Consider the following 46,011-nt stretch of genomic DNA (forward strand, 5'->3'; position numbering starts at 1 on the left):
CGACGAGCGCGGCTTCCCGGTGCCCGCCACCGAGGTCGAGGAGCGCGACGGCGGCTACTTCTGGCAGGGCGAGCCGGTCAAGCGCGAGGCCGGCAAGATGGGCAAGTCCCTGAAGAACGCCGTCGCCCCGGACGAGATCGCCGACGAGTACGGCGCCGACACGCTGCGCCTGTACGAGATGTCGATGGGCCCGCTGGACGTCTCCCGCCCGTGGGACACCCGCGCGGTGGTCGGCTCGTACCGCTTCCTGCAGCGGCTGTGGCGCAACATCGTCTCCGAGGCCACCGGCGAGCTGGTCGTCACCGACGAGGAGCCGGACGAGGCGACGCTGCGCGCGCTGCACAAGGCCATCGACGGCATCCGCGGCGACATGGCCGCGCTGCGCTTCAACACGGCCGTGGCCAAGGCGATCGAGCTGAACAACTTCCTGGTGAAGCGCGGCTCCACGCCGCGACCGGTCGCCGAGCGGCTGGTCCTGCTGGTCGCCCCGCTGGCCCCGCACATCGCGGAGGAGCTGTGGCGCCGACTGGGCCACGGCGACTCGCTGGCCCACACCGACTACCCCGTCGCCGACCCGGCGTACGTGGTGGACGAGGCGGTCACCTGCGTCGTGCAGATCAAGGGCAAGGTCAAGGCCCGGCTGGAGGTCGCGCCGTCGATCTCCGACGCCGAGCTGGAGGCGCTGGCGCTGGCCGATCCGGCCGTCGTCGCGGCGATCGGGGACGCGCCGGTGCGCAAGGTGATCGCGCGGGCGCCGAAGCTGGTGAACATCGTCACCGGCTGACTGCCGGTGGTCGCCGTGGGTCGTTGACGGCCGGGGCGGGTGTCCTTCGGGGCGCCCGCCCTCGGCGTTCCCGGGGCGGTGGTTCGCCGGGTGTGGGTGGAGGCAGGTGGGGGCGGGATGCGTTGCCCGAGGCCGGGCCCGCCTCGGGGAGATCCCCCATCTGTCCCTGATCTCCGGAGCCCGGGCCCGTTCGACCTGCCCCCGGCACGGGTCGGGCGGCTACCGTGGAACCCACGGTGGGCCGGCCCGCGTTGGGCCCGGTGGGGGCCGGTTCGGCGGACGGAAGGTGGCTCGTGATGGACGCGCTCGGCGTGATGGTCGGTCTGGCCCTGCTCTTCGGCCTCGCGATGCTGGTGCTGGTGGTGGTCGGGACCGTCAAGGCGGCGAGGGCGGTCGCCACGAAGGTGGAGCGGCACGAGGCCAACGCCCGGCGCGCGGTCGAGAACGTGACCCTCAAGGCGAAGACCTACGCCAAGCCCGGCCCGCAGGGCCAGATCTCCGCCGTCCGGCTGGGGCTGCGGACCTCCCTGGACGGCACGCGCCAGGTCCTGGAGAGCGGTCTGGTGCAGGACGGCCAGCTCGGTGAGGCACTCGCCCTGCTGCGGCGGCTGGACACCCACGCGGCCGAGCTGGACGCTGAGCTGCGGATCCTGGAGCGTGAGCCGGACCCGGGCCGGATCGCGGCCAAGCTGCCCGAGCTGCGGGAGCGCGCCGAACGGATCACCCACTCCGCCGAGACCATGCGCTGGGCGGCCCAGGACCGGATGCACCGCTTCGCCGACGACGAGCTCCGGCGGCTCAGCCAGGAGTGCGAGAGCGAGGCGGGGGCGTTGCGGCACTGGGACCACTCGGGGGCGGGGTCGGATTCCGGGTCGGGTACGGGGGCGGGCTTCGGCACGGGAGTCGGTTCCGGTGGGTCGGCTGGTGCTGGTGCTGGCGGGGCGGCGGCGGGTCGGGCCGGGCTGACGGACGGGAAGGGGCGCCCGAGCGCCGAGGAACTGCTGGGGCTGAACGACCCGCTGTCGCGGCTGGCGGACCGGCTGCGGAAGCCGTCGGCCGGGCCGACGGCGGGCTGACCGGACGTCCCGCTCCTCCGGCCCCGCCACATCCCGGAAGACTCGACCTCTCCCGGACGGCTCGGGTGGGGTCGCCGTGCCCGGCGCACCGACCGGCTGTCCCTGGCGCCCGCCCGGTGCCGGTGCCGGGGCCGCCCGGCGCTTCGCCCGGTTCCGGCGCCGGGGCCGGGGCCGGACGGCGGGCGGGCGGGCCGGGGCAGGCCCGGTTCGGGCGCTGTCCTCCTGGCCGGACGCGGAGTAACCTCCGCCTCATGCCCGCCGACCTCGCACTTGTCACCGATTCCACGGCTTATCTGCCCCAGCAGGCCGTCGACCGTCACGAGATCGCGGTGGTGCCGCTGAGCGTCGCGGTCGGTGACACCGTCCTCGCCGAGGGCGTGGAGATCTCGCCCAAGGACGTCGCCGAGGCGCTGCGCGGCAAGCAGCGGGTGACGACCTCCCGGCCGAGCCCCGAGGCCTTCGCCGCCGCCTACCGGGCCGCCGCCGAGGCCGGCGCGAAGGGCATCGTCTCGGTGCACATCTCCGCCGAGCTGTCCGGGACGGCGGAGGCGGCCCGGCTGGCGGCCGCCGAGGCGCCCGTCCCGGTGCGTGTGGTGGACAGCCGGCTGGTCGGCATGGCCCTCGGATACGGCGTACTGGCGGCGGCCGAGGCGATCGAGGCGGGGCGGGAACTGGACGAGGTGGTCGCCGCTGTGACCGCGCGGACGGCGGTGACCAGCGGATTCTTCTACGTGGACACCCTGGAGCACCTGCGTCGGGGCGGCCGGATCGGGGCGGCCCGGGCGCTGCTCGGGTCGGCGCTGGCGGTGAAGCCGCTGCTGCACCTGGACGGCGGGCGGATCGAGCCGCTGGAGAAGGTCCGGACGGCGTCGCGGGCGATCGCGCGGCTGGAGGAGATCGCGGTCGAGCAGGCGGGGGAGCGGGTGGTCGACATCGCCGTCCACCACCTGGCGGCGGAGGAGCGGGTCGAGCCGCTCGCGGAGCGGCTGCGGGGGCGGATCCCCGGGCTGCGCGACCTGTACGTGGGCGAGGTGGGCGCGGTGATCGGTGCGCATGTCGGACCGGGGCTGCTGGCAGTGGTGGTCTCGCCGCGCTGAGGCCCGTGAAGCCGGGGTGCGTGAAGCCGGGGTGGTGAACCCTGAGGGGCGTGAAGCCGGGGTGGTGAACCCTGAGGGGCGTGAAGCCGGGGTGGTGAACCCTGAGGGGCGTGAAGCCGCGGTGCGTTGAAGCCGCGGTGCGTGAAGGCGCCTCCGGACGGGGGCTGAGACGGGCCTCGTGAGGACCTCTGCCAGGCGGGAAGTCAACTCCGACGACTGCTGATCACTCGTGCGAGCGACACGAGTTGTCCACAACCCCGGAGTTTTCCACAGGGTTTCGCCGATTCTCCCATCGACGGCGGACGGCTCCTAGCGTGCTCCGCATGACGAGCATGAACATCGGCGCGGTGAAGCGCCAGCGGGTCGGGGAGACGGCGCGGCGTCGGCTGGCAGCGCTGCTGCCGGCGGCCGGGGGAGGCGCTGAAGGGGCCGCCGAGGCATCGGCCGCGAGGGTGGCCGGGGGAGCCGCCGGTGCGGCGGAGCCGTCGGCCACCGGGCCGCCCGGGGGCTCGCCCCTCGGGGGCGGGTCGGGCGGCGGGTCGGGTGACGTGCCGAGTGCGGCGGTCGATGGACCCGCTGGTGGCGCGGGGTTTGACGGTGTGCCGCCCTACGGTGTGCCGTCCGACGATGACGGGTCTGCCGACCCGGGTCGCGCGCGATTTCGCTTCGGTCCTGCGGTGATGCTCGACCGGCGGGCCGTGTCGGGGCTGGTCGTCCTGCTACTGCTCGCCGTGGGCTACGGCGTCCAGCACTTCTGGCTGGCGCGGCCCCAGCCGGTCGCGGTGCCGGCGGTGGCGGTGCCAGCGCCGGCGGTCGCGCCGGCCGAGCCGGGGGCATCGCCCCCGAGCACACCGGAGGCCTCCGCCGGCCCCGTCCCAGCAGCTCCGGGAGACGCCGAGGCGCGCACTGTCGTCGTGGTCGACATCGGGGGGCGGGTGCACGCACCCGGTGTCCACACGCTGCCCGGCGGCTCCCGGGTGGCGGACGCGTTGCGCGTGGCCGGCGGGCCGCTGCCCGAGACGGAGACCAAGGGCCTCAACCTGGCCCGGGTGCTGACGGACGGTGAGCAGATCCTCGTCGGCGAACCGGATGGCGCGGCGCAGGCCGTGGGCGGGCCGGCCACGGGCGCCGTGCCGAAACAGCCGGTCAGTCTGAACCACGCCACCCTCGAACAGCTCGACACGCTCCCGGGAGTCGGTCCGACGCTGGCACAGCGCATCATCGCCTTCCGCGCGTCGCACGGATCGTTCCGCTCGCTCGACCAGCTCCGGCAGGTCAGCGGCATCGGCGAACGCACCTACGCGGAGCTCAGACCGATGCTCACGCTCTGACCCGCCCGTACGCGCCCGCACCCGCCCGGTGACGGTTCCGGTCGGTGCTCCTGCTTCCGGCTCGCCCGACGCACGGAGCCGTGCGACCCGTCTGCCCATCGACCTGTCCTCCCGTCGACCCGGCTGCCCATCGACCCGTCGGTCACTCCCCGGAAGGAGGTGCCGTCATCGCCGCCACTGCCACCACAGACGCCGTCGGGCCGCACCGGCCTCCCGGCGATCTTCGCCTACTCCTCCCCGCCGTCGCGGCCTGGGTGGTCACGGCGGGTGTTCTCGGGCTGGGCCCCGGACACGGCCTCTTGCTGTCCTCGGCCGCCGGCACGGCCGTCCTGTTCGCCGTCCTCCTGCTCGCCCGCCCGGGAGTGCGGCGGCGTCGCGGCGCCGCCATGACGCTGGCCGCCGTGCTGCTCACCGGTGCGGCGGCCGCCGCCGCGACCCTGCTGCACACCGCCGACCTCCATCGGGGGCCGCTGCCCGGGCTGGCCCGGGCCGGCGCCGCCGCGCCGGAGGTGGGCGTCGAACTGACCATCACCGCCGACCCGAGAGCCCACACCTCCCGCACCAGGGGAACGGCTGCCGGGCAGACCGTCCTCACCGTGGACGCGGTGGTGGAGCGGGTCACCGTCCCGGCGGGCTTCGAGCCGGCGGCTCCGGCCCCGGGCGACGGCGCGGGCGGCCCGCCGGTCGGCACCGAGACGGTGACCAGGACGCGGACGCCGGTGACGGTGATGGCGCGAGGGCCGGAGATCGGCGCGTGGCAACGGCTGCTCCCGTCGGCCCGTGTCGCCGTGGAAGCGGACGTCCGCCCGGCGGGGGAGGGCTACGACGACGAGTCGGCCGCGCTGTTGATCGCCCACGGGCCGCCACGGGAGCTCGCGCCGCCCAGCCTGCCGCAACGGGTCGCCGGCCGGTTGCGGGCGGGGCTGCGGGCGGCAAGTGACGATCTGCCGCCGGACGCACGGGGGTTGCTCCCGGCCTTGGTGGTCGGTGACACCTCACGCCTGCCCGGGGACCTCCTGGACGCCTTCCGGGCCACCGACATGGCGCATCTGGTCGCGGTCAGCGGGGCCAACCTCGCGATCCTGCTGGGTGTCCTGCTCGGTGCCCCCAGTCGTGCCGGTACAGCCGAACGACGTGGCCTGGCCGCCGCGTTCGGTATCCCGCTGCGCACCACCGCGCTGCTCGGCACAGTCGTCACGCTGGCGTTCGTGACCGTCTGCCGACCGGAACCCAGCGTGTTGCGGGCCGCCGGTACGGGGCTGATCGGACTGCTCGCGCTCGCCACCGGCCGACCCCGGCAGGCGGTGCCCGCCCTAGCCGGTACGGCGTTGCTCCTGGTGCTCCTCGACCCCTACCTCGCCCGGTCGTTCGGCTTCCTGCTCTCCGTGCTCGCCACCACCGGTCTGCTGGTGGTCGGCCCGCACTGGGCGCAGCGCCTGAGGGCGCGGGGCTGGCCGCACCACCTGGCGGGCGCCGTCGCCGCGACGGCAGCGGCCCAGGCGCTCTGCGCGCCCGTGACGGTCGTGCTGTCCGGACACATCAGCCTGGTCGCGGTGCCGTGCAACCTGCTGGCCGAGCTGGCGGTGGCTCCGGCGACTCTGCTCGGCTTCGCGGTGCTCGTCCTGGAGCCGCTCTCGCCGGCCCTGGCCCGGCTGCTCGCGGAGCCGGCCGGGCTCCCGGTGGGCTGGCTCGCGGCGGTGGCCCGGCATGGGGCGGAGCTGCCGGGCGCTCAGATCTCCTGGCCCGGCGGGCTGCTCGGCACGGTGACGCTGGCCCTGGCGACGGTGGCGGTGTGCTGGACGGTCCCTCTCCTGGCACCCGGACGCGCCGCAGCGGTCGGTCTGCGCGTCAGGGGCGGCTGGGCCCGGCCGCTGGTGGCGGGCCTGCTCCTCCTGGTCCTGCTGGCCGTGCTGGTGCGGCCACCCCTGCTCACCCGGCTCGCGACCGGCTGGCCGCCACCGGGCTGGCGGCTGGTCATGTGCGACGTGGGTCAGGGGGACATGGTGGTGCTGCCGGTCACCGCTGGCGGCGGGGCGCCGGGGAGCGCGGTGGTGGTGGACGCCGGGCCGGATCCGCGTGCGGCGGACCGCTGTCTGCGCGACCTCGGGATCACCCGGGTGCCGTTGCTGGTGGTGACGCACTTCCACGCGGACCACGTGGAGGGTGTGCCCGGGGTGTTGCGGGGGCGTTCGGTGGGCGCGATCGAGGGGACGGTCCTGGGTGAGCCGCCGGGCGAGGCCGCCCGGGTGTCGGGGTGGGCGGCTGCGGCCGGAGTGCCACTGGTGCGCGCGCGGACAGGCGAGCGCCGGTCGGCCGGACCGGGGCTGTCATGGGAGGTGGTGTGGCCCGATGCCGTGCTTCCGGCGGAGGCCGCCGGGGCCAACAACGCGAGTGTGGTGCTGCTGGTGACGGTGGCGGACGGTGTGCGGCTGGCTCTGTTGGGCGATCTCGAACCGCCCGCGCAGGCCGCGCTGTCGGCGCGGTGGGGCCGTGGTGTCCGGGTGGATGTGCTGAAGGTGGCCCACCACGGGTCGGCGCACCAGGACTGGGAGCTCGCGGCCGCGTTGAGGCCCAGGCTGGCGTTGATCTCGTGTGGCGAGGGGAATCCGTACGGGCATCCGTCCGTGCGGACGGTGGAGCGGCTGCGTGCCCTCGGTGCCACGGTATTGCGCACCGATACCGCTGGGGACATCGCGGTGACGGGCGACACCCCGGCTCGTCTGGGGGCGTCCGTGCACCCGCACGGCGGGCAGACCCGCCACGGTGCGGCCGCGTCGCGCGGTCGGCACCCGGCCGGCGGGCCGCGCGGCCCGCCGGGGTGAGCCCTCTCGCTCAACCCGCCCTCTCCACAGGGAGGAGGTGGAGAGGGCGGGGAGGGGGAGCGGGGGTGGGGGTGGGGGGTGGGGGGTGGGGCGGGCCCCGGAGGACATGGCGGGGCCGACGGATCAGCCCTCCTCGCGCCACCCCTCGTGCTCGGCGGCGACGGCGTCCAGGGCGCGGAGCAACTCCGCGGTCCAGCCGTCCTCGGGGGGTTCCACGACCACCAGCCACTGGGCGTCCTCGGCGTCGTCCTCGCCGGCGAGGGCGTCCCGGACGATTTCGAGTTCGCCGAGGTCGGGGTGGTTGGCGCTGAGTTCCTCCGTGGCGTCCTCGGCGGCATCGCGGTCGGGCAGGACGAGGAGCTGCCGGGCGCTCGGGTCGAAGTCGTCCGGCTGGTCGGTGGTGAGGTGTTCGGTCACCGGCCCATTCTCCCGGGAGCGCCTCCCGCCTCGGAGTACACCCCCCACTGGTCGGGCCCACCCCGGCCCACCCCCGGCGGCCCCGCCCCTCCGGCCGTCGGACCCGGCCCGCCCGCCCCCGCCCACCCCCGCCCGCCGGTCGTTCCTCCGGGTGGGAGTGTCCCCGCCCCATGGGATGCTGGTAGGCGATGGCCAGGAAGAGTGCACCCGACGACCTGCTCGCCCCGCTGACCCTCGCGGTCGGCCAGGAGGAGCTGCTGCTCGACCGCGCGGTCGCCCAGGTGGTGGCGGCGGCGAGGGCTGCGGACCCGGACACCGATGTGCGGGACCTCCCACCCGGCACCCTGCAGCCCGGCAGCCTCGCCGAGCTGACCACGCCCTCGCTGTTCGCCGAGCGCAAGGTGATCGTCGTCCGGGCCGCCCAGGACCTTTCCGCCGACTCCGTCAAGGAGCTCAAGGCGTACATCGAGGCCCCGGCCGACGAGGTGATCGTGGTGCTGGTGCACGCGGGCGGCGCCAAGGGCAAGGGCCTGCTGGACGCCGGGCGGAAGGCGGGCGGCCGTGAGGTCGCCTGCGCGAAGCTGGCGAAGGCGTCGGACCGGCTGGCCTTCGTCCGGGGAGAGTTCCGCACGCTCGGCAGGTCGGCCACCCCGGAGGCGTGCCAGGCCCTGCTGGACGCGCTCGGCAGTGACCTCCGCGAGCTGGCGGCCGCGTGCAGCCAGCTCACCTCGGACGTCGAGGGCACCATCGACGAGACGGTGGTGGCCCGCTACTACAGCGGCCGGGCCGAGGCCACCGGCTTCGAGGTGGCGGACTTCGCGGTCACCGGCCGGGCCGCCGAGGCGCTGGAGCGGTTGCGCTGGGCGCTGGCCGTCGGGCAGCCGCCGACCGGTATCACCTACGCGCTGGCGTCCGGGGTCCGCAGCATCGGCCGGCTGGCGACCACCGGGCGGAACATGCGCCCGGCCGATCTGGCCCGCGAGCTGGGGATGCCCCCGTGGAAGGTCGAGCGGGTCCGCCAGCAGATGCGCGGCTGGACGGGCGACGGCGTGGCCACGGCCCTGACGGCGATCGCCCAGGCGGACGCGGCCGTCAAGGGAGGCTCCGACGACCCCGCCTTCGCGCTGGAGCGGGCCGTGGTGGCCGTCGCCCGGGCCGCGCGCGCCGGCTCCGGGGGCCGTTCCTACTGATCCCGGCACGGGCGCCCCGGCAACCCGGGCCCGCCCGCCGGGACGGCCGGCCGCCACGAGCAGCCCCTGCGACCGACCCGGCCGGCCCGACCGACCCGACCGGCCCCACGGGAAACCCTCCCGACCCGGCCGCCACGACCGGCCCTTACGAGCCCCCGATCGCCTTCAGGATGTCCCGGGTGTCGTCGAGCATCGCCCGGCGGACGGTCTCGCGGTCCAGCGTGGTGTTCTTCCCGACCTGGTAGTTGTCCGTCCAGGACAGGGAGTACGTCATCCCGCCGTCCCGGACCTGTAGGTAGTGGTTGATGTCGTGGAAGGTCTGGTCCGAGCTGGTCGGCTCGTCGCCGTAGGCGAAGTAGGCCTCCTGGCCGAGGTTCGGCACATCGGTGATCTCGTACTTCTGCTGCTCGAAGTAGCTTCGGGTGGCGGCGAATTCGGGCGCGGAGTCGACCGCCCGGTGCAGTTCGGCGCGGATGTCGAGGGTGGCGTAGTCGGCGACGTCGCTCCCGCTGACCGCCCGTTTGACCAGCGCGTAGCACCGCATGATGTCCATGGAGTCGGACCGGCCGGTGTGCTGCAGCGGGTAGTCGTCGACCATGCGGTACTGCTTCTTGAACGCGGTGAGCGTGCCCGACTCGCAGAGCCTGTCGACCGCGTGGTAGCCGTGGAGGCTCTGCGCCGGGGAGCCGCTGTCGACGATCCGCGGTACCAGGGCCACGGCGCCGGACCAGGCGGCCGAGGCCAGGACGGCGCCGACGAACGCCCAGACGGCGTTGCGGCGCAGGTTTCCGCCCCTCCTGACCGTCCCCTCGCGCGGCCCGGGGTCCCCGGCGGGGGCCGTACCGGGTGAGGGGGCCGGCCCCGGGGCGGCGGGAAGTCCGGGCGACGCGGGCAGTCCGGGCGGAGGTCCGAAGCCCGGGGCCGTCCCCGGCGGCGGTGGCTGCTGCGGGAAGCCGCCGAACCCCGGTCCGCCCTGGGCCGGTGGTGGCGGCGGTGGCGTCGTCATAGGTGCCCCCCTGAGCGTCGACGAAGATGCCTGCCACGAAGGTGCCGCCCCGGAACCGTGACTCGCAACGATGGCCCGAAACGGTGACCCGGAACGCGGTGGCCCCCCGGGAGGGGGACGCGACCGCCGCCCGCCCGGTTTCCGTGAGCGCGGCCCCCCCGAGCTGCCGTCACCGACCATAGTGGCAGGACCACAGAACGCGACAGAAGCCGCAGGATCCGCAGCCGCAGCCGCAGCGACAGAAGCCGCAGCCGCAGCCGCAGCGACAGTAGCCGCAGCCGCAGGACCCGCAGCCGGTCCGCCGGGCGACGGGGATCCGCGCGAGAACGTCCGCAGCGGAAGCCCCGGCCCGAAACGACGACTGCCCGCCCGGTGGGGACCGGGCGGGCAGTCGGGGGAAGCGCCTACCAACGGGCACTTCCGGTGGATCTTCGTGCACCGCACCCGCGTGGCGAACGCAGGCCGCGTGCGGTGCGAGTCTTGAGCTCGTGCCTCAGGGGACCGGGTAGAGGGCCGGTCCGTCCTGGGACGGTCGGGGCCGTGGGCCCCGGCGGAGTCAGGCCTGGACGGCGTTGACGCGCTTGGTGATGGCCGACTTCTTGTTGGCGGCCTGGTTGGCGTGGATGACGCCCTTGCTGACGGCCTTGTCCAGCGCCTTGGAGGCGGCGCGGGCCAGCACGGTGGCCTTCTCGGTCTCGCCGGCGGCAGCGGCCTCACGGGCCTTGCGCAGGGCGGTCTTCAGCGAGGACTTGACGGCCTTGTTGCGCAGGCGCGCCTTCTCGTTGGTCTTGTTGCGCTTGATCTGGGACTTGATGTTCGCCACGAAGGAGCCTCAGTCTTGTCAGTAAACGGTTCTGGGGTCCCCCCGGCCGAAGGCTGGGGGAGAGTTGCACCGCGCGGCCGCCGGACTGCTGAGAGGGCATGCCTGGGCCAGGTGCAGCGCCCCACGCTACCAGGGGGGTACCGCCCGACCCAAACCGGCCGGATCCGGATCAGGCCCGGAGCACCGGCTCGCCGTAGTGCTCGACCTCGGGAAACGGCCGGTAGAAGCGGTGCAGCAGCTCGCGCCACCGCTGGTACTCGGCGGAACGGCGGAACCCCTCCGTGTGGTCCTCCAGCGCCTCCCATTCCACCTGGAGCAGGAACCTGGCGCCGCGGCCCTCGTCGAGGCAGCGGCGCAGCGCGAGGGAGCGGAAGCCGGACTGGACCGCGATCAGCGGCTTCGCCTCCGCGAAGGCGGCGAGGAACGCGTCCTCCTGGCCGGGGACGACGTCGAGGAGGGCGCTTTCCAGGATCATGGACGACCATCCTGCCCCGACTGGTCGGGCCGCGGGAAGGGGCGGCCGTTCAAGGGCCCCGCGGCGGCACTTGAACGGGCCCGCGGACCAGCCCCGGACGGACTCCCGGACGGACCCGCGCACCGACCCCGGACGGACCCGCGCACCGACCCCCGGAGCACCCCCGGCGCGGCCCCGGTGGAACCGAACGGCGGCGGACGTCGCGGTCGTGGGAGGATGGGAAGAACTATTTCGATCGGACGACTGTCCGGTCCCCGGGAAACCGGTCAGCGATGACCCGGACGCCCCCGGCCCCCGGACCAACGGAGAATCGGACCAAGGTGCCCGCGACCCCCAGCAATGTGCCAGAGCCCAGCCGTACCGACCCGGCGCTGATCCGCAACTTCTGCATCATCGCCCACATCGACCACGGCAAGTCGACGCTCGCAGACCGGATGCTCCAGATCACCGGTGTGGTCGACCCGCGGCAGATGCGCGCCCAGTACCTCGACCGCATGGACATCGAGCGTGAGCGCGGCATCACCATCAAGTCGCAGGCCGTCCGCCTCCCATGGGCGCCGAAGACGGGGCCGAACGCCGGCTCGACGCACATCCTCAACATGATCGACACCCCGGGCCACGTGGACTTCACGTACGAGGTGTCCCGCTCCCTCGCCGCCTGCGAGGGCACCGTCCTCGTGGTGGACGCCGCCCAGGGCATCGAGGCGCAGACCCTCGCCAACCTGTACCTGGCGCTGGAGAACGACCTCACGATCGTCCCGGTGCTCAACAAGATCGACCTGCCGGCCGCCCAGCCGGAGAAGTACGCCGCCGAGATCGCGCACATCATCGGCTGCGACCCGGACGACGTGCTCAAGGTCAGCGCCAAGACCGGTCTCGGCGTCGAGGAACTGCTCGACCACCTGGTCGACAAGATCCCGGCCCCGGTCGGCGTCAAGGACGCCCCGGCCCGCGCGATGATCTTCGACTCGGTCTACGACTCCTACCGCGGCGTGGTCACCTACGTCCGGGTCGTCGACGGCCAGCTCACCAAGCGCGAGCGCATCGCCATGATGTCCACCGGCGCGACCCACGAGCTGCTGGAGATCGGCGTCATCTCGCCGGAGCCGAAGGTCGCCGACGGCCTGGGCGTCGGCGAGGTCGGCTACATCATCACCGGGGTGAAGGACGTCCGGCAGTCCAAGGTCGGTGACACCATCACCTCGATGCACAAGGGTGCGACCGAGGCGCTGGGCGGCTACAAGGACCCGCGTCCGATGGTCTTCTCCGGCCTGTACCCGCTGGACGGCTCGGACTACCCGCTGCTGCGCGACGCCCTCGACAAGCTGCGCCTGAACGACGCCGCGCTGGTCTACGAGCCGGAGACCTCGGTCGCCCTCGGCTTCGGCTACCGCTGCGGCTTCCTCGGCCTGCTGCACCTGGAGATCATCCGGGAGCGCCTGGAGCGCGAGTTCAACCTCGACCTGATCTCCACCGCCCCGAACGTGGTCTACCGCGTCGTGATGGAGGACGGCACCGAGCACACCGTCACCAACCCCAGCGAGTTCCCGACCGGGAAGCTCGCCGAGGTCTACGAGCCGGTCGTGCGCGGCACCATCCTGGCGCCGAACGAGTTCGTCGGCGCCATCATGGAGCTCTGCCAGGCCCGTCGCGGCAACCTCCAGGGCATGGACTACCTCTCCGAGGACCGCGTCGAGCTGCGCTACACCCTGCCGCTCGCCGAGATCGTCTTCGACTTCTTCGACCAGTTGAAGTCCAAGACCCGCGGCTACGGCTCCTTCGACTACGAGCCCATCGGCGAGCAGAGCGCCCAGCTGGTCAAGGTCGACATCCTGCTGCACGGCGACGCGGTGGACGCGTTCTCCGCGATCGTGCACAAGGACAAGGCCTACAACTACGGCGTGATGATGGCCGGCAAGCTGCAGAAGCTGATCCCGCGCCAGCAGTTCGAGGTGCCGATCCAGGCCGCCATCGGCTCCCGGGTGATCGCCCGTGAGACGGTCCGCGCGATCCGCAAGGACGTTCTCGCCAAGTGCTACGGCGGTGACATCTCGCGCAAGCGCAAGCTGCTGGAGAAGCAGAAGGAAGGCAAGAAGCGGATGAAGATGGTCGGCCGCGTGGAGGTCCCGCAGGAGGCCTTCATCGCCGCGCTGTCCACCGACGCCGAGGCGCCGAAGGAGAAGAAGTAGCCGGCGCGAGCCGGGTGTTTCCGGCCGGCCCGACGGGGCCGGCCGCAGCGGTGCCCGACGGGCCCGGGGCGTCTCGCCCCGGGCCCGTCGGCCTGTCCGCACGGTCGGCCTGTCCGCACGGTCGGCCTGTCCGCACGGCGGCCGGTCGGTGCGGCGGCCCGGCTCAGGCTCTCAACGCAGCGCCCAGACCACGCCGTTGACGATGGCGGCCTTGGTCAGCCGCCCGGCCCGGCCGGTCAGCACCGAGGGCCGCATCGAGTCGTCGCCGTGGATCAGCTGGACCAGGCCGTCCCGGCGGCCGAGGCTCAGGCACTGCACGGCGTAGCGGAACGCGAAGGGTTTGTCGGTGCGCCCGGTGAGCAGCTTGCCGAGGTAGCGGCCCATCGGCTGGGCGGTGGCGCAGCCCATCCGCAGGGTGCCGGTGCCGGGGACGGTCACCGCGGCGGCGTCGCCGATGACGTGGACCTCCGGGTGCGAGACGGAGCGCAGGTGGCCGTCCACCACCGCCCGGCCGGCCGGGTCGACGGTCAGGCCCGCCTCGGCCGCCAGCGGGTGCGGCTCCATGGCGGCGGCCCAGGCGACCAGGTCGGCATCGATCCGGCCGCCGGTGGTGTCGAGGCCCCCGGCGTCGACCCCGGTGACGGTGTGCCGCTCGTGCACCTCGATCCCGAGCCGGGCCATGACGGTGCGGACGTGGGCCCGGCCGCGGGTCGAGAACCAGCCGCCGACCTGTCCGGCGGCGACGATCCGCACCCGCCAGGCGGGGTGGGCCTCGGCGATCTCGGTGGCCAGTTCGATGCCGGTGGCGCCGCCGCCGACCACGGCGACGGTGCCGGGCCGCCCGGCGGTGCGCAGCCGCTCGCCCAGTTCGGCGGCCCGCTCGGCGGAGTAGGCGTGCTCGGCGGCGCCGGGGACGGCGTGCCAGGCGGTGCGGCTGCCGAGGGCGTAGACCAGGGTGTCGTAGGGGAGGGCCTCACCGGTGTCCAGGAAGACCTTGCGGGCGGCGAGGTCCAGGCCGGTGGCCCGGGCCGGGACGTGCCGCACGCCGCGGCCGCGGACCACCTCGGCTAGGGCGGGCCGGTGCTCGGGGAGGCCGGCGGCGGTCTCGTGCTGGCGGACGCGGTGCAGGAAGCGGGTCTCCGGGGCGATCAGGGTCACCCGGTGGTGCCGGCCCGCCCGGGTCGCCGCGGTCAGCCCCGCGTAGCCGGCCCCCAGTACGACGATCTGCTTCTCGGTCATGTCGTCCGCCTCCTCCGAAACGCCCCCGCGGAGCGTTCTGTCGACACGTTCTCGGTGTCCGTTCGGGAAGGGGACGACGCGGCCGGTCAGGGTGTGACGGTGATCCGGGTCACAGGTCCGTCGGCGTGCCGGCGGCGTCGGCCACCCGGGTCAGCTTCTCGGGGTTGACCACCACGAAGGCCTCGGTGATCCGGCCGTCGGCGACGGTGAACGCCAGCACGCCGCCGGGCCGGCCGTCCGCGTCCTGGACGAGCAGCCCCGGCTCGTCGTTGACCAGGGCGGGCACCAGGCTCATGCCCGGCAGGAACCACTTCGCGACCAGGCCGGCCACCAGGCGGGAGACCTTGTCCGCGCCGAGGACCGGGCGGGCGCCGGCGCTGACGACGCCGCCGCCGTCGGAGTGCCAGACCACGTCCGGGTCGAGCACGGCCAGCAGGCCCTCGATGTCGCCGCGGGTACTGGCCGCCGCGAAGGCGGCCACGGCCTGCCGGTGCTCGGCCGGGTCGGCGGTGGCGCGGCGCCCGCCGTCCTTGACCCGGCGCCGGGCCCGGGAGGCGAGCTGGCGGGCGGCGTCGGGGGAGCGGTCGAGGGAGGCGGCGATCTCGTCGAAGCCGACCGCGAACACGTCGTGCAGCACGAAGGCGGCGCGTTCGGCCGGGGTGAGCTGCTCCAGGACGGCGAGCACCGCGAGCGAGACGGACTCGCCGAGTTCGGCGAGCTCGGCCGGGGAGGCGGGGGAGTCCTGGTAGGAGACGGCCGGTTCGGGCAGCCATTCGCCGAAGTAGGCCTCCCGGCGGGCCCGGGCGGAGCCCAGCTGGTCGTAGCAGAGCCGGGTGACGACGGTGGTCAGGAAGGCGCGCGGGTCGGCGACGGCGGACCGGTCGGTGCCGCGCCAGCGCAGCCAGGCCTCCTGCAGCACGTCCTCGGCGTCGCTGAACGAGCCGAGCAGCCGGTAGGCGACCGAGCCCAGGTAGCGCCGGTGGGCCTCGAAGGCGTCGGGTTGTGCGGCGGCAGCGGCCGACAGGTCGTCACTCACAGGCCCACCGTAGCGGCCCGGGCGGCGGCCGGAGCGTTCGAGGGGGCGCCCACCGGACGGGGCCACGCTGCCCCCTGGCCTCCCCGTGGGCGGAACACCGGAGGGGGAGGCCGGGTGACCCCGACCTCCCCCTCCGGTGCGGCCCGCCGGTCAGTCCACCTCGGCGACGGCCTCGGCGAACTGCGCCTGGTACAGGCGGGCGTACGCGCCCTCGGCGGCGATCAGCTCGTCGTGCGTGCCCTGTTCGACGATCGAGCCGCTCTCCATCACCAGGATCACGTCGGCGTCCCGGATGGTGGAGAGCCGGTGGGCGATCACGAAGCTGGTGCGGCCGGTGCGCAGCCGGGCCATGGCGCGCTGGATCAGCACCTCGGTCCGGGTGTCGACCGAGCTGGTCGCCTCGTCCAGGACCAGGATCGACGGCTGCGCCAGGAACGCCCGGGCGATGGTGATCAGCTGCTTCTCGCCGGTGCTGACGCCGGTGCCCTCGTCGTCGATGACGGTGTCGTAGCCGTTCGGCAGGGTCCGGACGAAGCGGTCCACGTGGGCGGCCCTGGCCGCCTCGACGACCTGCTCGTGGGTGGCGCCCTGGGCGCCGTAGGCGATGTTCTCGGCGATGGTGCCGCCGAACAGCCAGGTGTCCTGGAGGACCATGCCGATGCCGGAGCGGAGGTCCTCGCGGGACATCGCCGCGATGTCGACCCCGTCCAGGGTGATCCGCCCGCCGCTGACCTCGTAGAACCGCATCAGCAGGTTGACCAGGGTGGTCTTGCCGGCGCCGGTCGGGCCGACGATGGCGACGGTCTGGCCCGGTTCGACCTTCAGCGAGAGGTCGTCGATGAGCGGCTTGTCGGGGTCGTAGCGGAAGGAGACGTCCTGGAAGGCGACCCGGCCGCGGATCGCGTCGGGGCGTTCCGGCATGGCCGGCTCAGGGGTCTGCTCGGGCGCGTCCAGCAGCTCGAAGACGCGCTCGGCGGAGGCGACGCCGGACTGCACCAGGTTGGCCATGCTGGCGACCTGGGTGAGCGGCTGGCTGAACTGCCGCGAGTACTGGATGAACGCCTGCACGTCGCCGATCGACAGCGCGCCGCCGGCGACCCGCAGGCCGCCGACGACGGCCACCAGCACGTACTGCAGGTTGCCGATCAGCATCATCGCGGGCTGGATGATGCCGGAGATGAACTGGGCCCGGAAGCTGGCCGTGTACAGCGCCTCGTTGTGCTCCCGGAAGGTCTCGGCGGACTCCTTCTGCCGGCCGAAGACCTTCACCAGGGCGTGGCCGGTGTACATCTCCTCGATGTGCGCGTTCAGCTGCCCGGTGGACTTCCACTGCTGGACGAACTGCGGCTGCGCCCGCTTGCCGACCCTGGTCGCCACCACGACCGACAGCGGGACGGAGATCAGGGCGATCAGGGCGAGCAGCGGGGAGATCCAGAACATCATGGCGAGCACGCCGACCACGGTGAGCAGTGAGTTCACCACCTGGCCCATGGTCTGCTGCATGGACTGGCCGATGTTGTCGATGTCGTTGGTGACCCGGCTGAGCACCTCGCCGCGGGGCTGCTTGTCGAAGTAGCTGAGCGGCAGCCGGGCGAGCTTGGACTCGACGTCCTGGCGCAGCCGGTAGCTGGCCCGCTGGATCGCCTTGGTGGCGAGCCGGCCCTGGACGATGCCGAAGGCGGCGGAGGCGACGTAGATCGCCAGCACCCAGAGCAGCACGGTGCCGATCGCGCCGAAGTCCATGTGCTGGCCGGGGGTGAAGTCGACCGCGGAGAGCAGGTCGGCGGCGCCGCCGTCGTGCGCCCGCACGTCCGCGACGGCCTGCGCCTTGGAGATGCCGGCCGGGAACTGCTGGCCGACCACGCCGGCGAAGATCAGGTCGGTGGCCCTGCCGAGCACCTTGGGCCCGGTCACGGCGCAGCCGATGCTGAGCACGCCGAGGGCCAGCACGCCGCTGAGCAGGGCGCGTTCGGGGCGGAGCAGGGCGAGCAGCCGCTTGCCCGAGCCCTTGAAGTCCATCGACTTCTCGGAGCCCTGGCCGCCCATGAACCGGCCGGGGCCGGCTGGGCCGCGGCGGGCGGCGGCGGCCTGCGAGTCGCTGGGCACCTCGCCGGAGCCGGGGCCCTTCGTCATGGGCGCCTTCTTCTGCGGGGTGGTCACGCCGCCTCCTGCTCGGTGAGCTGGGAGAGCACGATCTCCCGGTACGTCGGGTTGTCGGCCATCAGTTCGCCGTGGGTGCCGCTGCCGACGACCGCGCCCTCGTCCAGGACGACGATCCGGTCGGCGTCGCGGATGGTGGAGACGCGCTGGGCGACGATCAGCACGGTGGCGTCGGCGGTCTCCCGGGAGAGGGCCCTGCGCAGCCTGGCGTCGGTGGCGTAGTCCAGCGCCGAGAACGAGTCGTCGAACAGGTAGACGCCGGGCTTGCGGACGAGCGCGCGGGCGATCGCCAGGCGCTGGCGCTGGCCGCCGGAGACGTTGCTGCCGCCCTGGGCGATGGGCGCGTCGAGGCCCTCGGGGAAGCGCTCGACGAACTCCTTGGCCTGGGCGACCTCCAGGGCGTGCCAGAGCTCCTCGTCGGTGGCGTCGGGCCGGCCGTAGCGCAGGTTGCTGGCGACGGTGCCGGTGAACAGGTAGGGCTTCTGCGGGACGAGGCCGACGGTCTCGGCGATCGTCTCGGGGGCGAGTTCACGGACGTCCACGCCGTCCAGCAGGACCTGTCCGGCGGTGGCGTCGAAGAGCCGGGGGACGAGGCCGAGCAGGGTGGACTTGCCGCTGCCGGTGGAGCCGATGACGGCGGTGGTCTCGCCGGGGCGGGCGGTGATGTCGACGCCGCGCAGGACGGAGGCCTCGGCGCCGGGGTAGCGGAACTCGACGGCGCGCAGTTCGAGCTTGCCCCGGGCCAGGAGTTCGGTGACGGGGGTGGCCGGCGGGACGACGCTGGAGCTGGTGTCCAGGACCTCCTGGATGCGCTCGGCGCAGACCTCGGCGCGCGGCACCATCATGAACATGAAGGTCGCCATCATGACGCTCATCAGGATCTGCATCAGGTAGGAGAGGAAGGCGGTCAGTCCGCCGATCTCCATGCCGCCGCTGTCGATGCGCATGGCGCCGAACCAGAGCACGGCGACGCTGGAGGCGTTCACCACCAGCATCACGGCCGGGAACATGAACGACATCAGCTGGCCGACCTGGAGGGCGACGCCGGTCAGGTCCCGGTTGGCGCCGGCGAACCGGGCCTGCTCGTGGTCGTCCTTGACGAAGGCGCGGATGACCCGGATGCCGGTGATCTGCTCGCGCAGGACCCGGTTCACCGTGTCGATCTTCTTCTGCATGCTGCGGAACTTCGGGCGCAGCGCGCGGACGAGCAGGGCGACCACGACGCCCAGCAGGGGGACGACGGCCAGCAGCAGCGCGGAGAGCGGCACGTCCTGGTTGAGCGCCATGACGATGCCGCCGACGCACATGATCGGCGCGGCGACCATCAGGGTGAAGGTCATCAGGGCCAGCATCTGGACCTGCTGGACGTCGTTGGTCGTCCGGGTGATCAGGGAGGGGGCGCCGAAGGAGCCGACCTCGCGGGCGGAGAAGGTCTGCACCCGGTCGAAGACGGCGGCCCGGACGTCCCGGCCGAACGCCATGGCGGTGCGCGCGCCGTAGAAGACGGCACCGATCGAGCAGAGCGCCTGGGCGACGGTGACGGCGATCATCACACCGCCGATGCGCAGGATGTAACCGGTGTCGCCCTTGACCACGCCCTGGTCGATGATGTCGGCGTTCAGCGTCGGCAGGTAGAGCAGGGCGAGCGTGGACACCAGCTGGAGGAGCACCAGCAGGGAGATCGGTCGGGAGTACGGGCGCAGGTACGCCCTCAGCAGTCTGATCAGCACTGGCACACTCTTGTCTTCGGCAGTGGGGTTCGCATCCCAATTCTCATGCTTCTGTGGACTCGCACAGTTGATTCCGGCCCCGCGCCCCGAGGTTTGTCCAGTCCTTTGCTGAACGCACCGGCGGGCCCGGTTGCGCCGTGCACCGGCGGCTCGACAGTGTGCCAGCTGTCCTCACCCTCTTACGGAATGACCGGTTTCCCCCTAGGCTGCTGATTGCCCCCTTGTTACTCACCGGTATCGGATCGATTGCCCGGGGGCCCGGCGACCGCCCCCACGGGCGCCGCGACATCCCTCAGACGGCCACCCGCCCCCGGAGGTCCTCGTTGAGTTCCGCGCAGTCCCTGATCGACTCCGGCCGTGCCGACATCGTCGCCGGGCGGCCCGCCTCCGTCGCCCACCTGTTCCTGGAGCGGGTCGCCGCCACGCCGGCGGGTGAGGCCTACCGCTTCCCCGTCCCGGTGGACGAGCACGCGGCGGACGGCGCCCCCGGCGCCGAGCAGTGGCGTTCGCTGACCTGGGCGCAGACCGCCACCCGGGTGTACGCGGTGGCCGCCGGCCTGCTGTCGCTGGGCATCAGCCCGGAGGACCGGGTCGCGCTGATGTCCTCCACCCGGCTGGAGTGGGTCATCGCCGACCTCGGCAACATGTGCGCGGGGGCGGCCACCACGGCCGTCTACCCGAGCACCAACGCCGACGAGACGGCCTACATCCTCTCCGACTCGGGCTCCAGGGCGATCTTCGTCGAGAACGAGAAGCAGCTCGCCAAGGTCGTCGGCGAGCTCGGCCAGCTGCCCGAGCTGCGCACCGCCGTCCTCTTCGACGGCACCGGCCCGGTCGCCGGGGCGCCCGGGCTGAACGTGCTCACCCTGGCCGACCTGGAGCAGCTCGGCACCGAGTACCTGGAGCAGCACCCGGACGCCGTGCGGCAGGCCGTCGACGCGCTCGACAAGGAGCAGCTGGCCACCCTGATCTACACCTCCGGCACCACCGGCCGCCCCAAGGGCGTGCGGCTGGTCCACGACTGCTGGGCGTACCAGGGGCGGGCGCAGGAGGAGAGCGGGCTGCTGCGCGCGGACGACGTGCAGTTCATGTGGCTGCCGCTGTCGCACGTGTTCGGCAAGAGCCTGATCTGCGGCCAGATCGCCACCGGTCACGTGATGGCGCTGGACGGCCGGGTGGACCGGATCATCCACAACCTGCCGGTGATCCGCCCGACCATGATGGCCTCGGCGCCGCGCATCTTCGAGAAGGTCTACAACGGCATCGCCGGCAAGGCCCGGGCCGAGGGCGGCGCCAAGTACAAGATCTTCATGTGGGCGGCGAAGACCGCCCGCGACTACGCCCGGGTCACCCAGGCCAACCGGATCGCCACCGGGCACGACAGCGCCCCGCTGGGGCTGCGGGTGCGGCACGCGCTGGCCGACAAGCTGGTGTACGCCAAGATCCGGGCCGCGTTCGGCGGGCGGATGCGCGGCTCGGTCTCCGGCAGTGCCGCGCTGGCACCCGAGATCGGCTACTTCTTCGCCGGCGTCGGCGTGCCCGTCCTGGAGGGCTACGGCCTGACCGAGAGCTCGGCCGGGATCTGCGTCAACCCCGCCGAGGACCTCCGGGTCGGCACCATCGGCACCGTGCTGCCCGGCAGCGAGATCCGGATCGCCGAGGACGGCGAGATCCTGCTGCGCGGCCCCGGCGTCATGCGCGGCTACCACAACCTGCCGGAGAAGACCGCCGAGGTGCTGGAGCCGGACGGCTGGTTCCACACCGAGGACATCGGCGAGATCGGCCAGGACGGCTTCCTGCGGATCACCGACCGCAAGAAGGACATGTTCAAGACCTCCGGCGGCAAGTACGTCGCCCCGAGCGAGGTGGAGGGCAAGTTCAAGGCGGTCTGCCCGTTCGTCAGCAACATCCTGGTGATCGGCAACGGCCGCAACTACTGCACCGCGCTGATCGGCCTGGACGAGTCGGTGATCATGCCGTGGGCGGCCGAGCACGGCCTGGCCGGCAAGTCCTACGCCGAGGTGGTCGGCGACCCGAAGGTGCACCAGCTGGTCGACGGCTTCGTGCAGCGCCTCAACGGCGACCTCCAGCGCTGGCAGACGATCAAGAAGTTCACCCTCCTCCCGCGCGACCTGGACATCGAGCACGGCGAGCTGACGCCGAGCCTGAAGATCAAGCGCCCGGTGGTCGAGCGGACGTACGCGGACGCCGTCACCGAGATGTACGCGGGCGCGAACGAGGCCTGATCCGTCCGTCGTCCCGTACGGCCTCGATGATCACCGTGGCCGTACGGGACAATGGGGTCATGCCCTCCGCACTCCCCGACGGCGAACCCGTGCCGTCCGACGGTTCCCTGCCCGCGCACGCCCTCGCCGGGCTCGGGTCGCGGCCGTTCGGCTTCTACCTGCACGTGCCGTACTGCGCGAGCCGCTGCGGCTACTGCGACTTCAACACCTACACCGCCACCGAGCTGCGCTCCTCCGGCGCCGTCGCCTCCCAGGAGACCTACGCCGACAACGTGGTCGCCGAGATCCGACTGGCCCGCGAGGTCCTCGGCGACACCGACCTGCCCGTGCGGACCGTCTTCCTCGGCGGCGGCACGCCCACCCTGCTGCCCGCCCGGGACCTGGTGAAGATGCTGGCGGCGATCCGGGCGGAGTTCGGGCTCGCCGACGACGCCGAGGTGACCACCGAGGCCAACCCCGAGTCGGTCGACCCGGCCTACCTCGCCGAACTGCGCGAGGGCGGCTACAACCGGGTCTCCTTCGGCATGCAGAGCGCCCGGCCGCACGTCCTGCGGCTGCTCGACCGCCACCACACCCCGGGCCGCCCGGAGGCCTGCGTGGCCGAGGCCCGCGCGGCCGGCTTCGAGCACGTCAACCTGGACCTCATCTACGGCACCCCCGGCGAGTCCGACGACGACTGGCGGGCCTCCCTGGACGCCGCGATCGGCGCCGGGCCGGACCACGTCTCGGCCTACTCGCTGATCGTCGAGGACGGCACCAAGCTGGCCGCCCGGGTCAAGCGCGGCGAGCTGCCGATGATCGACGACGACGTGCACGCCGACCGCTACCTGATCGCCGAGCAGGCGCTCGCCGCCGCCGGCTACTCCTGGTACGAGGTCTCCAACTGGGCCACCACCCCGCAGGGCCGCTGCCGCCACAACGAGCTCTACTGGACCGGCGGCGACTGGTGGGGCGCCGGCCCCGGCGCGCACAGCCACGTCGGCGGCGTCCGCTGGTGGAACGCCAAGCACCCGGCCGGCTACGCCCGCGCCCTCGCCGAGCGCCGCACCCCGGCCCAGGGCCGCGAGCGGCTCACCGACGAGGACCGCCGGGTCGAGCGCATCCTGCTCGAACTGCGCCTCGCCGAGGGCATCCCGCTGGACCTGCTCACGGCGACCGGCCGCGCGGCCGCCGACCGGCACCTCGCCGACGGCCTGCTCGACCGCACCACCCATGAGCGCGGCCGGGCCACCCTGACCCTCCAGGGCCGCCTCCTGGCCGACGCCGTGGTCCGCGACCTGGTGGACTGAGAGTCGTTGCCGTGGTGTCAGCCGCCGGCTCGCGGTCGCGGGCCCACGGCTGACCGGTCAGTCCTCCAGGGTGACGAAGTCGATCAGTTCCTCGACCTTCGCCAGGAGGGCGGGCTCCAGGTCCTTGAAGGAGTCGACCGAGGCGAGGATCCGCTTCCACGCGGCGGGGGTGTCGGCCGGCCAGCCGAGGCGGCGGCAGACGCCCCCCTTCCAGTCCTCGCCGTACGGGACGTCCGGCCAGCCGGGGATGCCGACGGAGGAGGGCTTCACGGCCTGCCAGACGTCGATGTACGGGTGGCCGACGACCAGCACGGCGTCGCCGGTGACCCGGGCGGCGATCCGGTGCTCCTTGGTGCCGGGGAGCAGGTGGTCGACCAGGACGCCGAGCCGGCGGCCGGGGCCGGGGGCGAAGTCGGCGACGATCGCGGGCAGGTCGTCGATGCCCTCCAGGTACTCGACGACGACGCCCTCGATCCGCAGGTCGTCCCCCCAGACCCGCTCGACCAGTTCGGCGTCGTGCCGCCCCTCGACGTAGATCCGCGACTCCCGGGCCACCCGGGCCCGCGCTCCGGGGACGGCGACCGAGCCGGAGGCCGTCCGGCCCGGCGCGCGCGGGGGAGCCGGCGCCGCGGCGGCGGGGCGGACCAGGGTGACGGTCCGGCCCTCCAGCAGGAAGCCGCGCGGCACCAGCGGGAACACCCGCCGCTTGCCGAACCGGTCCTCCAGGGTGACGGTGAACCCCTCGGCGGTCTTCTCGCAGCGCACCACCGCGCCGCAGAAGCCGGTCGCGGCCTCCTCGACCACGAGGTCCCGGTCGGCGGGCACCTCGGGGGCGGGCTGCTGCCGCTTCCACGGCGGGGTGAGGTCGGGTCCGTACTGGCGGCTGCGCATGCAGGTGACTATAGGCAGGCCCGACGGGGCGTCACAGGCCCGGCGCGCCCCAGACCGGGAACCAGCGGGTGAGGTCCTTCTCCAGCCGCAGGTCGTTCCCCAGCATGGCGTTGACCTGCAGTTCCAGCGGGCTGTCGCGCTTCTCCCCGCCGCCCGGCACCGGCGCGAACGGGTAGAAGGTGCCGCGCTTGTACAGGTAGACCAGCGCCAGCGGCTGCCCCTCGGCGCCGCGGAAGGCCACCAGCGAGCAGAGCAGCTGCGGGCCGAAGCCGTTCCCCTCCAGCTCGCTGTTGACCGCGTGCAGGTCGTTGACCAGCTCCGGCAACTCCTCGGGGGTGTGCCGGGCGAGCAGCCAGGAGTAGCCGTAGGCGTCCTTGGAGGCCTCCACCGGGACGCCGCCGCGCTCGGTGTCGGCGTCCAGCAGGGCCCGGACCTGCCGCTCGACCTCGACGAAGGCGCCGCCCTCGACCGAGGAAAAGCAGACCGACCCGACGCCGGTCGGCCGGAAGCCGGCCGCCGCCTCCAGGGTCAGCGCGGCCGAGGGCACGCCGAACAGCTGGTCGAGGTCGGGCCGGACGGGCTTGGTGCGGCCGAACAGTGCGTCCAGGATTCCCACGGCGGTCCCCTCCGGGGCGTGTCGTCGGCTCAGCGGCCGAGCTGGGTGGAGATCTTCGCCAGCTGCTCCAGCCGCTTCTCCAGCGAGGGGTGGGTGGAGAACAGCTGCGAGGCGGCCTCCCGGGCGCTCAGCGCGGGGGCGAAGTAGAAGGCGTTGTACGGCTGGGCCTGGCGCAGGTCCTTGGTCGGGATCGCGGCGATCTGGCCGGTCACCTTGGTGAGCGCCGAGGCCAGTGCGCTGGGCCGGCCGGTGAGCTGGGCGGCGGCCCGGTCGGCGGCCAGCTCCCGGTAGCGGGAGAGCAGCCGGGTCAGCAGGAAGCTGATCGCGTACACCACCACCGACACCAGCGGGATGACCAGCGCGGCGATCGCGGCGTTGGAGTCGTTGCTGTTGCGGCCGCCGCCCATGAAGCCGCCGTACATCGCGATCCGGGTCATCGCCCCGGCCAGTACGCCGAGGAAGCCGGCGATGGTCATCACCGCGACGTCCCGGTGGGCGACGTGCGACAGCTCGTGCGCCAGGACGCCCTCCAGTTCCTCCGGTTCCAGCCGCCGCAGCAGCCCGGTGGTGACGCAGACCACCGCGTTCTGCGGGTTGCGGCCGGTCGCGAAGGCGTTCGGCATGTCGTTGTCGGCGACCGCCACCCGGGGTTTGGGCATGTCGGCGAGGGCGCAGAGCCGGTCGACGGTGCCGTGCAGCTGGGGGTACTGCTCCGGGGTCACCCGGTGGGCGCCCATCGCCCGTTCGGTGATCTTGTCGCTGAACCAGAACTGGGCCACGAACAGCCCGCCGGAGATCAGCACGATCAGTGGCCAGGCGCCGCGCAGCAGCGCGATCAGCAGGCCGGTGAAACCCACGTACAGGAGCCCGATCACGAACATGGTCCCGACCATCCGGCCGGTCAGGCCGCGGTCCGGGGCGAAGCGGGTGGGCTGGCCCGAGGTCGACATCGCTGGTCCTCCGTTCGCCGTTCGCTATCGATGCTGCCACCCGGCCGGTCCCGCGGCATCACCCGCGCGCCGCGCGATGCGGGCAGGATCACCCCGGCGGTGCCGTTCCTGCCGTCGGACCCGGGCCTTACACTGGCAGGTACGGTTCTGGCACTCCTCTGTTCAGAGTGCCAAAGGCCGCGGTCCGCCCGGCGGACCGCACCATGCCGGAACGACACACGTCACCACGGACAACGTGCGAAGAGGGAGGTGCGTGCCCCATGGCCGGTGAGGTCCGCCAGCTCGACGAACGCAAGCTCGCCGTGCTCCGCGCCATCGTCCAGGACTACGTGGGCACCGAGGAGCCGGTCGGCTCCAAGGCTCTCGTCGAACGCCACAACCTCGGGGTCTCCCCGGCCACCGTCCGCAACGACATGGCCGCGCTGGAGGAGGACGGCTTCATCCACCAGCCGCACACCAGCGCCGGGCGGATCCCCACCGACAAGGGGTACCGCCTCTTCGTCGACCGGCTCGCCGAGGTCAAGCCGATGAGCGCGCCCGAGCGGCGGGCGATCCGGCACTTCCTGGACGGCGCGGTGGACCTGGACGACGTGGTCGCCCGCACGGTCCGGCTGCTCGCCCAGCTCACCCGGCAGGTGGCGGTGGTCCAGTACCCCTCGCTCTCCCGGTCCACGGTGCGCCACATCGAGCTGGTCGCACTCGCTCCGGCCAAGGTCATGCTGGTCCTGATCACCAACACCGGCCGGGTCGAGCAGCGGATGGTCGACTGCCCGGGTCCGGTCGGCGAGGTGGTCCTCGCGGACCTCCGTGCCAAGATCAACACGAGGGCCGTCGGCGTGCGGCTGCCCGACGTGCCGGGGCTGCTGGACGAGCTCCCGGCGATGTTCGAGGCGGTGGACCGGCCGGCCGTCACCGTCGTCCTGGCGACGCTCTTCGAGGCGCTCGCCGAGCAGAACGAGGAGCGGATCATGCTGGCCGGCACGGCCAACCTGACCCGCTTCGGCCACGACTTCCCGCTCACCATCCAGCCGGTGCTGGAGGCGCTGGAGGAGCAGGTCGTCCTGCTGCGCCTCCTGGGTGAGACGGCGGACGCCGGGATGACGGTCCGGATCGGCCGGGAGAACGCGTACGAAGGGCTCAATTCCACCTCGGTCGTCTCGGTCGGTTACGGTTCGGGCGACGAGAGCGTGGCCAAACTGGGTGTGATCGGTCCGACCCGGATGGACTATCCGGGCACAATGGGGGCGGTGCGAGCGGTGGCACGGTACGTGGGCCAGATCCTGGCCGAGTCGTAGGGAACGACCGGTGTCACACAGGTGACACCGGTACCAGTCGCAAGCACTTCTACAGGCGGAACAAGCGGAGCATTTGGTGGCCACGGACTACTACGCGGTACTCGGCGTCCGACGGGATGCGGGGCAGGACGAGATCAAGAAGGCGTTCCGGCGCCTGGCGCGCGAACTGCACCCGGACGTCAACCCCGACCCGAAGACGCAGGAGCGGTTCAAGGAGATCAACGCCGCCTACGAGGTCCTCTCCGACCCGCAGAAGCGGCAGGTCTACGACCTCGGCGGGGATCCCCTCTCGCCCAACGGCGGAGGCGCGGGCGGCTTCGGCGCGGGCGCGGCCGGGTTCGGCTTCTCCGACATCATGGACGCGTTCTTCGGCGCGGCCGCCGGTCAGCGCGGCCCGCGCTCGCGCACCCGGCGCGGCCAGGACGCCATGATCCGGCTGGAGATCACCCTGGAGGAGGCCGCGTTCGGCACCACCAAGGAACTCCAGGTCGACACCGCCGTCACCTGCACCACGTGCAGCGGCGAGGGCGCCGCCCCCGGCACCTCCGCGCAGACCTGTGACATGTGTCGCGGCAAGGGCGAGGTCTCCCAGGTCACCCGGTCCTTCCTGGGCCAGGTCATGACCTCCCGGCCCTGCCCGCAGTGCCAGGGCTTCGGCACCGTCGTGCCGACCCCGTGCCCGGAGTGCGCCGGCGACGGCCGCGTGCGGGCCCGCCGCACCCTGACCGTGAAGATCCCGGCCGGTGTCGACAACGGCACCCGGATCCAGCTGGCCGGCGAGGGCGAGGTCGGCCCCGGTGGCGGCCCGGCCGGCGACCTCTACGTCGAGATCGCCGAGAGCACCCACCCGACCTTCCAGCGCCGCGGCGACGACCTGCACTGCACGGTCACCATCCCGATGACGGCCGCCTCGCTCGGCACCCAGGTGCCGCTGCAGACCCTGGACGGGCTGGAGGAGGTCGACATCCGGCCCGGCACCCAGTCCGGCCAGTCGATCCCGCTGCACGCCCGCGGCATCACCCATCTGCGCGGCGGCGGCCGGGGCGACTTGATAGTGCACGTCGAGGTGCAGACGCCCACCAAGCTCGACCCCGAGCAGGAGGACCTGCTGCGCCGGCTCGCGGTGCTGCGCGGCGAGGAGCGGCCCTCCGGGCAGTTCGCGCCGGGCCAGCAGGGGCTGTTCTCCCGGCTGAAGGACGCCTTCAACGGCCGCTGACCGTACCGGCGCCCGGTGCCCCGCTCCCGGCGGGTCACCGGGCGCCGTCGTTCCCCCGTCCGTCCCCCCACCCCCACTCCAGGAACCGCCATGACCGCGCCCGTGTTCGTCGTCGAGACCGCGCAGCTCGCCTCCGCCGCCCCCGGCGCGGTGGTCCGGCTGGACGGCCCGGAGGGGCGGCACGCCGCCGCCGTGAAGCGGCTGGAGCCGGGCGAGGCGGTGACCCTGGCCGACGGGCTCGGCCTGGGCGCCGACGGCACCGTCACGGCCGTGCACGGCAAGGACGCCGTCGAGGTGACGGTCGCCGCGGTCCGCCGGGAGGCCGAGCCGGCGCCGCGGATCGTCGTCGTCCAGGCGCTGCCCAAGGGCGACCGCGGCGAGCTGGCGGTGGAGACCATGACCGAGGTCGGCGTGGACGTGGTGATCCCCTGGGCCGCCTCCCGCTGCATCACCCAGTGGAAGGGCGAGCGCGGTGCCAAGGCGCTCGCGAAGTGGCGCTCCACCGCCCGCGAGGCGGGCAAGCAGTCCCGCCGGCTGCGCTTCCCCGAGGTCCGCGAACTCGCCACCACCCGCCAGCTGGCGCCCGTCCTGGCCGGGGCCGCGCTCGCCGCGGTGCTGCACGAGGACGGCGCCGAGCCGCTGGCCGGTGCCGCGCTGCCCGGCGGCGGGGACATCGTGCTGGTGGTCGGCCCCGAGGGCGGGGTCTCCCCGGAGGAGCTGGCCGCCTTCGCCGAGGCCGGTGCCAGGCCGTACCGGCTCGGGTCCTCGGTGCTGCGCACCTCGACCGCGGGAGTGGCCGCCGGCGCCCTGCTGCTGGGCCGCACCGGCCGCTGGGGCTGAGCGGGCCGGTCGCCGCACGGACCGTTCGTCCCCCGGCGGTTCGCTCCCCGGCGGTTCGTCCCCCGTAGGGGGCGGCCTGCGCGAAACCGGAGGCGCGCCGCCCCGGCGGGTGCGTAGGGTGCGGCTGTGAGCGAATCCCCGAGCACCCCTGGCGGCGCCTACCTGCGCCATCCGCACCTGCACGGTGACCTGATCACCTTCGTCGCGGAGAACGACGTCTGGCTCGCCCCGCTGGACGGCGGCCGGCCCTGGCGGCTGACGGCCGATCACGTCCCGGTCCGCCGCCCGCGCTTCTCGCCGGACGGCCGGCACATCGCCTTCGTCTCCACCCGGGACGGCGCGCCCGAGGTGCACGTCGCGCCGGTGGACGGCGGGCCGTCCCGGCGGCTGACGTACTGGGGCAGCGACCAGACGCAGCTGCAGGGCTGGACGGCCGACGGCAGCCCGGTCGCCACCACCTCCGCCGGACAGGCCACCCTGCGCCGCACCTGGGCCCACGCCGTACCGCTGGACGGCGGCGAGCCGCGGCGGCTGCCGTACGGGCCGGTCGGCGGCGTGGCGTACGAGCCGGGCGGTGACCGGGTGCTGCTGCTCTCGGCGGCCGGTGCGGAGCCCGCGCGGTGGAAGCGCTACCGGGGCGGCCGGGTCGGCAAGCTCTGGATCGGCGCCGAGCGGTTCGCCCGCGTCCACGAGGAGCTGGACGGGCACATCGAGGCGCCGCTCTGGGTCGACGCGCCCGGCGGCGCCCGGATCGCCTTCCTGGCCGACCACGAGGGCGTCGGCGAGCTCTACTCCAGCCTCCCCGACGGCAGCGGCCTGCGCCGCCACACCACCTCCCCGGAGGGCTTCTACGCCCGCGGCGCGACCAGCGACGGCACCCGGGTGATCTGGCACCGGGCCGGTGACCTCTGGCTGCTGGACGACCTCGACGGCGCCGAGCCGCGCCGGCTGGACGTCCGGCCGGCTGGCCCCCGGGCCGGCCGGCGGCCCCGCCCGGTGCCGGCCGCGCACTGGCTGGAGAGCGTCGCCCCCGACCGCACCGGCCGGGCCGGCGCCGTGGTGGTGCGCGGCAGCGTGCACTGGCTGCCACACCGGGAGGGCCCCGCCCGGGTGCTGGACGAGACGCCCGGCGTCCGGGCCCGGCGGGCCCACGTGGTGCCCGGCGAGGACGGTGCGCAGGGCGTGCTCTGGGTGACCGACGCCGACGGCGAGGACGCCGTGGAGTACGCCCCCGCCGTGCTCGGCGAGGAGCGCCGCCGGCTGGCCGGCGGACAGCTGGGCCGGGTCCGCGCGCTGGCGGTCTCGCCGGACGGCAAGCAGGCGGCGGTCGGCGCGCACGACGGCCGGGTCCTCCTGGTGTCGCTCGCCGACGGGACGGTGCACGAGCTGGACCGCAGCACGGACGGCGAGGTCAGCGGGCTGGCGTTCAGTCCGGACTCCGCCTGGCTCGCCTGGTCGCGGCCGAGCCCGGGCTTCGGGGCCTGGTCGCTGCGCCAGATCGTGCTGGCCAACCTGGCCACCCGCACGGTCGGCGAGGTCACCCCGGCGCGCTTCATCGACACCTCGCCGGCCTTCACCGCCGACGGCCGCCACCTGGCCTTCCTCTCGGTGCGCAACTTCGACCCGGTCTACGACTCGCACGTCTTCGACCTGTCGTTCCCCAACGGCTGCCGCCCGTACCTGGTCACCCTGGCCGCCGACACCCCCTCCCCGTTCGGCCCGCGCCGGGCCGGGCGGCCGGCCGGCGGGGAGGACGACGAGCCCAAGGGCAAGAAGGCGGACACCGAGGAGGGGGCGGCCGACGCCCCGCCCGCCACCCGGGTCGACCTGGACGGGATCGCCGACCGGATCATCCCCTTCCCGGTCGAGGGCGGCCGGTTCGGCGAGCTGGCGGCCGCCAAGGACGGCGTGCTCTGGACGCGGATCCCGCTCACCGGCGAGCTCGGCGACGACGCGGCCACGCCGGAGGACGAGCAGCCGCGCCCCACCCTGGAGCGGTTCGACCTGCGCAAGCGCCGGGTCGAGCAACTGGTCGACGGGCTCGACGAGTTCGCGGTCAGCGGCGACGGCACCCGGGTCGCCGTGCTGGACGAGGGCGAGCTGCGGATCGTCCCGGCCGACCACAAGGCGGTGGGCGACGACGACGAGATCGACGTCGACCTGCACCGGCTGCGGGTGACCGTCGACCCGGCCGCCGAGTGGCGGCAGATGTACGACGAGAACGGCCGCCTGATGCGCGACAACTTCTGGCGCCCGGACCTCGGCGGCCTGCCCTGGGCCGAGATCCTCGACCGCTACCGGCCGCTGGTGGAGCGGCTCGGCTCGCACGACGACCTGGTCGACCTGCTCTGGGAGGTGCACGGCGAGCTGGGCACCTCGCACGCCTACGTGCAGCCCTACGGCATCCACACCGAGGCCGCCCGCCGGCAGGGCAAGCTCGGCGCCGACCTGGTCAAGGACGGCGAGGTCTGGCGGATCGCCCGGATCCTGCCCGGCGAGTCCTCGGACCCGCGGGCCCGCTCGCCGCTGGCCGCGCCGGGCGCCGCCGTCCGCCCGGGCGACGCGGTGCTGGCCGTCAACGGCCGCCCGGTGGACGCGACCGCCGGCCCGGCCCCGCTGCTGGCCGGCACCGCCGGACAACCGGTCGAGCTGACCGTGGCCGGCAAGGACGGCACCGACCGCCGGTACCCGGTGGTCGTCCCGCTCGACGACGACGAGCCGCTGCGCTACCACGACTGGGTGGCCGGGCGGCGGGCCGCCGTCCGGGAGCTGTCCGGCGGGCGGCTCGGCTACCTGCACATCCCCGACATGCAGAGCACCGGCTGGGCCCAGATCCACCGCGACCTGCGGTCGGAGATGGCCCGGGAGGGCGTGATCGTCGACATCCGGGAGAACCGCGGCGGCCACACCTCGCAGCTGGTGATCGAGAAGCTGGCCCGGCGGATCGTCGGCTGGACGGTCGCCCGGGACCTCGCCAACCCGGTGCCCTACCCCGGCGACGCGCCGCGCGGGCCGATCGTGGCGCTGGCCGACGAGTTCTCCGGCTCGGACGGCGACATCGTCAACGCCGCCATCCAGGCGCTGAAGCTCGGCCCGGTGGTCGGGACGAGGACCTGGGGCGGCGTGATCGGCATCGACAGCAAGTACAGCCTGGTGGACGGCACCCTGGTCACCCAGCCGAAGTACGCGTTCTGGCTGGAGGGCTACGGCTGGGGCGTGGAGAACCACGGCGTCGACCCGGACGTCGAGGTGCCGGTCGCGCCGCACCAGTGGGCCGCGGGGGAGGACCCGCAGCTCGCCGAGGGCGTCCGGATCGCCCTGGCGGCGCTGACCGAGACCCCGGGCAGCACGCCGCCGCCGCTGCCCTGGGAGCAGGGCCCGGCGCCGGACGCCCCGCGGGGCGCGGGGCAGGAGGGCGGGCACGGCGCCGGGCAGGACGCCGGGTAGGACGGGCGCGGGCCCCGCGGGGGTGCCCGGGCAGCTGACCGGGCACCCCCCACGGGCCGTACGCCCCCCGCGGACGGCGGGTCCGCGGGGGGCGGACGCGACTGCCAGCAGGCGACCGGGCCGCTCGGCTAGCATGCGGCCGTACGCCCCGACCGACACCGTGCGACACCGCGAGGAGACCCCGATGGCCGGCGAGCCGCAGTCCGACTGCCTGTTCTGCAAGATCGTGGCGGGCGAGATCCCGGCCACCGTGGTGCGCAAGACCGAGCGCGTCCTCGCCTTCCGGGACATCGCCCCGAAGGCTCCGACCCACGTCCTGGTCATCCCGCACGCCCACTACCCGAACGCCGCCGCGCTGGCCGCCGCCGAGCCGCGGATCGCCGGTGAGCTGCTCGCCGAGGCCGGCGAGGTCGCCCGGGACGAGGGCCTCGACGACTACCGGCTGATCTTCAACACCGGCGCGGGCGCGGGCCAGACCGTCTTCCACGCCCACGTCCACGTGCTCGGCGGCATGCCGATGAACGAGCGCATGGTCTGAACGACGTGTCACAGCGCGAACTCGTCGTCCTCGGCACGGCCAGCCAGGTCCCGACCCGGCACCGCAACCACAACGGCTACCTGCTGCGCTGGGACGGCGAGGGCCTGCTGTTGGACCCCGGCGAGGGCACCCAGCGCCAGATGCTGCACGCCGGGGTCTCCGCCACCCAGATCACCCGGATCGCGGTCACCCACTTCCACGGCGACCACAGCCTGGGCCTCGCCGGGGTGATCCAGCGGATCAACCTGGACCGCGTCCCGCACCCGGTGGACATCTACTTCCCGGCCTCCGGGGAGGTCTACTTCGAGCGGCTGCGGCACGCCACCGCGTTCCACGAGACCGCCGTGCTGCGCCCCCGCCCGATCGACGGGCCGGGGCCGCTGCCGGCGCCCGGCGCCCGCTTCGCGCTGGACGCCGTCCGGCTCTCGCACCCCGTCGAGTCCTTCGGCTACCGGCTCACCGAGCCGGACGGCCGCCGGCTGGTGCCCGAGCGGCTGGCCGCGCTCGGCATCGCCGGCCCGGACGTCGGCCGGCTCCAGCACCGGGGAGCGATCGAGTCGGGCGGCCGGCGGGTCACCCTGGACGAGGTCAGCGAGTTCCGCCGGGGCCAGCGGTTCGCCTTCGTGATGGACACCCGGCTCTGCGAGGGCGTCCACGAACTCGCCGAGGGCGCCGACCTGCTGGTCATCGAGTCCACCTTCACCGACGCCGACACCCGGCTCGCCGAGGAGCACGGCCACCTCACCGCCGGCCAGGCCGGCAAGGTCGCCGCCGAGGCCGGCGCGGGCACCCTGGTGCTGACCCACTTCTCGCAGCGCTACCCGGACCTCGGCCAGCACCTCGCCGACGCCCGCAAGCACTTCGACGGCACCGTCGTGCTCGCCGAGGACCTCGCCCGGGTGCCCGTGCCGCCCCGCCGGCGGCCGTGAGCGGCCGGGCGCGCGGAGCCGCGGGCCGGTGGCCGTGCGCCCGGGCGGGGCACCGGTCCCGGGCGGAAAACCGTTCGCGCCGCTCCGCGATCTGCCCCAGCATCGTCGGGAGCGGCCCCGCCGCCCGCCGCAGCGATCACGCTCGCGGCGTACCCTGGTGCCCCGGAAGGACCGCGCGGCACCACGAGACCACGGATTGGGATGAGGCAGGCCCCAGCGCCGACCTATGAGTGACACATCGCAGACCCGTACGAACGGACAGCCGCGCCCCGAACCGGCCGACGAGGGCCGTACCAGCGCCCGGATCGTCATCCCCGAGAAGCACCCGATGGTCACCCTGCTCGGCACCGCGGACTCGCTGCTGAGGGTGATCGAGCGAGGCTTCCCCGCCGCGGACATCCACGTCCGCGGCAACGAGGTGACCGCCACCGGAGAGCGCGCCGAGGTCGCCCTCGTCAAGCAGCTCTTCGACGAGATGATGCTGGTGCTGCGCACCGGCCAACCCCTCACGGAGGACGCCGTGGAGCGCTCCATCGCCATGCTCCGGAGCGCCGTCGACGACCCGGACAGCCCGGCGCCGTCGCAGGTGTTCACCGCGAACATCCTGTCCAACCGGGGCCGCACCATCCGCCCCAAGACGCTCAACCAGCAGCGCTACGTCGACGCGATCGACAAGCACACCATCGTCTTCGGGCTCGGCCCGGCCGGTACCGGCAAGACCTACCTCGCGATGGCCAAGGCCGTCCAGGCCCTCCAGGCCAAGGAGGTCAACCGGATCATCCTGACCCGTCCGGCGGTCGAGGCGGGGGAGCGGCTGGGCTTCCTGCCCGGCACCCTCTTCGACAAGATCGACCCGTACCTGCGCCCGCTCTACGACGCGCTGCACGACATGATGGACCCGGACTCCATCCCGCGCCTGATGGCGGCCGGCACCATCGAGGTCGCCCCGCTCGCCTACATGCGCGGCCGGACCCTCAACGACGCCTTCATCATCCTCGACGAGGCCCAGAACACCTCGCCCGAGCAGATGAAGATGTTCCTCACCCGCCTCGGGTTCAACTCCCGGGTGGTCGTCACCGGCGACACCAGCCAGATCGACCTCCCGGGCGGCACCCGCAGCGGCCTCAAGGTCGTCCAGGAGATCCTGGTCGACGTGCCCGACATCCACTTCTCCGTGCTCACCAGCACCGACGTGGTCCGTCACAAGCTGGTCGGCCGGATCGTGGACGCCTACGAGCGCTGGGACGCCCGGCAGGAGGCCGAGGAGAACGCTCCGTCGGCCCGCAAGCCCGGCCAGCGGCGCCCCGGCAAGACGACCGCACCGCGCGCACCCCGACAGTCCCATCGCACCGAAAGCTGAGTAACCAGCCCGTCATGTCGATCGACATCGCCAATGAGTCCGGTTGGGACGCCGACGAGGAGTCCATCCTCGACGTCGCCCGCTACGCGCTGGACAAGATGCGGATCCACCCGCAGTCAGAACTGTCCGTGATCCTGGTGGACGGTGCGGCGATGGAGGAGCTGCACATCCAGTGGATGGACCTCCCCGGCCCGACCGACGTGATGTCCTTCCCGATGGACGAGCTGCGTCCCGGCAAGGAGGGCGAGGAGCTGCCGCAGGGCCTGCTCGGCGACATCGTGCTCTGCCCCGAGGTGGCCGAGCAGCAGGGCAAGGCGGCTCCGTCCAAGCACTCGATGGACGAGGAGCTGCAGCTGCTCACCGTCCACGGGGTGCTCCACGTGCTCGGGTACGACCACGAGGAGCCGGACGAGGAGGAGGAGATGTTCGGCCTCCAGAAGGCCATCCTCGACGGCTGGCGGGCCGGCCGCGGCCTGGGCGGGATCTCCCCGGCCCCCACCACCCACTGAGCGCGGAGCCCGAACCCCTGTGAGTGGTGAGAGTACGAGTTTCATCCTCGGCGCCGTGCTGCTGGTCGTCCTCGGCTGGCTGGCGGCCTGCGCCGAGGCGGGTATCTCCCGGGTCTCCCGGTTCCGCGCGGAGGAGGCCGTCCGGGCCGGCCGGCGGGGCTCGGCCCGGCTGCTGGCGCTGGCCTCCGACCCGATCCGCTACCTCAACCTGGCCACCCTGATCCGGGTGGCCAGCGAGATGGCGGCGGCGGTCCTGGTCACCGTGGTCTGCGTGCGGAGCCTGGACTCCACCTGGCAGGCCGTGCTGCTGGCGTTCGGCGTGATGGTGCTGGTCTCCTTCGTGGCGGTCGGCGTCTCGCCCCGCACGATCGGGCGCCAGCACCCGCTGACCACCTCCACAGCGGCCTCCTTCGTGCTGCTGCCGCTGGCGGGCGTGCTCGGCCCGATCCCGCGGCTGCTGATCCTGCTCGGCAACGCGCTGACCCCGGGCAAGGGCTACCGCGAGGGGCCGTTCGCCTCCGAGGCGGAGCTGCGCGCCCTGGTGGACCTCGCCGAGAAGGACGACCTGATCGAGGACGAGGAGCGCCGGATGGTGCACTCGGTCTTCGAGCTGGGCGACACCATCGTCCGCGAGGTGATGGTGCCGCGCACCGACCTGGTGATGATCGAGCGTCACAAGACCGTCCGTCAGGCGCTGACCCTGGCGCTGCGCTCGGGCTTCTCGCGGATCCCGGTGGTCGGCGACAACGAGGACGACGTGGTCGGCATCGTCTACCTCAAGGACCTCGTGCGGCGCACCCACATCAACCGGGAGGCCGAGTCCGAGGAGGTCGGCGCGGTGATGCGGCCGGCCGTCTTCGTCCCGGACTCCAAGCCGGCCGGCGACCTGCTGCGCGAGATGCAGCAGCGCCGCTCGCACGTGGCGATCGTGATCGACGAGTACGGCGGCACGGCCGGACTGGTCACCATCGAGGACATCCTGGAGGAGATCGTCGGCGAGATCACCGACGAGTACGACCGGGAGATCGCGCCGGTCGAGGACCTCGGTGACGGCTCGTACCGGATCACCGCCCGGCTGCTGGTCGAGGACCTCGGCGAGCTGTTCGGGATCGAGCTGGAGGACGAGGACGTCGAGACCGTCGGCGGCCTGCTCGCCAAGCACCTCGGCCGGGTGCCGATCCCGGGCTCGTCCTGCGAGATCCCGCTGCCCGAGGACGCGGCCACCGACCTGACCGCGATCCGGCTGACCGCGGAGAGCTCGGCCGGCCGCCGCAACCGGATCGGTTCGATGGTCGCGATCCCGGTCCGGGTCTCGGCCGAGGCCCTCCAGGAGTCCGGCGAGTAGCGTTCGGGCGGCCGCGGGGCGACGATGGCGTCATGACTCATCTACTGCGTGCGGAGTACGGCCCGCAGGGTCGGTCGGCCGGGGCGAAGACCTGGCACGTCGTCCGGGCCGCCGAACCCGCGGCGGCCCTCTGCGGCCGCACGATGGACACCGACGCCGAGACCCGGCCGGACCAGGAGTGGGGCACCGGGCTGCGCTGCTGTCAGCAGTGCGGCTCGCTGTACATGCACGAGGTGCCGCACATGCAGGGGAGCCACCCCTACAGCTAGGCACATGCGGGGGTACCGCCCCCTGGAAGCCAGGCCGTGCGCCCGCTCCGCGGTCGGAGTAGCGTGAACGAAGGCCGTTTCGACGTCGCCATGGTGGAGGTCACCATGAAGGTGCAAGACGAACTGCCGGTCGACCACCGGCTGCTCCTGGTCTGGCGGACCGGGGCGGGACTCGGCGGGATCTTCCTGATCGTGTTCGGCATCCTCGGGCTGGCGGACCATCCCGGCTTCCTGTCCACCGAGGGCGACGACATCGCCGGGATGTCGACCAACGGAGCGCTGAGCATCCTCTCCATCGTGATGGGCGCGGTCCTGGTGGCCGGCGCGGTGATCGGCGGGAACTTCGCCGCCAACCTCAACATGGTGGTCGGCATCCTCTTCGTGCTCTCCGGTTTCTACGGGCTGACGGTGCTCGGCCGGCCGGACGCCAACATCCTCAACTTCCGGATGTCCAACGTGCTGTTCGCGTTCATCTTCGGACTGGTCGTGGTGACCTTCGGGATGTACGGCAGGGTCAGCAGCCATCTGCCGCACGACAACCCGTACTGGCGCAAGCGGTCTGCCGAGGAGGAGCCGCTGCCGAACGGTCCGAAGACCTTCGTCAAGGTCATGCGGCCCGGGCCGCCCAATCCGATCGGCCACTGAGGCCGCTGAGGCCGCTGAGGCGACCGACCGGCCGTCCGCGTCGCAGGGCGCGGACGGCCGGTCGGCGGGGCGCCCTATGCTCGGCGCCATGAGTGACATCGTCGAGCTGGATCCCGAAGACAAGAAGATCATCACCCTGGCCCGCTCCGCGCGCGCCCGCAACGGCGTCGCGGAGGGGGCCGCGGTGCGTGACGAGACCGGGCGCACCTACGTGGCGGGCACGGTCGCGCTGGAGTCGCTGCGGCTCAGCGCGCTGCAGACGGCGGTGGCGATGGCGGTGGCCAGCGGCGCCAGGTCGCTGGAGGCGGCCGCCGTGGTGAGCGAGGCCGGGGAGCCGGCCGAGGCCGATCTGGCCGCGGTGCGGGACCTCGGCGGGGCCGGGACGCCGGTGCTGCTCGCCGGACCGGACGGGGCGCTGAAGGTGGCGGCCGAGGCGCGCTGAGGCGCGTCGACGGCGTACCGGGGCCCGCCGAGGCCGCCGGGGGACGGCTCGGGGCGCCCGGGGCAGCCCGGGCGCCCGGCCCTCCAGGATCCGCAGATAATCTCACCGGTACAGATGGTGAGCAGGTCGCGGTGAGGGGGCTGGGGGCATGGGACCGTTCGCGTTCTTCGCGGGCCTGCTGCTGGGCGTCATGGGGATGGGCAAGTGGCAGGAGACCGGGTCGCCGTTCTGGCTCTGGGGCTCCGTCGCCTTCCTCCTCATCGTCCTGATCAGCGGGATCTCCGCCGTTCTGGGCGGCAAAAAGGGCTGACGGGGGCGGGCTGTCCGCCGGGCGCCCGGTGATCAGGGAGAATGGGGCCCATGAGTGCCCCTTCCTCCTCGTACCGCTCCGGCTTCGCGTGCTTCGTCGGCCGGCCCAACGCGGGCAAGTCGACCCTGACCAACGCCCTGGTGGGGACGAAGGTCGCGATCACCTCCGACCGTCCGCAGACCACCCGGCACACCGTGCGCGGCATCGTGCACCGCCCGGACGCCCAGCTCGTGCTGGTCGACACCCCCGGTCTGCACAAGCCGCGCACCCTGCTCGGCGAGCGGCTGAACGACCTCGTCCGCTCCACCTGGGCCGAGGTCGACGTGATCGGCTTCTGCCTGCCCGCCGACCAGAAGCTCGGCCCCGGCGACAAGTTCATCGCCAAGGAACTCGCCGACATCAAGAAGACCCCCAAGGTGGCCATCGTCACCAAGACCGACCTGGTCGACTCCAAGCGGCTGGCCGAGCAGCTGATCGCCGTCCACCAGCTCGGTGCCGAGCTGGGCATCGAGTGGGCCGAGATCATCCCGGTCTCGGCGGTCGGTGACAAGCAGGTCGAGCTGGTCGCCGAGCTGATCACCAAGCTGCTCCCGGAGGGCATGCCGCTCTACCCGGACGGCGACCTCACCGACGAGCCCGAGGTGATCATGGTCGCCGAGCTGATCCGGGAGGCCGCCCTGGAGGGCGTCCGGGACGAGCTCCCGCACTCGCTGGCCGTGGTCGTCGAGGAGATGATCCCGCGCGAGGACCGCCCGGCGGACCGGCCGCTGCTGGACATCCACGCGAACGTCTACATCGAGCGGCAGAGCCAGAAGGCCATCGTGATCGGGGCCAAGGGCGCCCGGTTGAAGCACGTCGGCACCACCGCCCGCAAGCACATCGAGGCGCTGCTCGGCACGCCGGTCTACCTGGACCTGCACGTCAAGGTCGCCAAGGACTGGCAGCGCGACCCGAAGCAGCTGCGCAAGCTGGGCTTCTGAGCCCGCCCGCACCGAGCAGGGCCCGTCCGGACGACCGCGTCCGGACGGGCCCTGCGCCGTCCCCTAGGCGCCCTCGCGCAGCACCAGCGAGACCAGCTCCCGTTGCGACTCGGTGAGCTTCGGGTCGGCGCAGTGCACCGTCCGGCCGTCGACGGTGATCTCGTAGTGGAAGCCGTCCGGCACCCCGTAGGAGGGCGCCCGCAGCCCGCCCGCGACGGCCTCGCGGGCGAGCGCGTGCACGTGCGGGGCGTCCGTCCGCGCGGTGGTGTCGAGCTCCGCGCGGCGGACGTTCCCCGCGAGGCCGCCGGTCCGGGTCACCTGGATACGCATGGTGTCCATGGTGCTACGCAGGGATGGCGTTTGCCGGGCTTTTCCAGGACCTTGACCTTATGCGCTCTTAAACCTTATGACCGCTCAAGTCGGGCTCGACCGCGGTCGGGCGGCTCAGGCCGTACTGACCCCGACCTTCGCCCAGGCCGCCGTCACGGTGTCGCCCACCGCGGGCTCGGGGTAGCGGGCCCGGGCGGCCGCCACGGTGGCCCGGGCGAAGGCCGCGAAGTCGGCGTCCCCGGGCAGCTGCCGGCCGGTCAGCGCGTCGTACCAGATCCGCCCCGCCCGCTCCCAGGCCGGCCCGCCGAGCGCGGTGGCCAGCAGGTAGAAGGCGTGGTTCGGGATGCCGGAGTTGATGTGCACGCCGCCGTTGTCCTGGGCGGTGCGGACGTAGTCGCGCAGATGGGCCGGCTGCGGGTCCTTGCCGAGCCGGGGGTCGTCGTACGCGGTCCCGGGCGCCTCCATCGAGCGCAGTGCCACCCCCTGCACGCCCGGGGCGAGCAGGCCGGCGCCGATCAGCCAGTCCGCTTCGCCGGCGTCCTGGCGCAGCGCGTACTGCTTCACGAGCGAGCCGAACACGTCGGAGACGGACTCGTTGAGCGCGCCGGGCTGGCCCCGGTACTCCAGTGCGGCGGTGAACTGGGTGACGCCGTGGGTGAGTTCGTGGCCGATCACGTCGACGCAGGCGGTGAAGTCGCCGAACACCTCGCCGTCGCCGTCGCCGAAGACCATCCGCCGGCCGTCCCAGAAGGCGTTGTCGTAGTCGCGGCCGTAGTGCACGGTGGCGTCCAGCCGCAGACCCTGGTCGTCGATCGAACGGCGGCCGAAGGCGTCGGCGAAGAGGGCGAAGGTGTCGCCGAGGCCGTCGTAGGCGTGGTTGACGGACTGGTCAGGGACGGGCCCCTGGTCCTCCCGGCGGACGGTGCGGCCGGGCAGCCGTTCGCTGTGTCCGGCGTCGCAGATCACCCGCTCCAGGCGGGTGCCGCCGGGCTGCGGCGCAGTGGCGGTGAGGCGGGCCGTGCGGTGCGCGGCATCCAGGGCGAGGGAGCGGGCGGCGGGCTCGTGACCGGCCTCGGCGAGGCGGTCCAGGACGTACGGCGGAACGATCGCGCAGAGCGGCGGTTCGGCGGTCATGTGGCCAAGAGTGAGGCATTCGTGACCTGTTGTCACCGGCGTGGACGGAATCGGGCGCCGTCTCAAGGGGTGGAATGTCCGCCCGGCTCACTTCGGGGGCGCGTGCTCCTCGGTTACGCTGGACGACATCATGCGCAACGGGCTGCTTCTTCTTAGCTGCCGCGTCGAGGGCCTGTAGTCCACCAGGGCCGGCTCCCTCGCCGCGGGGACTGTGCTGTGCGCGTTGCAATACTGCGGCCCACCGAGGGGTCGTGCGCGGCAGCAGGCCGGCCGGTCGGGTGTCCATCTCACCCCGACAAGCCCCGCATCACAGGAAGCCGAGAGTCACCTCCATGACCGAGCAGAGCTCCGCCGCGTCCATCCCCGCCGGTCGCGCGTTCGTCGACCGTCCGACGCCGATCACCGCCGCGACCGTGCGCCAGCGGGGCGCCGGCATGCGCCACGGCCGCTACCTGCCGTTCGGCACGGTCGACCTGCCGGACCGCAGCTGGCCGTCGAAGGTCATCACCAAGGCGCCGCGCTGGCTCTCCACCGACCTGCGGGACGGCAACCAGGCGCTGATCGACCCGATGTCCCCGGCCCGCAAGCGCAAGATGTTCGACCTGCTGGTCGGCATGGGCTACAAGGAGATCGAGGTCGGCTTCCCCTCCTCCGGCGCCACCGACCACGCCTTCGTACGGTCGCTGATCGAGGAGGGGGCGATCCCGGAGGACGTCACCATCTCGGTGCTGACCCAGGCCCGCGAGGAGCTGATCGAGAAGACCGTCGAGTCGCTGGTCGGCGCGCCGCGGGCGACCGTGCACCTGTACAACGCGACCGCGCCGCTGTTCCGCCGGGTGGTGTTCCGCAACGACCGGGCGGCCACCAAGGCGATCGCCACCGACGGCACCCGGCTGGTGATGGAGTACGCCGAGAAGCTGCTGGGCGACGACACCGTCTTCGGCTACCAGTACTCGCCGGAGATCTTCGTCGACACCGAGCTGGACTTCGCCCTGGAGGTCTGCGAGGCGGTGATGGACGTCTGGCAGCCGGGCGAGGGCCGCGAGATCATCCTGAACCTGCCGGCCACCATCGAGCGGGCCACCCCGAACGTCCAGGCCGACCAGTTCGAGTGGATGTCGCGCAACCTGTCCCGCCGCGAGCACGTCTGCCTGTCGGTGCACCCGCACAACGACCGCGGCACCGCCGTCGCCTCCGCCGAGCTGGCCTACATGGCCGGCGCCGACCGCATCGAGGGCTGCCTGTTCGGCCAGGGCGAGCGGACCGGCAACGTCGACCTGGTGACCCTGGGCATGAACCTGTTCTCGCAGGGCATCGACCCGCAGATCGACTTCTCCGACATCGACGAGGTGCGCCGCACCGCCGAGTACTGCAACCAGATGGAGGTGCACCCGCGCCACCCGTACGCCGGCGACCTGGTGTACACCTCCTTCTCCGGCTCGCACCAGGACGCGATCAAGAAGGGGTTCGACGCCCTGGAGGCCGACGCGAAGGCGGCCGGCGTGCCGGTGGGCGAGCACACCTGGGGTGTGCCGTACCTGCCGATCGACCCGAAGGACGTCGGCCGCACCTACGAGGCGGTCATCCGGGTCAACAGCCAGTCCGGCAAGGGCGGCGTCGCCTACGTCCTGAAGAACGACCACAAGCTGGACCTGCCGCGCCGGATGCAGATCGAGTTCTCCCGGATCATCCAGGCCAAGACCGACGCCGAGGGCGGCGAGGTCACCCCGGCGGCGATCTGGGCGGTCTTCCAGGACGAGTACCTGCCGACCACCGACAACCCGTGGGGCCGGATCTCGCTGAGCGGCTCGCGCAGCCTGACCACCGAGGACGGCCGGGACGCGCTGACCGCCCAGGCCGTGGTCGAGGGCGCGCCGGTCACCCTGGCCGGTACCGGCAACGGCCCGGTCTCCGCCTTCGCCGACGCGCTGGGCCGGATCGGGGTGGACGTCCGGGTGCTGGACTACGCGGAGCACGCGCTGAGCGAGGGCGGCGACGCCCAGGCCGCCGCGTACGTCGAGTGCGCCGTGGACGGCAAGGTGCTGTGGGGCGTGGGCATCGACGGCAACACGGTGCTGGCCTCGCTGAAGGCGATGATCAGCGCCGTCAACCGGGCGCAGCGCGGGTAGTTCGTACGAGTGGTAGTGGCGGGCCGTCCTCCGGGGCGGCCCGCCGTCGTGGTCGGCGGTCCCGGGTGGGCGGCTGTGGCCTGCGCCACATTTTTTCGGCCCGGAAGCCGTTCGAGGTACTGACACGTGCCGGTAACCATGGCAACATCGACCCACCGGAAATCCGGGTCGGTGGGACGGCCTCGGGGTCCGGTCGCGTGACCTGCCCATTGTTGTGCAGGCCGCCTGCCATGTCTGGGGAGTGGCGCCGTGACAGGGTTGTGGGGTGTTCGCCCGCGGTGGCGGACTGACGTTCTCGGTGACTTCTTCTGTCCAGGCTGCGGCGGGGACCGCAACTACCGCCGGCAGCACGGCCGGCGGTGGCTGCGGTTGCTGGGCGCGGCGGTGCTGCCGCTCGGCCCGGTCGTCCGGAGCGTGCAGTGCACCACCTGCCACGGCCGCTACGGCGTGGAGAGCCTGGACCAGCCCACCTGCGTGCGCCTCGGCGGGATGCTGCGCGACGCGCAGTACACCGTCGCCCTCGCGCTGCTGGCGGCCGGCGGGACGGCGCACCGGGCGGCCCGCGAGGCGGCCTGCGCGGCCGTCCGGGAGGCCGGTTTCGACGACTGCGGCGAGGCCCAGGTGCTCGCCGCGCTGGCCGCGCTCTCCGGGCTCGGCGGCGAACTCCGGGACGCCCACGACCTGGAGGCGTCCTCCGGACTCGGGGACGCCGGCGCGCTGGCGGTGGAACTGCACGCGGTGCTCGAACCGCTCGCCCCGCACCTGGCCCACCACGGCCGGGAGCGGCTGCTGCTGCAGGGGGCGGCGATCGCGCTGGCCGACGGGCGCTACCTGCCCCAGGAGCGGGAGGCGCTGGCCGCCGTGGGGCGCTGCCTGGACCTGCCGCAGGCGAGGGTCGGGGCGCTGCTGGAGGCGGCCACCCGCGCCTCGTACTAGGCCGCGCGGGCCACGTCCCGGCCACGCGGGAAGGACCTCGGCCGTCGCACCACGCGGACCCCGGACGGCCGCCCCCGGGACCCCCACGAACCGGGCCCGAACCGCCCCCCGGCCCCCCGGCCGGGCGGCGCCCCACCCCGGGCCCGCCGTGCCCCGCACCGATCGGGTCTCCCCCACGGCCCCGGTGCGGGCCACACGGCTGCCGCCCGGAGGTCGGCCGGTGGGGGACAATGGTGGGATGTCCACACTGTTCGACGCCGGCCGCGAGGCCGCCGCATGAGCCTGTTCCGGGACGACGGCGTGGTGCTCCGGGCGCAGAAGCTCGGCGAGGCCGACCGGATCATCACCATGCTCACCCGCCAGCACGGCAAGGTGCGCGCGGTGGCCCGCGGGGTGCGCAAGACCAAGTCCAAGTTCGGCGCCCGGCTGGAGCCGTTCTCGCACGTGGACGTGCAGTTCTTCAGCCGGGGGAGCGAGCTGGTGGGGCGCGGGCTGCCGCTCTGCACCCAGGTGGAGACGATCGCCCCGTACGGCGGCTCGATCGTCACCGACTACGGCCGCTACACCGCGGGGACGGCGATGCTGGAGACGGCGGAGCGGTTCGCCGAGAACGAGGGCGAGCCGGCCGTCCAGCAGTACCTGCTGCTGGTCGGCGGCCTGCGGACGCTGGCGGCCGGGGTGCACGAGTCGCACCTGGTGATGGACGCCTTCCTGCTCCGCTCGCTGGCCGTCAACGGGTACGGCGCGAGCTTCACCGACTGCGCCAAGTGCGGCCTCGAGGGCCCGAACCGGTTCTTCTCGCTCCAGGCGGGCGGCGTGCTGTGCGGAGACTGCCGAGTCCCCGGTTGTGCCGTACCCTCCCCTGAGACACTGGTACTGCTCGGGGCGCTGCTGTCAGGGGACTGGCGGACGGCCGACACCTGCGAGCCGAGGTACTGGCGGGAGGGCAGCGGCCTGGTCGCGGCCTATCTGCAGTGGCACCTGGAGCGGGGCATCCGCTCGATGAGATACGTGGAGAAGTGAGCACATGGCAGCGCGACGGCTCTTCGGCGGTGGCAAGCAAAGGGAGTACCTCCCCCCGACCCCGCACCCCAGCGGCGCACAGCCCCCGAAGATCCCCGGCGAGCTGGTCCCCAACCACGTCGCGATCGTGATGGACGGGAACGGGCGCTGGGCCAAGGAGCGCGGGCTGCCGCGCACGGAGGGCCACAAGGTCGGCGAGTCCGTGGTGCTGGACGTGCTCAAGGGCGCGATCGAGCTCGGTGTGAAGAACATCTCGCTGTACGCGTTCTCCACCGAGAACTGGAAGCGCTCGCCCGACGAGGTGAAGTTCCTGATGAACTTCAACCGGGACGTCATCCACCGCCGCCGTGACGAGATGGACGCGATGGGCGTGCGGGTCCGCTGGGCCGGCCGGATGCCCAAGCTGTGGAAGAGCGTCGTCCAGGAGCTCAAGGTCGCCGAGGAGCAGACCAGGGAGAACGACGCCGTCACGCTCTACATGTGCGTCAACTACGGCGGCCGGGCGGAGATCGCGGACGCCATGGCGGCCATCGCGGCCGATGTCGCGGCGGGCCGGCTGGACCCGAAGAAGGTCAACGAGAAGACCATCGCCAAGTACCTCTACCACCCGGACATGCCGGACGTGGACCTCTTCCTGCGCCCGAGCGGCGAGCAGCGGACGTCCAACTTCCTGCTCTGGCAGTCGGCGTACGCGGAGTTCGTGTTCCAGGACGTGCTCTGGCCGGACTTCGACCGCCGGGACCTCTGGCGGGCCTGCGAGCAGTACGCGCGGCGCGACCGCCGCTTCGGCGGGGCGATCCCCAACGAGGTCGCCCCCGGCGAGGCCGCGGAGGTCCCCGCGCAGCGCTGAGCCGCCGTGGGGGGGGGGGGGGGGGGGGGCGGGGGGGGGGGGGCCCCCCCCCCCCCCGCGGGGACACCCGGCTGCGGGACCGGGCGTCGGCGGGGCACTCAGCCCATGTGCGGGTAG

The 46,011-nt window shown here is 73.3% G+C and carries 40 protein-coding genes (1 of these 40 cut by a window edge); 27 read left to right on the forward strand and 13 right to left on the reverse strand.

All coding sequences use genetic code 11. The annotated features are described in order from the left end of the window. The 5 genes from leuS to ACIF6L_RS06195 all read left to right on the forward strand — a co-directional run. Nucleotides 1-784 carry the end of a leucine--tRNA ligase gene (leuS, locus tag ACIF6L_RS06175; RefSeq protein ID WP_380384814.1) on the forward strand. 2,114 nt of this gene lie to the left of the window's left edge, so the window shows 784 of its 2,898 coding nt (coding positions 2,115-2,898); its start codon lies off the left edge, out of view; its stop codon occupies nucleotides 782-784. A 296-nt stretch (nucleotides 785-1,080) separates the two neighbouring features. After that, a complete protein-coding gene (locus ACIF6L_RS06180) occupies nucleotides 1,081-1,860 on the forward strand; it encodes a hypothetical protein (protein ID WP_396487038.1) in 780 nt (259 codons plus the stop codon). A gap of 251 nt (nucleotides 1,861-2,111) precedes the next feature. After that, nucleotides 2,112-2,957 (forward strand): DegV family protein, encoded by an 846-nt coding sequence (locus ACIF6L_RS06185; protein WP_396487037.1) that lies wholly within the window; start codon nucleotides 2,112-2,114, stop codon nucleotides 2,955-2,957. Nucleotides 2,958-3,280: 323 nt separating this feature from the next. Further along, the gene (locus ACIF6L_RS06190; protein WP_396487036.1) at nucleotides 3,281-4,288 is read left to right on the forward strand and encodes a helix-hairpin-helix domain-containing protein; all 1,008 of its coding nucleotides are present in this window, start codon (nucleotides 3,281-3,283) and stop codon (nucleotides 4,286-4,288) included. A gap of 386 nt (nucleotides 4,289-4,674) precedes the next feature. Beyond that, nucleotides 4,675-7,110 carry a ComEC/Rec2 family competence protein gene (locus ACIF6L_RS06195; protein ID WP_396492490.1) on the forward strand — a complete coding sequence of 812 codons (2,436 nt, stop codon included), beginning with the start codon at nucleotides 4,675-4,677 and terminating at the stop codon, nucleotides 7,108-7,110. A gap of 123 nt (nucleotides 7,111-7,233) precedes the next feature. Here the strand turns inward: ACIF6L_RS06195 and ACIF6L_RS06200 are convergent, their stop codons facing one another. Beyond that, a complete protein-coding gene (locus ACIF6L_RS06200; RefSeq protein WP_329487602.1) occupies nucleotides 7,234-7,527 on the reverse strand; it encodes a hypothetical protein in 294 nt (97 codons plus the stop codon). Between the two features lie 188 nt (nucleotides 7,528-7,715). Here ACIF6L_RS06200 and holA point away from each other — a divergent pair, with 188 nt between their 5' ends. Continuing rightward, nucleotides 7,716-8,717: a DNA polymerase III subunit delta gene (gene holA, locus ACIF6L_RS06205; protein ID WP_329487601.1), complete on the forward strand. Its 1,002-nt coding sequence runs from the start codon at nucleotides 7,716-7,718 to the stop codon at nucleotides 8,715-8,717. Between the two features lie 145 nt (nucleotides 8,718-8,862). On the opposite strand, the gene ACIF6L_RS06210 is transcribed toward holA, so the two are convergent. The 3 genes from ACIF6L_RS06210 to ACIF6L_RS06220 all read right to left on the reverse strand — a co-directional run bounded on the left by ACIF6L_RS06210 (nucleotide 8,863) and on the right by ACIF6L_RS06220 (nucleotide 11,021). Further along, entirely contained in the window at nucleotides 8,863-9,723 is an 861-nt protein-coding gene (locus tag ACIF6L_RS06210) for a hypothetical protein (RefSeq protein WP_396487034.1), read from the reverse strand. A gap of 556 nt (nucleotides 9,724-10,279) precedes the next feature. Continuing rightward, nucleotides 10,280-10,546, reverse strand: coding sequence for a 30S ribosomal protein S20 (rpsT, locus tag ACIF6L_RS06215; protein ID WP_329487599.1), 267 nt, complete (start codon nucleotides 10,544-10,546; stop codon nucleotides 10,280-10,282). A 169-nt stretch (nucleotides 10,547-10,715) separates the two neighbouring features. Then, a complete protein-coding gene (locus ACIF6L_RS06220) occupies nucleotides 10,716-11,021 on the reverse strand; it encodes an antibiotic biosynthesis monooxygenase (protein WP_359837880.1) in 306 nt (101 codons plus the stop codon). A gap of 320 nt (nucleotides 11,022-11,341) precedes the next feature. Between ACIF6L_RS06220 and lepA the strand changes: the two genes are divergently transcribed. Then, nucleotides 11,342-13,210, forward strand: coding sequence for a translation elongation factor 4 (gene lepA / locus ACIF6L_RS06225; RefSeq protein WP_352289110.1), 1,869 nt, complete (start codon nucleotides 11,342-11,344; stop codon nucleotides 13,208-13,210). 171 nt (nucleotides 13,211-13,381) lie between these two features. Here lepA and ACIF6L_RS06230 read toward each other — a convergent pair whose 3' ends face one another. The 4 genes from ACIF6L_RS06230 to ACIF6L_RS06245 form a co-directional block, all read right to left on the reverse strand. Continuing rightward, on the reverse strand, nucleotides 13,382-14,449 hold the full coding sequence (locus ACIF6L_RS06230; RefSeq protein ID WP_396487033.1) for an NAD(P)/FAD-dependent oxidoreductase: 1,068 nt from the start codon (nucleotides 14,447-14,449) through the stop codon (nucleotides 13,382-13,384). Between the two features lie 109 nt (nucleotides 14,450-14,558). Continuing rightward, a complete protein-coding gene (gene sigJ / locus ACIF6L_RS06235; protein ID WP_329487595.1) occupies nucleotides 14,559-15,485 on the reverse strand; it encodes an RNA polymerase sigma factor SigJ in 927 nt (308 codons plus the stop codon). A gap of 150 nt (nucleotides 15,486-15,635) precedes the next feature. After that, nucleotides 15,636-17,618 carry an ABC transporter ATP-binding protein gene (locus ACIF6L_RS06240; protein WP_396487130.1) on the reverse strand — a complete coding sequence of 661 codons (1,983 nt, stop codon included), beginning with the start codon at nucleotides 17,616-17,618 and terminating at the stop codon, nucleotides 15,636-15,638. Nucleotides 17,619-17,641: 23 nt separating this feature from the next. Continuing rightward, on the reverse strand, nucleotides 17,642-19,375 hold the full coding sequence (locus ACIF6L_RS06245) for an ABC transporter ATP-binding protein (protein WP_329487594.1): 1,734 nt from the start codon (nucleotides 19,373-19,375) through the stop codon (nucleotides 17,642-17,644). A gap of 323 nt (nucleotides 19,376-19,698) precedes the next feature. Between ACIF6L_RS06245 and ACIF6L_RS06250 the strand changes: the two genes are divergently transcribed. Beyond that, nucleotides 19,699-21,621 carry an AMP-dependent synthetase/ligase gene (locus ACIF6L_RS06250; RefSeq protein WP_396487032.1) on the forward strand — a complete coding sequence of 641 codons (1,923 nt, stop codon included), beginning with the start codon at nucleotides 19,699-19,701 and terminating at the stop codon, nucleotides 21,619-21,621. A gap of 59 nt (nucleotides 21,622-21,680) precedes the next feature. Then, nucleotides 21,681-22,910 carry a radical SAM family heme chaperone HemW gene (gene hemW / locus ACIF6L_RS06255; protein ID WP_329487592.1) on the forward strand — a complete coding sequence of 410 codons (1,230 nt, stop codon included), beginning with the start codon at nucleotides 21,681-21,683 and terminating at the stop codon, nucleotides 22,908-22,910. A 57-nt stretch (nucleotides 22,911-22,967) separates the two neighbouring features. Here hemW and ACIF6L_RS06260 read toward each other — a convergent pair whose 3' ends face one another. From ACIF6L_RS06260 to htpX, 3 genes are read right to left on the reverse strand one after another with little or no spacing between them, the layout of a single operon-like run. After that, a complete protein-coding gene (locus ACIF6L_RS06260) occupies nucleotides 22,968-23,801 on the reverse strand; it encodes a DUF3097 domain-containing protein (protein ID WP_329487591.1) in 834 nt (277 codons plus the stop codon). Between the two features lie 31 nt (nucleotides 23,802-23,832). Continuing rightward, nucleotides 23,833-24,417, reverse strand: coding sequence for a hypothetical protein (locus tag ACIF6L_RS06265; protein WP_329487590.1), 585 nt, complete (start codon nucleotides 24,415-24,417; stop codon nucleotides 23,833-23,835). Nucleotides 24,418-24,446: 29 nt separating this feature from the next. Beyond that, nucleotides 24,447-25,367, reverse strand: a complete 921-nt coding sequence (gene htpX, locus ACIF6L_RS06270) for a zinc metalloprotease HtpX (RefSeq protein WP_352289092.1) — start codon at nucleotides 25,365-25,367, stop codon at nucleotides 24,447-24,449. Between the two features lie 260 nt (nucleotides 25,368-25,627). Here htpX and hrcA point away from each other — a divergent pair, with 260 nt between their 5' ends. From hrcA to era, 14 genes are all read left to right on the forward strand, one after another. Then, entirely contained in the window at nucleotides 25,628-26,662 is a 1,035-nt protein-coding gene (hrcA, locus tag ACIF6L_RS06275; protein WP_396487031.1) for a heat-inducible transcriptional repressor HrcA, read from the forward strand. Between the two features lie 76 nt (nucleotides 26,663-26,738). Then, nucleotides 26,739-27,878, forward strand: a complete 1,140-nt coding sequence (gene dnaJ, locus ACIF6L_RS06280; protein WP_329487587.1) for a molecular chaperone DnaJ — start codon at nucleotides 26,739-26,741, stop codon at nucleotides 27,876-27,878. Nucleotides 27,879-27,968: 90 nt separating this feature from the next. Beyond that, the gene (locus ACIF6L_RS06285; protein ID WP_352289089.1) at nucleotides 27,969-28,718 is read left to right on the forward strand and encodes a 16S rRNA (uracil(1498)-N(3))-methyltransferase; all 750 of its coding nucleotides are present in this window, start codon (nucleotides 27,969-27,971) and stop codon (nucleotides 28,716-28,718) included. A 126-nt stretch (nucleotides 28,719-28,844) separates the two neighbouring features. Continuing rightward, nucleotides 28,845-32,165 carry a PDZ domain-containing protein gene (locus ACIF6L_RS06290; protein ID WP_396487030.1) on the forward strand — a complete coding sequence of 1,107 codons (3,321 nt, stop codon included), beginning with the start codon at nucleotides 28,845-28,847 and terminating at the stop codon, nucleotides 32,163-32,165. Between the two features lie 184 nt (nucleotides 32,166-32,349). Continuing rightward, nucleotides 32,350-32,703, forward strand: a complete 354-nt coding sequence (locus ACIF6L_RS06295) for a histidine triad nucleotide-binding protein (protein ID WP_329487584.1) — start codon at nucleotides 32,350-32,352, stop codon at nucleotides 32,701-32,703. A gap of 5 nt (nucleotides 32,704-32,708) precedes the next feature. After that, the gene (locus ACIF6L_RS06300; protein ID WP_396487029.1) at nucleotides 32,709-33,632 is read left to right on the forward strand and encodes a ribonuclease Z; all 924 of its coding nucleotides are present in this window, start codon (nucleotides 32,709-32,711) and stop codon (nucleotides 33,630-33,632) included. Nucleotides 33,633-33,858: 226 nt separating this feature from the next. Continuing rightward, entirely contained in the window at nucleotides 33,859-34,992 is a 1,134-nt protein-coding gene (locus tag ACIF6L_RS06305; RefSeq protein ID WP_396487028.1) for a PhoH family protein, read from the forward strand. Between the two features lie 14 nt (nucleotides 34,993-35,006). Further along, a complete protein-coding gene (gene ybeY, locus ACIF6L_RS06310) occupies nucleotides 35,007-35,501 on the forward strand; it encodes an rRNA maturation RNase YbeY (RefSeq protein WP_329487582.1) in 495 nt (164 codons plus the stop codon). A 19-nt stretch (nucleotides 35,502-35,520) separates the two neighbouring features. After that, nucleotides 35,521-36,846: a hemolysin family protein gene (locus ACIF6L_RS06315; RefSeq protein WP_329487581.1), complete on the forward strand. Its 1,326-nt coding sequence runs from the start codon at nucleotides 35,521-35,523 to the stop codon at nucleotides 36,844-36,846. Between the two features lie 32 nt (nucleotides 36,847-36,878). Beyond that, nucleotides 36,879-37,115 carry a hypothetical protein gene (locus tag ACIF6L_RS06320; RefSeq protein WP_329487580.1) on the forward strand — a complete coding sequence of 79 codons (237 nt, stop codon included), beginning with the start codon at nucleotides 36,879-36,881 and terminating at the stop codon, nucleotides 37,113-37,115. A 63-nt stretch (nucleotides 37,116-37,178) separates the two neighbouring features. Then, nucleotides 37,179-37,760, forward strand: coding sequence for a DUF4383 domain-containing protein (locus ACIF6L_RS06325; protein ID WP_396487027.1), 582 nt, complete (start codon nucleotides 37,179-37,181; stop codon nucleotides 37,758-37,760). Nucleotides 37,761-37,848: 88 nt separating this feature from the next. Beyond that, nucleotides 37,849-38,202, forward strand: coding sequence for a cytidine deaminase (locus tag ACIF6L_RS06330; RefSeq protein ID WP_329487578.1), 354 nt, complete (start codon nucleotides 37,849-37,851; stop codon nucleotides 38,200-38,202). Between the two features lie 148 nt (nucleotides 38,203-38,350). Continuing rightward, a complete protein-coding gene (locus tag ACIF6L_RS06335; RefSeq protein ID WP_329487576.1) occupies nucleotides 38,351-38,512 on the forward strand; it encodes a hypothetical protein in 162 nt (53 codons plus the stop codon). Between the two features lie 50 nt (nucleotides 38,513-38,562). Continuing rightward, nucleotides 38,563-39,492, forward strand: a complete 930-nt coding sequence (gene era / locus ACIF6L_RS06340; RefSeq protein WP_329487573.1) for a GTPase Era — start codon at nucleotides 38,563-38,565, stop codon at nucleotides 39,490-39,492. A 63-nt stretch (nucleotides 39,493-39,555) separates the two neighbouring features. Here the strand turns inward: era and ACIF6L_RS06345 are convergent, their stop codons facing one another. Further along, nucleotides 39,556-39,822: a protealysin inhibitor emfourin gene (locus tag ACIF6L_RS06345; RefSeq protein ID WP_329487572.1), complete on the reverse strand. Its 267-nt coding sequence runs from the start codon at nucleotides 39,820-39,822 to the stop codon at nucleotides 39,556-39,558. 114 nt (nucleotides 39,823-39,936) lie between these two features. Beyond that, entirely contained in the window at nucleotides 39,937-40,956 is a 1,020-nt protein-coding gene (locus ACIF6L_RS06350; protein ID WP_396487026.1) for a M4 family metallopeptidase, read from the reverse strand. A 332-nt stretch (nucleotides 40,957-41,288) separates the two neighbouring features. Here ACIF6L_RS06350 and leuA point away from each other — a divergent pair, with 332 nt between their 5' ends. The 4 genes from leuA to ACIF6L_RS06370 all read left to right on the forward strand — a co-directional run bounded on the left by leuA (nucleotide 41,289) and on the right by ACIF6L_RS06370 (nucleotide 45,894). After that, a complete protein-coding gene (leuA, locus tag ACIF6L_RS06355) occupies nucleotides 41,289-43,085 on the forward strand; it encodes a 2-isopropylmalate synthase (protein ID WP_329487570.1) in 1,797 nt (598 codons plus the stop codon). 249 nt (nucleotides 43,086-43,334) lie between these two features. Then, entirely contained in the window at nucleotides 43,335-44,021 is a 687-nt protein-coding gene (locus ACIF6L_RS06360) for a TerB family tellurite resistance protein (protein ID WP_329487569.1), read from the forward strand. Between the two features lie 276 nt (nucleotides 44,022-44,297). After that, on the forward strand, nucleotides 44,298-45,044 hold the full coding sequence (recO, locus tag ACIF6L_RS06365; RefSeq protein WP_329487568.1) for a DNA repair protein RecO: 747 nt from the start codon (nucleotides 44,298-44,300) through the stop codon (nucleotides 45,042-45,044). Between the two features lie 4 nt (nucleotides 45,045-45,048). After that, nucleotides 45,049-45,894 (forward strand): isoprenyl transferase, encoded by an 846-nt coding sequence (locus tag ACIF6L_RS06370; RefSeq protein WP_329487567.1) that lies wholly within the window; start codon nucleotides 45,049-45,051, stop codon nucleotides 45,892-45,894. Nucleotides 45,895-46,011: the final 117 nt, after the last annotated feature.

The organism is Kitasatospora sp. NPDC086009, assembly GCF_044540385.1.
GTDB lineage: Bacteria > Actinomycetota > Actinomycetes > Streptomycetales > Streptomycetaceae > Kitasatospora.

What these genes read in the sequence shown, in the direction of transcription:
- ACIF6L_RS06260 (WP_329487591.1), bottom strand. Translation starts at nt 23,801, where the DNA reads ATGCGCAGCCGCCAGTACGGACCCGACCTCACCCCGCCGTGGAAGCGG.
- era (WP_329487573.1), top strand. Translation starts at nt 38,563, where the DNA reads ATGAGTGCCCCTTCCTCCTCGTACCGCTCCGGCTTCGCGTGCTTCGTC.
- ACIF6L_RS06335 (WP_329487576.1), top strand. Translation starts at nt 38,351, where the DNA reads ATGGGACCGTTCGCGTTCTTCGCGGGCCTGCTGCTGGGCGTCATGGGG.
- hrcA (WP_396487031.1), top strand. Translation starts at nt 25,628, where the DNA reads ATGGCCGGTGAGGTCCGCCAGCTCGACGAACGCAAGCTCGCCGTGCTC.
- ACIF6L_RS06240 (WP_396487130.1), bottom strand. Translation starts at nt 17,618, where the DNA reads ATGACGAAGGGCCCCGGCTCCGGCGAGGTGCCCAGCGACTCGCAGGCC.
- ACIF6L_RS06285 (WP_352289089.1), top strand. Translation starts at nt 27,969, where the DNA reads ATGACCGCGCCCGTGTTCGTCGTCGAGACCGCGCAGCTCGCCTCCGCC.
- ACIF6L_RS06295 (WP_329487584.1), top strand. Translation starts at nt 32,350, where the DNA reads ATGGCCGGCGAGCCGCAGTCCGACTGCCTGTTCTGCAAGATCGTGGCG.
- ACIF6L_RS06320 (WP_329487580.1), top strand. Translation starts at nt 36,879, where the DNA reads ATGACTCATCTACTGCGTGCGGAGTACGGCCCGCAGGGTCGGTCGGCC.
- ACIF6L_RS06350 (WP_396487026.1), bottom strand. Translation starts at nt 40,956, where the DNA reads ATGACCGCCGAACCGCCGCTCTGCGCGATCGTTCCGCCGTACGTCCTG.
- leuA (WP_329487570.1), top strand. Translation starts at nt 41,289, where the DNA reads ATGACCGAGCAGAGCTCCGCCGCGTCCATCCCCGCCGGTCGCGCGTTC.
- ACIF6L_RS06230 (WP_396487033.1), bottom strand. Translation starts at nt 14,449, where the DNA reads ATGACCGAGAAGCAGATCGTCGTACTGGGGGCCGGCTACGCGGGGCTG.
- ACIF6L_RS06370 (WP_329487567.1), top strand. Translation starts at nt 45,049, where the DNA reads ATGGCAGCGCGACGGCTCTTCGGCGGTGGCAAGCAAAGGGAGTACCTC.
- holA (WP_329487601.1), top strand. Translation starts at nt 7,716, where the DNA reads ATGGCCAGGAAGAGTGCACCCGACGACCTGCTCGCCCCGCTGACCCTC.
- ybeY (WP_329487582.1), top strand. Translation starts at nt 35,007, where the DNA reads ATGTCGATCGACATCGCCAATGAGTCCGGTTGGGACGCCGACGAGGAG.
- ACIF6L_RS06185 (WP_396487037.1), top strand. Translation starts at nt 2,112, where the DNA reads ATGCCCGCCGACCTCGCACTTGTCACCGATTCCACGGCTTATCTGCCC.
- ACIF6L_RS06330 (WP_329487578.1), top strand. Translation starts at nt 37,849, where the DNA reads ATGAGTGACATCGTCGAGCTGGATCCCGAAGACAAGAAGATCATCACC.
- ACIF6L_RS06190 (WP_396487036.1), top strand. Translation starts at nt 3,281, where the DNA reads ATGACGAGCATGAACATCGGCGCGGTGAAGCGCCAGCGGGTCGGGGAG.
- ACIF6L_RS06305 (WP_396487028.1), top strand. Translation starts at nt 33,859, where the DNA reads ATGAGTGACACATCGCAGACCCGTACGAACGGACAGCCGCGCCCCGAA.
- hemW (WP_329487592.1), top strand. Translation starts at nt 21,681, where the DNA reads ATGCCCTCCGCACTCCCCGACGGCGAACCCGTGCCGTCCGACGGTTCC.
- ACIF6L_RS06345 (WP_329487572.1), bottom strand. Translation starts at nt 39,822, where the DNA reads ATGCGTATCCAGGTGACCCGGACCGGCGGCCTCGCGGGGAACGTCCGC.
- recO (WP_329487568.1), top strand. Translation starts at nt 44,298, where the DNA reads ATGAGCCTGTTCCGGGACGACGGCGTGGTGCTCCGGGCGCAGAAGCTC.
- ACIF6L_RS06180 (WP_396487038.1), top strand. Translation starts at nt 1,081, where the DNA reads ATGGACGCGCTCGGCGTGATGGTCGGTCTGGCCCTGCTCTTCGGCCTC.
- htpX (WP_352289092.1), bottom strand. Translation starts at nt 25,367, where the DNA reads ATGTCGACCTCGGGCCAGCCCACCCGCTTCGCCCCGGACCGCGGCCTG.
- ACIF6L_RS06210 (WP_396487034.1), bottom strand. Translation starts at nt 9,723, where the DNA reads ATGACGACGCCACCGCCGCCACCACCGGCCCAGGGCGGACCGGGGTTC.
- ACIF6L_RS06195 (WP_396492490.1), top strand. Translation starts at nt 4,675, where the DNA reads ATGACGCTGGCCGCCGTGCTGCTCACCGGTGCGGCGGCCGCCGCCGCG.
- ACIF6L_RS06220 (WP_359837880.1), bottom strand. Translation starts at nt 11,021, where the DNA reads ATGATCCTGGAAAGCGCCCTCCTCGACGTCGTCCCCGGCCAGGAGGAC.